Source organism: Actinomadura terrae, from assembly GCF_022751215.1.
Lineage (GTDB): Bacteria > Actinomycetota > Actinomycetes > Streptosporangiales > Streptosporangiaceae > Spirillospora > Spirillospora terrae.
This window is the reverse complement of sequence record NZ_JAICDG010000005.1, coordinates 167,502-223,016: the sequence shown is the minus strand read 5'-3', so window position 1 is coordinate 223,016 and position 55,515 is coordinate 167,502. Positions and strand designations below refer to the sequence as shown.

General features: G+C 71.6%; 58 protein-coding genes (2 of these 58 running past the window's edge). 37 read left to right on the top strand and 21 right to left on the bottom strand.

What is annotated here, in order from left to right; translation table 11 throughout:
• A protein-coding gene (locus tag K2F47_RS30055) for an alkene reductase (RefSeq protein WP_242909156.1) crosses the window boundary here: on the top strand, positions 1-1,020 show its 3' portion. It extends 57 nt beyond the left edge of the window; 1,020 of the gene's 1,077 nt are visible here — the last part of the coding sequence; its start codon lies off the left edge, out of view; it ends in the stop codon at positions 1,018-1,020.
• 126 nt (positions 1,021-1,146) lie between these two features.
• Here K2F47_RS30055 and K2F47_RS30050 read toward each other — a convergent pair whose 3' ends face one another.
• Entirely contained in the window at positions 1,147-1,632 is a 486-nt protein-coding gene (locus K2F47_RS30050) for a C40 family peptidase (protein ID WP_242909155.1), read from the bottom strand.
• A gap of 1,158 nt (positions 1,633-2,790) precedes the next feature.
• On the opposite strand from K2F47_RS30050, the gene K2F47_RS30045 reads away from it, so the two are divergent.
• The 3 genes from K2F47_RS30045 to K2F47_RS30035 all read left to right on the top strand — a co-directional run bounded on the left by K2F47_RS30045 (position 2,791) and on the right by K2F47_RS30035 (position 4,906).
• Complete coding sequence (locus tag K2F47_RS30045) at positions 2,791-3,186, top strand: SCO5389 family protein (RefSeq protein ID WP_242909154.1); 396 nt, start codon at positions 2,791-2,793, stop codon at positions 3,184-3,186.
• A gap of 174 nt (positions 3,187-3,360) precedes the next feature.
• On the top strand, positions 3,361-4,134 hold the full coding sequence (locus tag K2F47_RS30040) for an SDR family NAD(P)-dependent oxidoreductase (protein WP_242909153.1): 774 nt from the start codon (positions 3,361-3,363) through the stop codon (positions 4,132-4,134).
• A gap of 10 nt (positions 4,135-4,144) precedes the next feature.
• Positions 4,145-4,906: a crotonase/enoyl-CoA hydratase family protein gene (locus tag K2F47_RS30035; RefSeq protein ID WP_242909152.1), complete on the top strand. Its 762-nt coding sequence runs from the start codon at positions 4,145-4,147 to the stop codon at positions 4,904-4,906.
• Positions 4,907-4,973: 67 nt separating this feature from the next.
• Here the strand turns inward: K2F47_RS30035 and K2F47_RS30030 are convergent, their stop codons facing one another.
• A complete protein-coding gene (locus K2F47_RS30030) occupies positions 4,974-6,188 on the bottom strand; it encodes a TolB-like translocation protein (RefSeq protein WP_242909151.1) in 1,215 nt (404 codons plus the stop codon).
• Positions 6,185-6,805 carry a SigE family RNA polymerase sigma factor gene (locus tag K2F47_RS30025; RefSeq protein WP_308198484.1) on the bottom strand — a complete coding sequence of 207 codons (621 nt, stop codon included), beginning with the start codon at positions 6,803-6,805 and terminating at the stop codon, positions 6,185-6,187. The genes K2F47_RS30030 and K2F47_RS30025 overlap by 4 nt, the downstream gene beginning before the upstream one ends.
• 412 nt (positions 6,806-7,217) lie before the next feature.
• On the opposite strand from K2F47_RS30025, the gene K2F47_RS30020 reads away from it, so the two are divergent.
• The gene (locus tag K2F47_RS30020) at positions 7,218-10,076 is read left to right on the top strand and encodes a helix-turn-helix transcriptional regulator (protein WP_242909150.1); all 2,859 of its coding nucleotides are present in this window, start codon (positions 7,218-7,220) and stop codon (positions 10,074-10,076) included.
• 552 nt (positions 10,077-10,628) lie between these two features.
• Positions 10,629-12,437 (top strand): M4 family metallopeptidase, encoded by a 1,809-nt coding sequence (locus tag K2F47_RS30015; protein WP_308198483.1) that lies wholly within the window; start codon positions 10,629-10,631, stop codon positions 12,435-12,437.
• Positions 12,438-12,654: 217 nt separating this feature from the next.
• On the opposite strand, the gene K2F47_RS30010 is transcribed toward K2F47_RS30015, so the two are convergent.
• The 4 genes from K2F47_RS30010 to K2F47_RS29995 all read right to left on the bottom strand — a co-directional run bounded on the left by K2F47_RS30010 (position 12,655) and on the right by K2F47_RS29995 (position 15,129).
• Positions 12,655-13,248 carry a TetR/AcrR family transcriptional regulator gene (locus K2F47_RS30010; RefSeq protein WP_242909149.1) on the bottom strand — a complete coding sequence of 198 codons (594 nt, stop codon included), beginning with the start codon at positions 13,246-13,248 and terminating at the stop codon, positions 12,655-12,657.
• A gap of 687 nt (positions 13,249-13,935) precedes the next feature.
• Positions 13,936-14,130 carry a DUF397 domain-containing protein gene (locus K2F47_RS30005; protein WP_242909147.1) on the bottom strand — a complete coding sequence of 65 codons (195 nt, stop codon included), beginning with the start codon at positions 14,128-14,130 and terminating at the stop codon, positions 13,936-13,938.
• A complete protein-coding gene (locus K2F47_RS30000) occupies positions 14,127-14,318 on the bottom strand; it encodes a DUF397 domain-containing protein (RefSeq protein ID WP_242909146.1) in 192 nt (63 codons plus the stop codon). Before K2F47_RS30000 ends, K2F47_RS30005 begins: the two co-directional genes overlap by 4 nt.
• On the bottom strand, positions 14,311-15,129 hold the full coding sequence (locus K2F47_RS29995; protein WP_242909144.1) for a DUF5753 domain-containing protein: 819 nt from the start codon (positions 15,127-15,129) through the stop codon (positions 14,311-14,313). The genes K2F47_RS30000 and K2F47_RS29995 overlap by 8 nt, the downstream gene beginning before the upstream one ends.
• 109 nt (positions 15,130-15,238) lie before the next feature.
• On the opposite strand from K2F47_RS29995, the gene K2F47_RS29990 reads away from it, so the two are divergent.
• Genes K2F47_RS29990 through K2F47_RS29980 form a run of 3 tightly spaced genes read left to right on the top strand, consistent with a single transcriptional unit; the run spans position 15,239 to position 16,669 of the window.
• Complete coding sequence (locus tag K2F47_RS29990) at positions 15,239-15,685, top strand: ATP-binding protein (protein WP_242909142.1); 447 nt, start codon at positions 15,239-15,241, stop codon at positions 15,683-15,685.
• A gap of 26 nt (positions 15,686-15,711) precedes the next feature.
• Positions 15,712-16,017: a hypothetical protein gene (locus tag K2F47_RS29985; protein ID WP_242909140.1), complete on the top strand. Its 306-nt coding sequence runs from the start codon at positions 15,712-15,714 to the stop codon at positions 16,015-16,017.
• A 7-nt stretch (positions 16,018-16,024) separates the two neighbouring features.
• Positions 16,025-16,669 (top strand): M15 family metallopeptidase, encoded by a 645-nt coding sequence (locus tag K2F47_RS29980; protein WP_242909138.1) that lies wholly within the window; start codon positions 16,025-16,027, stop codon positions 16,667-16,669.
• On the opposite strand, the gene K2F47_RS29975 is transcribed toward K2F47_RS29980, so the two are convergent.
• The gene (locus tag K2F47_RS29975; protein WP_242909136.1) at positions 16,666-17,367 is read right to left on the bottom strand and encodes a hypothetical protein; all 702 of its coding nucleotides are present in this window, start codon (positions 17,365-17,367) and stop codon (positions 16,666-16,668) included. The two genes, K2F47_RS29980 and K2F47_RS29975, sit on opposite strands and share 4 nt — an antisense overlap.
• Positions 17,368-17,472: 105 nt before the next feature.
• Here K2F47_RS29975 and K2F47_RS29970 point away from each other — a divergent pair, with 105 nt between their 5' ends.
• Complete coding sequence (locus tag K2F47_RS29970; RefSeq protein ID WP_242909134.1) at positions 17,473-19,047, top strand: MFS transporter; 1,575 nt, start codon at positions 17,473-17,475, stop codon at positions 19,045-19,047.
• On the opposite strand, the gene arfB is transcribed toward K2F47_RS29970, so the two are convergent.
• The 6 genes from arfB to K2F47_RS29940 form a co-directional block, all read right to left on the bottom strand.
• Positions 19,016-19,438 (bottom strand): alternative ribosome rescue aminoacyl-tRNA hydrolase ArfB, encoded by a 423-nt coding sequence (gene arfB, locus K2F47_RS29965; protein ID WP_242909132.1) that lies wholly within the window; start codon positions 19,436-19,438, stop codon positions 19,016-19,018. The two genes, K2F47_RS29970 and arfB, sit on opposite strands and share 32 nt — an antisense overlap.
• 197 nt (positions 19,439-19,635) lie before the next feature.
• Positions 19,636-20,724, bottom strand: a complete 1,089-nt coding sequence (locus tag K2F47_RS29960) for a S1C family serine protease (protein WP_242909131.1) — start codon at positions 20,722-20,724, stop codon at positions 19,636-19,638.
• A gap of 260 nt (positions 20,725-20,984) precedes the next feature.
• A complete protein-coding gene (locus tag K2F47_RS29955) occupies positions 20,985-22,520 on the bottom strand; it encodes a sensor histidine kinase (RefSeq protein WP_272497678.1) in 1,536 nt (511 codons plus the stop codon).
• Positions 22,520-23,251: a response regulator transcription factor gene (locus tag K2F47_RS29950; RefSeq protein WP_242909709.1), complete on the bottom strand. Its 732-nt coding sequence runs from the start codon at positions 23,249-23,251 to the stop codon at positions 22,520-22,522. Before K2F47_RS29950 ends, K2F47_RS29955 begins: the two co-directional genes overlap by 1 nt.
• A gap of 109 nt (positions 23,252-23,360) precedes the next feature.
• Positions 23,361-23,912, bottom strand: coding sequence for a peptide deformylase (def, locus tag K2F47_RS29945; RefSeq protein ID WP_242909129.1), 552 nt, complete (start codon positions 23,910-23,912; stop codon positions 23,361-23,363).
• Positions 23,913-24,015: 103 nt separating this feature from the next.
• On the bottom strand, positions 24,016-25,086 hold the full coding sequence (locus tag K2F47_RS29940; protein ID WP_242909127.1) for a DivIVA domain-containing protein: 1,071 nt from the start codon (positions 25,084-25,086) through the stop codon (positions 24,016-24,018).
• Between the two features lie 327 nt (positions 25,087-25,413).
• Between K2F47_RS29940 and K2F47_RS29935 the strand changes: the two genes are divergently transcribed.
• The 5 genes from K2F47_RS29935 (at position 25,414) to K2F47_RS29915 (ending at position 32,846) form a co-directional block, all read left to right on the top strand.
• Entirely contained in the window at positions 25,414-25,935 is a 522-nt protein-coding gene (locus K2F47_RS29935) for a gamma carbonic anhydrase family protein (RefSeq protein ID WP_242909125.1), read from the top strand.
• A gap of 108 nt (positions 25,936-26,043) precedes the next feature.
• Complete coding sequence (locus K2F47_RS41555) at positions 26,044-30,051, top strand: AAA family ATPase (protein WP_242909123.1); 4,008 nt, start codon at positions 26,044-26,046, stop codon at positions 30,049-30,051.
• A 224-nt stretch (positions 30,052-30,275) separates the two neighbouring features.
• On the top strand, positions 30,276-30,458 hold the full coding sequence (locus K2F47_RS29925; RefSeq protein ID WP_242909121.1) for a hypothetical protein: 183 nt from the start codon (positions 30,276-30,278) through the stop codon (positions 30,456-30,458).
• Between the two features lie 613 nt (positions 30,459-31,071).
• On the top strand, positions 31,072-31,689 hold the full coding sequence (locus K2F47_RS29920; RefSeq protein ID WP_242909120.1) for a DUF47 domain-containing protein: 618 nt from the start codon (positions 31,072-31,074) through the stop codon (positions 31,687-31,689).
• On the top strand, positions 31,686-32,846 hold the full coding sequence (locus K2F47_RS29915) for an inorganic phosphate transporter (RefSeq protein WP_242909119.1): 1,161 nt from the start codon (positions 31,686-31,688) through the stop codon (positions 32,844-32,846). Before K2F47_RS29920 ends, K2F47_RS29915 begins: the two co-directional genes overlap by 4 nt.
• Positions 32,847-32,916: 70 nt before the next feature.
• Here K2F47_RS29915 and K2F47_RS29910 read toward each other — a convergent pair whose 3' ends face one another.
• Positions 32,917-34,596, bottom strand: a complete 1,680-nt coding sequence (locus K2F47_RS29910; RefSeq protein WP_242909118.1) for a bifunctional metallophosphatase/5'-nucleotidase — start codon at positions 34,594-34,596, stop codon at positions 32,917-32,919.
• Between the two features lie 109 nt (positions 34,597-34,705).
• Here K2F47_RS29910 and mshD point away from each other — a divergent pair, with 109 nt between their 5' ends.
• From mshD to pstB, 5 genes are all read left to right on the top strand, one after another.
• Complete coding sequence (gene mshD, locus K2F47_RS29905) at positions 34,706-35,548, top strand: mycothiol synthase (protein WP_372490950.1); 843 nt, start codon at positions 34,706-34,708, stop codon at positions 35,546-35,548.
• A gap of 396 nt (positions 35,549-35,944) precedes the next feature.
• Positions 35,945-37,051: a phosphate ABC transporter substrate-binding protein PstS gene (gene pstS / locus K2F47_RS29900; RefSeq protein WP_242909116.1), complete on the top strand. Its 1,107-nt coding sequence runs from the start codon at positions 35,945-35,947 to the stop codon at positions 37,049-37,051.
• 106 nt (positions 37,052-37,157) lie between these two features.
• Positions 37,158-38,138 carry a phosphate ABC transporter permease subunit PstC gene (gene pstC, locus K2F47_RS29895; protein ID WP_242909115.1) on the top strand — a complete coding sequence of 327 codons (981 nt, stop codon included), beginning with the start codon at positions 37,158-37,160 and terminating at the stop codon, positions 38,136-38,138.
• Positions 38,135-39,034 (top strand): phosphate ABC transporter permease PstA, encoded by a 900-nt coding sequence (pstA, locus tag K2F47_RS29890; protein ID WP_308198482.1) that lies wholly within the window; start codon positions 38,135-38,137, stop codon positions 39,032-39,034. The genes pstC and pstA overlap by 4 nt, the downstream gene beginning before the upstream one ends.
• Positions 39,035-39,089: 55 nt before the next feature.
• The gene (pstB, locus tag K2F47_RS29885; protein WP_242909114.1) at positions 39,090-39,866 is read left to right on the top strand and encodes a phosphate ABC transporter ATP-binding protein PstB; all 777 of its coding nucleotides are present in this window, start codon (positions 39,090-39,092) and stop codon (positions 39,864-39,866) included.
• Positions 39,867-39,872: 6 nt separating this feature from the next.
• Here the strand turns inward: pstB and K2F47_RS29880 are convergent, their stop codons facing one another.
• A complete protein-coding gene (locus K2F47_RS29880; RefSeq protein ID WP_242909113.1) occupies positions 39,873-40,589 on the bottom strand; it encodes a winged helix-turn-helix transcriptional regulator in 717 nt (238 codons plus the stop codon).
• A 208-nt stretch (positions 40,590-40,797) separates the two neighbouring features.
• On the opposite strand from K2F47_RS29880, the gene K2F47_RS29875 reads away from it, so the two are divergent.
• The 10 genes from K2F47_RS29875 to K2F47_RS29835 all read left to right on the top strand — a co-directional run bounded on the left by K2F47_RS29875 (position 40,798) and on the right by K2F47_RS29835 (position 47,202).
• Entirely contained in the window at positions 40,798-41,058 is a 261-nt protein-coding gene (locus K2F47_RS29875; RefSeq protein WP_242909112.1) for a MoaD/ThiS family protein, read from the top strand.
• 160 nt (positions 41,059-41,218) lie between these two features.
• Positions 41,219-41,932, top strand: a complete 714-nt coding sequence (locus tag K2F47_RS29870) for an LmeA family phospholipid-binding protein (protein ID WP_242909111.1) — start codon at positions 41,219-41,221, stop codon at positions 41,930-41,932.
• A 112-nt stretch (positions 41,933-42,044) separates the two neighbouring features.
• Entirely contained in the window at positions 42,045-42,536 is a 492-nt protein-coding gene (locus K2F47_RS29865; protein ID WP_443611978.1) for a sigma-70 family RNA polymerase sigma factor, read from the top strand.
• Positions 42,533-43,276, top strand: a complete 744-nt coding sequence (locus K2F47_RS29860; protein ID WP_242909109.1) for an anti-sigma factor family protein — start codon at positions 42,533-42,535, stop codon at positions 43,274-43,276. Before K2F47_RS29865 ends, K2F47_RS29860 begins: the two co-directional genes overlap by 4 nt.
• 166 nt (positions 43,277-43,442) lie before the next feature.
• Positions 43,443-43,760, top strand: coding sequence for a TlpA family protein disulfide reductase (locus K2F47_RS29855; protein WP_308198500.1), 318 nt, complete (start codon positions 43,443-43,445; stop codon positions 43,758-43,760).
• Between the two features lie 134 nt (positions 43,761-43,894).
• Positions 43,895-43,960, top strand: coding sequence for a putative leader peptide (locus K2F47_RS41825; protein ID WP_353819285.1), 66 nt, complete (start codon positions 43,895-43,897; stop codon positions 43,958-43,960).
• 74 nt (positions 43,961-44,034) lie between these two features.
• A complete protein-coding gene (locus K2F47_RS29850; RefSeq protein WP_242909108.1) occupies positions 44,035-44,484 on the top strand; it encodes a DUF4395 domain-containing protein in 450 nt (149 codons plus the stop codon).
• A 98-nt stretch (positions 44,485-44,582) separates the two neighbouring features.
• Complete coding sequence (locus K2F47_RS29845; RefSeq protein WP_242909107.1) at positions 44,583-45,422, top strand: sulfurtransferase; 840 nt, start codon at positions 44,583-44,585, stop codon at positions 45,420-45,422.
• 52 nt (positions 45,423-45,474) lie between these two features.
• Positions 45,475-45,783 (top strand): DUF1416 domain-containing protein, encoded by a 309-nt coding sequence (locus tag K2F47_RS29840; RefSeq protein ID WP_242909106.1) that lies wholly within the window; start codon positions 45,475-45,477, stop codon positions 45,781-45,783.
• A gap of 123 nt (positions 45,784-45,906) precedes the next feature.
• Positions 45,907-47,202: a hypothetical protein gene (locus K2F47_RS29835; protein WP_242909105.1), complete on the top strand. Its 1,296-nt coding sequence runs from the start codon at positions 45,907-45,909 to the stop codon at positions 47,200-47,202.
• Here the strand turns inward: K2F47_RS29835 and K2F47_RS29830 are convergent.
• From K2F47_RS29830 to K2F47_RS29820, 3 genes are read right to left on the bottom strand one after another with little or no spacing between them, the layout of a single operon-like run.
• Positions 47,087-47,668 carry a hypothetical protein gene (locus K2F47_RS29830; protein WP_242909103.1) on the bottom strand — a complete coding sequence of 194 codons (582 nt, stop codon included), beginning with the start codon at positions 47,666-47,668 and terminating at the stop codon, positions 47,087-47,089. The genes K2F47_RS29835 and K2F47_RS29830 overlap by 116 nt on opposite strands.
• On the bottom strand, positions 47,665-48,264 hold the full coding sequence (locus K2F47_RS29825) for a hypothetical protein (protein ID WP_242909101.1): 600 nt from the start codon (positions 48,262-48,264) through the stop codon (positions 47,665-47,667). Before K2F47_RS29825 ends, K2F47_RS29830 begins: the two co-directional genes overlap by 4 nt.
• The gene (locus tag K2F47_RS29820; protein ID WP_242909099.1) at positions 48,261-48,887 is read right to left on the bottom strand and encodes a hypothetical protein; all 627 of its coding nucleotides are present in this window, start codon (positions 48,885-48,887) and stop codon (positions 48,261-48,263) included. The genes K2F47_RS29825 and K2F47_RS29820 overlap by 4 nt, the downstream gene beginning before the upstream one ends.
• Before the next feature lie 35 nt (positions 48,888-48,922).
• On the opposite strand from K2F47_RS29820, the gene K2F47_RS29815 reads away from it, so the two are divergent.
• From K2F47_RS29815 to K2F47_RS29785, 7 genes are all read left to right on the top strand, one after another.
• Positions 48,923-49,792 carry a hypothetical protein gene (locus K2F47_RS29815; RefSeq protein ID WP_242909097.1) on the top strand — a complete coding sequence of 290 codons (870 nt, stop codon included), beginning with the start codon at positions 48,923-48,925 and terminating at the stop codon, positions 49,790-49,792.
• 18 nt (positions 49,793-49,810) lie between these two features.
• Entirely contained in the window at positions 49,811-50,449 is a 639-nt protein-coding gene (locus tag K2F47_RS29810) for a hypothetical protein (protein WP_242909095.1), read from the top strand.
• 1 nt (position 50,450) lies between these two features.
• On the top strand, positions 50,451-51,080 hold the full coding sequence (locus K2F47_RS29805; protein WP_242909093.1) for a hypothetical protein: 630 nt from the start codon (positions 50,451-50,453) through the stop codon (positions 51,078-51,080).
• 196 nt (positions 51,081-51,276) lie between these two features.
• Positions 51,277-51,903 carry a hypothetical protein gene (locus K2F47_RS29800; protein WP_242909091.1) on the top strand — a complete coding sequence of 209 codons (627 nt, stop codon included), beginning with the start codon at positions 51,277-51,279 and terminating at the stop codon, positions 51,901-51,903.
• 37 nt (positions 51,904-51,940) lie between these two features.
• Positions 51,941-52,621: a hypothetical protein gene (locus K2F47_RS29795; protein ID WP_242909089.1), complete on the top strand. Its 681-nt coding sequence runs from the start codon at positions 51,941-51,943 to the stop codon at positions 52,619-52,621.
• Positions 52,618-53,490, top strand: a complete 873-nt coding sequence (locus K2F47_RS29790; protein ID WP_242909087.1) for a hypothetical protein — start codon at positions 52,618-52,620, stop codon at positions 53,488-53,490. The genes K2F47_RS29795 and K2F47_RS29790 overlap by 4 nt, the downstream gene beginning before the upstream one ends.
• 64 nt (positions 53,491-53,554) lie before the next feature.
• Positions 53,555-54,712, top strand: a complete 1,158-nt coding sequence (locus tag K2F47_RS29785; protein ID WP_242909085.1) for a S8 family peptidase — start codon at positions 53,555-53,557, stop codon at positions 54,710-54,712.
• A gap of 65 nt (positions 54,713-54,777) precedes the next feature.
• Here K2F47_RS29785 and K2F47_RS29780 read toward each other — a convergent pair whose 3' ends face one another.
• Positions 54,778-55,284: a hypothetical protein gene (locus tag K2F47_RS29780; RefSeq protein WP_242909083.1), complete on the bottom strand. Its 507-nt coding sequence runs from the start codon at positions 55,282-55,284 to the stop codon at positions 54,778-54,780.
• 94 nt (positions 55,285-55,378) lie between these two features.
• A protein-coding gene (locus K2F47_RS29775; RefSeq protein ID WP_242909082.1) for a YbaB/EbfC family nucleoid-associated protein crosses the window boundary here: on the bottom strand, positions 55,379-55,515 show its 3' portion. It continues 325 nt past the right edge of the window; the window shows 137 of its 462 coding nt (coding positions 326-462); its start codon lies off the right edge, out of view — the gene reads right to left on this strand; it ends in the stop codon at positions 55,379-55,381.

Sequence of the window (55,515 nt, the reverse complement as noted above, 5' to 3'; positions counted from 1 at the left end):
GTGATGGCGCCGATGACGCGGAGCCGGGCCGTCGAGGACGGCAAGGTGACCGGGCTGATCGCCGAGTACTACGCGCAGCGCGCCGGCGCCGGGCTGATCATCACCGAGGCCACGCAGCCGAGCGTCCTCGGGCAGGGCTACATCTGGACGCCGGGCCTGCACACGGGCGACCAGGTGGTGGCGTGGCGGGACGTCACCGACGCGGTGCACGCCGCGGGCGGCCGGATCTTCGCGCAGATTATGCACGGGGGCCGCGTGGGGCACCCCTACCTCTATCCGGACGGCGCGCTGCCGCTGGCCCCGTCGCCGATCGCCAGCGGCGAGCAGCTGTTCACCCCGTACGGGATGCTCGACCACCCCGAGCCCCGCGAGATGTCGGTGGAGGACATCGCCCAGGCCGTCCAGGAGTTCGCGGACGCGGCGCGCAACGCCGTCGACGCCGGTTTCGACGGGGTGGAACTGCACGGCGCGAACGGCTACCTGATCCACCAGTTCCTCGCCGACGGCAGCAACACGCGCACGGACTCCTACGGCGGCGCGGTGGAGAACCGCATCAGGTTCGGCGTGGAGGTCGCGCGGGCGGTCGCCGGCGCGATCGGGGCGGAGCGCCTGGGCTTCCGGATCTCTCCCGGGAACAACGCCAACGGCGTCAGCGAGAGCGACACCGTCGAGCTCTACACCGCCCTGGTGACCGCCCTGGCGCCGCTCGACCTGGCCTACCTGCACATCATGGAGGTCGGAGACCGGAGCACGACGCGCAAGCTCCGCGCCGCCTGGCCGGGCGCGCTGATCCTCAACGCGCACCCGACGCCCGAGTCCTTCCCGTCCAGGCCCGAGTACGGCGTGGAGGCGCTGCGCGAAGGGGTGGCCGACGCGGTCGCGTTCGGAGAGATGTGGCTCGCCAACCCGGACCTGCCCGCGCGCATCAAGGCCGGAGGGCCCTACAACGCGGCCGACGAGGAGTCCTTCTACGGCGGCGACCACCGCGGTTACACCGACTACCCGGCGCTGACCTCCTGACCCGTGGACGCGGCGGAGCCCCGCACCGGAACGGTGCGGGGCCCGCGCAGCAGCAACCTGCGCAGCGCACAAGACAGACCGAGGGCATGGATGGACCCCGGAAAGTCCTCAGGGGTGCGGCCCGGATCAGTAGCCGGGACGGACGGCGCCGTGGAAGTTGCGCTTGTAGTAGCCGGCCAGCTTGACCTTCTTGACCCGCTGGCCCGAGCTGGGCGCGTGGATCATGTATCCCTTGCCGACGTAGATGCCCATGTGGGACCTGCCGCCGTAGAAGAAGAGCAGGTCGCCCTTGACGGCGCCCTTCCACGAGACCTTGTACTTGACCGCGCGGTAGATCTGCTGCGTGGTGCGGGGCAGCTTCACCCCCGCCTTGCGCCAGGCGCCTCCCGCCAGCCCGGAGCAGTCCCACGAGCGGGGACCGGTGCCGCCGTAGCGGTACGGGTCGCCGATCTGCTGGTAAGCGTATTTGACGGCCTTGTCGGCGCGCTTCTTCTGCCGGGCCTTCCGCGAGGCGGAGACCCGGGCGGCCGCGACGCTCGCGGCGGCGGCCGTCCGTGCCGACGTGGTGGTCGACGCCGTCCGCGCGTTCGCGGCCTCCGCCGGTGCCGCCACCAGCAGCGACGCGCCGAGCGCGGTCGCCGTGGTGAGGACGAGGCCGCCGGTGAGCGACCCGCGGGTGATGCCGTTCTTCAGAGGGATTCGGGGGGTATGCAGGATGACTCCAGATTTCGCGGACCATGCCTACCGGGCAGCCGTCACCTCCGGCGGTGCTACCGCTGGGGGATCTCGGGATGCCGCGGCCACTCCGCCTTCCGGACGTCGCTGGACGCCGCGTGGGGGGTTCCGGGCGTCGTCTGGACGCCGCGGACGTGGCCGCATTCCGGCTCCGTGCCTCATGGCTGCACGGACTCGGCTCTCGACGGCGGCTCCACTGCGGTGACCCCGTCCACGGGACGCGCGCCGGGCCCTGGCATGGACCCGCGCCGCCGGGAGGACGGTCCTCAGGCCTGAGAGGGGAAAGGCCTGAGGCGGTACCGCAACCGCTCGTCGGTTTGCGTGTTCTGTTATCTGGGCGGCGCCTGTGCCGCATGAACCGGGCAGGAACGTAGCCAGATTCCGGCCGCCGTGGCAAATGCCTGGACGATTCACACATTGGAACAGATCTTGACGGAGCGTGGCGATCAGCGCCCTGCCAGGGGTTACCGCGCCCGAATTTCGCCCATTGTGAGGTGGGTCACATCTGCTGGCGAAACGGATTTCGAGTTGCCGCGACGAACGCTTCGTGAAGTGTCCGGTGCGTCGCGTGACGAGCCATTCTTGAAAAATGCGTGCGCAGATCACGGGGTTGGCGGGGGCGCGGAGGGCTCTCGATCATCCGCTCGGGGAGGGTGTGCGGGGGCCGGATCAAGGAAATGTGACCCGCCGGTGAGAGGTGAATGGCGGCCTTGCCGAGTGAGTTGTCCTTTATGTGAGCGTGATATGTGCCACAGGGTGGGCGGGGGATCGTCCACATCCGGACGGCTGCCCCGTGCAACGCCGATCACGGACGCGTCACGCCCGCGTGAAGGCTCTTCGAGCGTGCCGTAGGACTCTTCGGGCGTGCCGGGCACGGCTCTTCGAGCGTGCCGTATCCCATCCCGTCCGGTGCGTCCAAGATCACTGGTTGATGTCCGGGATGCCAGCACACTCCCGCTTCCAGGGTATGGAACGAAAATCATTTCCATGCGACGCTGAACCCTGTCCCACACACGGTGAGAGGGGAGTCCGATCATGTCCCTGACTGTCGACGACCGGCTGCTGGAGAAGGCGCGGCAGGGCGAGGTGGACGACGCGTCGTTCGTGGCGTGCGTCCGCGACTCGCTGCCGTACGCGTGGCAGGTCATCAGCGACGTCATCACCCGGATGCGCGACGGCGGCACCGGGTTCGCCGACAACCAGACCCCGCCGCCGGACGAGCAGGCCCGCGGCCAGCTGCTGCGCGTGCTCGCCAGTGACTCGATGCGCGGGGCGCTCGAACGCCACTTCGGCGTCCGGCTGGCCTTCCAGAACTGTCACCGCGTCGCGGCGTTCGACCTCGCCGTCGACGGCGTCGCCGAGCGGCACGAGCGGTTCGTCTCGCCGCGCGCCCAGCTCCTCAACCAGTCTCCGGAGCTGGTCGACTGCTGACCTCCGCGAGGTGAGAGACGCCTGTGGCGGGTCGTCGTCGTGCGGCGTCCCACGACTGCGACCCGTCACAGGCCGGGGACCGCGTGGCACCGGTGGGTAGGTGCGGGGCGAGGCGCACGCGTCTCGGTACCATCACCCCGAACCACATTCGGTCCCTCACGTAAGGTGCTGTCCATGGACCTGAACGGAGTTTCCGCCGTCGTATCCGGTGGCGCGAGCGGCCTCGGCGAGGCCGCCGTCCGCGCGCTGGCCGCCGAGGGCGCCACGGTGGTCGTCGCCGACCTGAACGAGGACAAGGGCAAGGCCGTCGCGGACGAGGTCGGCGGCGCCTTCGTCAAGACCGACGTGTCGGACGAGGCGCAGGTGGCCGCCGCCGTCCAGGCCGCCGTCGACACCGGCGCGCCGCTGCGCGTCATCGTCAACAGCGCGGGCGTCGCCTGGGCGTCCCGCACCGTCAACCGCGACGGCAGCCCGCACGACCTCGGCGCCTACGAGACCGTGATCCGGGTCAACCTCATCGGCACCTTCAACCTGATGCGCATCGGCGCGGCCGCGATCGCCAAGACCGAGCCCGTCGACGCGGACGGCCAGCGCGGCGTGGTCGTCAACACCGCGTCCGTCGCCGGCATCGAGGGGCAGGTCGGGCAGGTCGCCTACTCCGCGTCCAAGGGCGGGATCATCGGCATGACGCTGCCCGCCGCCCGCGACCTCGCCGCGATCGGCGTCCGGGTCAACACGATCTGCCCGGGGATCATCGACACCCCCATCTACGGCGAGGGCGAGGCCGCCGAGGAGTTCAAGGCCAAGCTGTACGCGCCCGTCCCGTTCCCGAAGCGGATGGGCCGCGCGTCGGAGTTCGCGCACCTGGTCAAGGCGCTCATCGAGAACGACTACATGAACGGCGAGACGATCCGCTTCGACGGCGGCATCCGCTTCCAGCCGAAGTGAGGCACCCGCGATGACCGAAGTTCTCACCGAGGAGGACGGCGCCGTCCTCACGATCACGATCAACCGTCCCGCCGCGCGCAACGCCGTCAACGGCGCGGTGGCGCAGGGCATCGCGGCCGCGCTGGACGAGCTGGACTCCCGCAAGGACCTGTCGGTCGGCGTCATCACCGGCGCGGGCGGCACCTTCTGCGCGGGCATGGACCTCAAGGGCTTCCTGACCGGCGACAACCCCGTCGTGGACGGGCGCGGGTTCGCCGGCATCGTGGAGCGCCCGCCCGCCAAGCCGCTGATCGCCGCCGTCGAGGGCTACGCGCTCGCCGGGGGCTGCGAGGTCGCGCTGTCCTGCGACATGGTCGTCGCCTCGCGGGACGCGCTGTTCGGGCTGCCCGAGCCGACGCGCGGCCTGGTCGCGGCGGGCGGCGCGCTGCTGCGGCTGCCGCGCCGCATCCCGTTCCACATCGCCATGGAGATCGCGCTGACCGGCGACAAGTACCCGGCGGAGCGGATGGCCGAGCTGGGCTTTGTGAACCGGCTCGCCGAGCCGGGCGGCGCCCTCGACACCGCCAAGGAGCTGGCGCTCCGGGTCGCCGAGAACGCCCCGCTCGCGCTCGCCGCCACCAAGCGGGTCATCGTCGAGTCCGCCGACTGGACGGCGGAGGAGGCGTGGGCGAAGCAGGGCGAGGTCGTGCTGCCCGTCTACGCGTCCAAGGACGCCCAGGAGGGGCCGGCCGCGTTCGCCGAGAAGCGCAAGCCGGTCTGGAAGGGCGAATAACCCTCCGCGACACGCGCTGGACGCCCGGGGCCGACCAGCCCTGGGCGTCCATGTGCCGCCGCCGCGCCTACCAGGCGGCGTCCTCGTAGTTGGAGTACCGCGTCACCCAGGAGAAGACACCGCCGTCCACGCGGCCGAGCCGGCCGTCGATGACATGGAGGAAGTGGCCTCCGGACGTGTCGGGCCTGAACGAGAAGGAGTCGGTGGGCAGGACGACCTTCCAGCCCGTCGGCTTGCCCGTCCGCGCGTCCAGGCGGGTCATCGTGTACTCGGTGGCGTCGTCGCCGCCCCGCTTCTCACCCTGGACCGCCGCCGTGACCGTCCGCCCGTCCGGGTCGTAGGTGAAGGCGTTCACCAGCGCGTTCGAAGGGAGCGTGGCCTTGCCGATCAGCCGCGCGGACGCCAGGTCGGACGAGGCGCCGCCGGTGTCGAGCGCGCGCAGGCCGGGCTCGCCGTCCTTCTCCGGCCAGATGAACCCGAGCGTGCGGTTGTCCGGGGACCAGGTCGCGCTCGTGATGGGGCGCTCGCCGGGGGCGGTCCACGTCCGGTGGGCACCGGTCCGGACGTCGACGACGACGGCCTCGGCGCGGTCGCCGGGGTTGCCGACGACGGCGAGCTTCGAGCCGTCGCCGCTCACCGTGAACTGGTTGGGCCCGCCGGCCATCGTGGAGCTCCGCACCGTCCCGCCGGGCACCGGCTTCGGGACGGACGGATCGTCCAGCGTGACCCGGAAGAAGGCGTAGGTGTCGGTGCTCGTCTCCGCGGCCAGGAAGAACACGCGCCCGTCGCTCGACACGGGGTCCGGCTTCCCGGCCGGGCCCGGGGTGGCCGAGAAGGTCATGGTGCTGGACGGAGGGTACGCGCCGGCGGAGGGGGCCGAGGACGCGGCGGGAATGCTGCTCAACGCCTCGTCCGTCACGTAGGCGGAAGGGGAGGGGGCGGGCGACGCGGGCACGGCGGCGGCCACGGCGGCGTAGCGGCCGGGGATGCGCGCGATGACGCGTCCGGCGCCGTCCTCGACCACGGCCCTCCCGTTGTGGATCGCGATGAGGCGTTCCTGCCCGCCCGCGAGCGCCGGGGACGACGGCGAGGAGGTGTGGAAGATCTGCCCGCCGGCGACGGCGCCGCCGACCAGCGTCACCGCCAGCGCCCCCGCCACCAGTGACGGGACCAGCCAGCCGCGGCCGCGCGTGGGCAGGACCAGCGGCTTCAGCGAGTCGGGGTCGATGGTGTCGGCGGCGGAGTCGAAGGCCTCCCGCAGGCGCCGTTCGGTCCCGGTCATGATTCCTCCCCCAGGTCACGCGCGAGCGCGGCGAGCGCCCGCGAGGTCGCGGACCGGACCGTGCTCCGGCTGATCCCCATCACCTCGGCGATCTCGGGCTCGTCCAGGTCCAGGTAGTAGCGCAGCACCAGCGCCTCCCGCTGGCGCTCGGGCAGCCGGCGCAGGGCGTGGAAGACGGCCGCCCGGTCCTCGCCGATCAGCGCCGCCGACTCCGCCGACCAGACCGGCGGCTCGTAGGTCCGCCACAGCCGCGGCGCGAGCCGGCGGCGGCGCAGCACCGACCGGCACCGGTTCACCACGGCGGCGCGGACGTAGGGCAGCATCCGGTCGTGGTCGGTGATCCGGTCGATCCGGCGGTGCATCTCGACGAAGGCGTCCTGCACGACGTCCTCGGCCGTGGGCCGGTCACCGACGATCATCAGGGCGGTCCGGGTGAGGCTGAGCTGGTGCTCGCGGAACAGCGTCACCAGCGCCAGCTTGGCCTCCGCGAGACGGGTCTCGGCCCGTGCCGTCTCCTCCGCCGCCGCTCGCGCCGCGTCGGGCGCCTTCTCGCGCTGCCAGGTGCCGGCGGTGTCCTCGACGGCGTCCTCCGTGGTGTGCGTCGTTCTTTCCCTCATGGCGTCCTTGCCGGGATCGTCCGCGCTGGGAGGGCGCGTCGCTTTTGCCGCTACGGTTCTCACGCCTCTTACACGCACGGCACCGGGATTTGCTGCTTCCAGGATCGCCCCGGGAAAGGCACCAGGGCGGGTGGAGGGATGTCCCAAAGGCCCTGACTCGGCGGCGCCCGCGGTGCCCCGCGCGAACTGTCATGGGACGGAATCAAGGTCGTATACGGTCGGCTCCGGCGCGGTGACCTGCGGCGACGGGCGGCGCCGTCCGAACCGGCGGTCCTCGGGCCGGTCAGGGGCGTTGTGAGTGTCCCGGCTCGTGGTTATTGTCGGCGCGGCGCCGGATTCCTCCTGAAGGGAACGAGCCATGGACGTTCGGGCCGTGCAGTCGGCTGTCCGGAAGGGAACACCACCGTCCCTGGTGGGTCGATCCGCACTGCTGACGTCCGTGGAGGCGCGCCTCGCCGCGAACGGCAGCGCCGTGCTGACGGGGCCGAGCGGCATCGGGAAGACCGCGCTGCTCGAAGCCGTCGGAGCGGCGGCCGCCGCCCGGGGCGAACTCGTCCTGCGCGTCGCGGGGACCGAGACCGAACGCTGGGTGCCCTGTTCGGGCCTCGCCGAACTGCTCGACCAGCTTCCCGGCACGCTCACCGCGCAGCTTCCACGCGAGCGGCTGACCGGGCTGCCCGAGCCGCACTCCGCCGCGTCCGGCGAGGCCGCCGTCGAAGGCGACGAGGAGGCCGCCGGTGACGAGCCCGAGGAGACCGGCCCGGTCGGACGCTCCTCCACCGACCGTTCTCCCATGGACCACCTCGCGTGCAGGCTGACGTTCCGCGGGCTGCTCGCGCGGTGCGTCGAGGAACGTCCGGTGCTGCTGCTCGTCGACGACGCGCAGTGGCTCGACACCGAGTCCGTCAACGCGATCCGCTACACGGTGCGGCGGCTCGGCGCCCGGGGCGTGCGCGCCGTCGTCGCGGGACGCTGGCCGGACGGCTTCGCCGCCGGTGAGGCCGCCGGGGCCACCTGGAGCCCCGCGCCCGACGCGCTCCACCTGCCCGTCCCACCGCTGGAGCCCGACGAGCTGGCCGAGCTGTTCGACAGCTACGGGCTGCCCGTCCGCGTGGTGAACACGCTGCACTCCGACTCCGGCGGCAACCCGTTCCTCGCGCTCGCGCTCGGCGGCGCGTTCACCGACCGGATTCCCCGGCACTGGCGCCCCGCGCCGCTGCCGCAGCGCGTCCAGGCCGTGATCGTCGAACGGCTGGCGCGGCTGTCGGCGGCGGCGCGCGAGACGCTGCTGATGGCGGCGCTGGCGATCCGTCCGACCACCGACCTGCTGCGCCGCGCCGGACGCGCCGACGCCGCGCGCGAGATCCGGCAGGCGGCGGTGCTCGGGCTGCTGATCACCGAGGGCGGCGGGATCCGGTTCACGCCGCCCGCCGTCGGCACCGTCCTCGCCGAGTCCGCCGAGGCCGCGCACCTCGCGCGGGTGCACCGCGCGCTCGCTGCCGTCGTGCCGGACGCGGCGGGCCGCGCCCGGCACCGCGCCCTCGCCGACCCGGGCCCGAACGCCGAGCTGGCGCACTCGCTGGTCACGGCCGCCGAGCAGGCCGTCCGGCAGGGCTCGCACCGGATGGCCGCCGAGCTGTACCGGCTCGCCGCCGACCGCTCGCCCGCCGAGCCCGCCGCCGAGCGGCTGGAATGGCTGGTCGCGGCGGCCGAGACGGGCGCGAACGGCGGGTTGCCCGACCTCGTGCACCGCTCGGCCGAGGCCGTCCTCGCCGCCGACGCGACCCGCGCGCAGCGGGTGCGGGTCAGGCTCGCGATCCTGGACCTGTCCGGGCAGGGGCTCGCCGAGATGGGCGAGGTGTTCGCCGCCGCCCTCGTGGACGCGGAGGGCGACCCCTCCCTGCTCGGCCCGCTGCGGCTGCGGATGGCGCTCGGCGCCCTGCTGAACGGCGCGTCCGAACGCGCCGAACACGAGGCGAACGGCGCGCTCGCGCACGCGCGGGAGACCGGCGACACCGCGTTGGAAGCGAAGGTGCTGGCCGTCCGGGCGAACATCTCCCTGATCGAGGGACGCGGCGACTACGCCAGCGACCTCAGGCGCGCCCGGCGGCTTCCGGAACTTCCCCTCGACGGCCAGATGCACACCACGCCCCGCTACATCGCGGCGTACTGCGCCGTCGTCGAGGACCGCCTGTCAGAGGCCCGCGACGAACTCCTGCGAATGCTGGCCCTGGTCGAGCGCGGATCGGGCGAGGAGGTCGTGCACGTACTGCGCAACCTGTCCGAGGTCGCCGTCCGGACGGGACGCTGCCGCGAGGCCCTCGACTTCGCCGACCGCGCCATGCGCATCACCGAGGAGGCGGCGCTCAGCCCCGGCCCGGCCTGGTACCACGGGGCGCTCGCCGAACTCGCGGGCGGCAGCATCCGCCGCGCGATCGCGCTGGCCGAACGCGGGCTGCGGGCGTCCGAGCAGGAGAACGACGTCATCTTCCAGAGCCGCCTGCTGCACGTGCTCGGCCTCGCCCAGATGCGCGGCGGCGACATCCGCGCGGGCGTCGACACGCTGTGGCGCATCGACGCGCTCGGCGAGGGACGCGGCGTCCCGTCCCCGCTGGTGCTGCGCTGGCACGGCGACCTCGCCCAAGGGCTCGCGCAGCTCGGCGACGTCGAGCTGGCCGAGGGCGTCATCAGCGCGACCCGCGCCGCCGTCGGCGACCGCGCCCGCGGCATCGGCGTCACCGGGCGGCTCGACCGCGCCGAGGCCGCCGTCCTCGCCGCCCGCGGCGAGCACGACGCGGCGGTCGCGCACCTGCTGAAGGCCGCCGCGCTGTTCGAACGGCTCGGCCAGCCCCTCGAAGTCGGGCACTGCCTGCTCGAACAGGCCCGCATCGAACGCCGAAGACGGCGTGCCGGGCCCGCGCGCCACGCCGCGTCCGACGCGCTGGAGATCTTCCTGCGCTGCGGCGCGCGCCCCTGGGCCGAGCAGGCGCGGCACCGGCTCGTCCGCCTGGACATGGGCCTGCGGGACGGAGCGGACCCGCTCGGCGCGACGGCCCGCGCGTCCCTGACCGAGGGCGAGCAGCGGATCGCGCTGCTGGTCGGCCAGGGCGCCACCAACCAGCAGGTCGCGAACCGGCTGTTCCTCAGCGTGAAGACCGTCGAGGCGTCGCTCACCCGCATCTACCGCAAGCTCGGCATCCGCTCCCGCGCGCAGCTGGGCTCCTTCCTGAGCGGCGGCCTGGACGGCCCCGGCGCCTCCCTCCCCGGCTGACCCACCCCTCCCGCCCCCACGCCGGACCACCCCTTCCCCTCGCCAACCGGCCTCGCCGACCAGTTGCGCCGACAGGTCTCGTCAACCGGCTGCGCGGAGCGGCGCGGGTGAACGTCTCGCCGAGCGGCCCCGCCGACCGATTCGGATGATCGTCTCGATACGCTGGCGAGCGCGCCGCGTGACCGCCCGTGCGCTCGCGGCGGCGCCGAGGGGTTGCTTGGCGGCCGTCCGAAGCCGGGACTGTCCCCGGTTCGGCGCCGACCGCCCGTACCCCTTCCGGCTAGGGCGTTTCCATCCGATAGGAAACCTTCCTATCGGTTAGGACCCCTCGTTAGACCCTCACCCGCGTAGGGATTTCCCTTGCGCTGGAACCGATGTCCCTACGGATGCGTCCAGCGTCCAACTTTCCGGTGACATGCACCCAAATGCGTGGGATTGTTCCCCCGTCAACCACCCCTACGACTCCGGAGTTCCCGGGTACCCACCAGCGCCCTGGAACGCTCCCCCCTCGGCCGTCCTTCCCGGAGACGGTCGTCAGACAAGGAGTTCCGCGTGACATCCATTAACCCCCGACGCGCTCGCCGGCGCGTCAGCACGAGCAGTGCGCTGGTCGCCGTCGCCGCCATGGCGGCGCTCGGCATGCAGGCGGCACCCGCCTCCGCCACCCCCGCCAAGCCCCCCGCCGGCTCCGGCCAGCTGCCCGCCAAGGTGAGCCCCCAGGAGTACAAGGCGCTCATCGGCAAGGCGCAGGCCCAGCAGGGCGCGACCGCGTCCGAGCTGAACCTGGGCGACAAGGTCGCGCTCCAGACCAAGACCGTCGTCAAGGACCAGGACGGCACCACCCACACCCACTACACGCGCACCTACGACGGCCTGCCCGTCATCGGCGGCGACCTCATCGTGCACCGCGCCGCGTCCGGCAAGCTGGAGCGCGTCTCGCGGGCCGACACCCACCAGCTGAAGCTGAACACCGCCCCGTCGGCGCTGGCCTCCACCAGGCCCGCCACGCCGAAGGCCGAGGGCAGCGTCGCGCCGCGCAAGGTCGTGTGGATGGGACGCGACGGCGAGGCCGTCCTGGCCTGGGAGACCGTCACCGGCGGGACGCAGCAGGACGGCACGCCGAACCGCCTGCACGTCATCACCGACGCCACCACCGGCAAGAAGATCGTCCAGTGGCAGGGCGTGCAGACCGGCACCGGCCGCAGCCAGTACTCCGGCACGGTGCAGCTCGGCACGAGCGGCTCCGGGGGCAGCTACTCCCTGCGCGACACCGGTCGCGGCAACCACGACACGACCAACCTGAACGGCGGCACCTCCGGCCGGGGCACGCTGTTCACCGACGCCGACGACCAGTGGGGCGACGGCACGCCGAGCAACGCCCAGACCGCCGCCGTGGACGCCGCCTACGGCGCGGGCGAGACCTGGGACTTCTACAAGACCGTCTTCGGCCGCGCGGGCATCCGCGGCGACGGCGTCGGCGCGTACTCCCGCGTCCACTACGGCAGAAGTTACGTCAACGCCTTCTGGGAGGACAGCTGCTTCTGCATGACCTACGGCGACGGCCAGGGCAACAGCAAGCCGCTGACCGAGCTGGACGTCGCGGGCCACGAGATGACCCACGGCGTGACCGCCAACACGGCGGGCCTCATCTACGAGGGCGAGTCCGGCGGGCTGAACGAGGCCACGTCCGACATCATGGCCACGGCCATCGAGTTCTGGGCGAACAACTCCAGCGACGTCGGCGACTACCTCATCGGCGAGAAGATCAACATCTCCGGCAACGGGGCGCCGCTGCGGTACATGGACCGTCCGAGCAAGGACGGCTCGTCGCTGGACAACTGGGGGCCGAACGCGGGCGGCGTGGACGTCCACTACTCCTCCGGCATCGCCAACCACTTCTACTACCTGCTCTCCGAGGGCAGCGGGTCGAAGGTCATCAACGGCGTCAGCTACAACTCCCCGACCGCCGACAACAAGCCGGTCACCGGCATCGGCCGCGAGAAGGCCACGGCCATCTGGTACAAGGCCCTCACCGAGGAGTTCCGCGCGAACACCGACTACAAGGACGCGCGGCGCGGCACGCTCGCGGCGGCCTCCAAGCTGTACGGCGCGGACAGCCCCGAGTACAAGGCGACCGCCGACGCGTGGGCCGGCGTCAAGGTCGGTGAGCGCTCCGGCCCCGGCGACCCCGGCCCCGGCCCCGGCAACCCGGGCGACACCTCCTGGGCCGCCGGCACCGCCTACAAGGCCGGTGACGTCGTCACCTTCGAGGGCGTGAAGTACCGCTGCCTCCAGCCCCACACCGCCCAGCCGGGCTGGACCCCCGCCGCCGTCCCGGCCCTCTGGGAGCAGGTCGCCTGACCGCGGTAGAGCAGCACTGACCCCAGCCACCCTCCCCGACGCCGCGGTGCTCTGCTCTCCCCAGAGCACCGCGGCGCCACCCCTGCGCGGAGGCCGGCCCCGAGCGCGCAAGCGCCGCCCGCTCGACCCCCGGGGCCGGCTCCGTCTGCAACGGTGAGGTCGGGTGCGCGGAACCTGGGGTCCACCCGCGGCGGTGCCTCCGACGGTGATGGTGACGTCAGGACGCGTCGGGCTCCTGCTCCGGGATCAAGCGGTGGATGAAATGGGCGACGAGTTCGTCGATGTCGGTTACAGGCAAGGCGCCTGGGATGAGCACCATGTGGGTGACCAGCGAGTGCAGGGCCATGTAGAGCATGGTGAGGTCGTTGGTGCCGTTCGGGCCCTGTCGGGCGGCCAGGTCGGTGAAGTCCTCGCTGAGCCCGGTGCGGGTCATCTCGACCATGATCGGTTGCAGGTCGGGGCTGCGGGACGCCTCCAGGGCCAGTTCGATCGAGGCCGTCTGGAGCGTGGAGTCGGCGATGGCCTGGCGGACGCTTCGCTGGAACAACGTGGTGAGGGCCTCGCGGTCGAGCGGGTCGGCCACTGTGGGCCGGTTCCGGCCCTCCCGCTGTTTGTAGCGTTTCAGCACCCGGTAGGCGAGCTGTTTGAGCAGCTCTTCGCGGTTGCGGAAATAGTGCAGGGACGTGCCGGTGGGGACCCCGGCCTGGGTGTCCAGCGCGCGGTAGGTGACCCCGCGGGCGCCGCGCTGGGCGAGTAGCTCGATCGCCGCGTCCAGCAGGGCCTCCCGACGCTCGGGGTTCGTCCGCACCATCGCTCCCTCTCCTGTTCTGCGCGTTCTCGATCAAGAAGATCACTTCCCGCCCGCCCAGACGCGCTATGACCCAGGCGGTGAGAATCCCATGACCACCCGGTGAGAAGCGCCCCGTACCTCCGGTTCTTGTAGCCCTGTGTGACGGGGACTAACTTCGGCTAGACGGACCTCACCGGCACCCGGCGTCTGGACGCGAACGCCGCGAGGGCGCCGCCGCGCACCTATGAGTGTCACACCGGACGCGCTCGGACAGTGATGTTTCCAGTTCTGCGCCAATGCCGACCACGGCCCTGATCGAGGCGAACGCACAAAGGCCTCGCCCCCGGAGGCCCGTACCTACGCGTCGAGGCCCCGTCCAAGCGACAAGAGCCCGGACCTCACCAACCGAACTCTTCTCGCAGCAGCCGAAGCCCGGCACGAAGATATGCGGTGCCCCCCAACGTCTTCGGCAAGCGAAGCGGCCGAACACCTTTCATAATAGCTACTCCTTGAATCCATATGACTACTAGAAGTTACATCAGGAGATGGAGAGCGGCATCCGACGGAACAGTGAGGGCTACCTTCCGCACCCCCGGCCCACACGCGACACCACGGACCGGGGAGATATGGCGCGAAGGGAAGTGAGGACTGGTGCCGTTGTCACGAACAAGCCCCGGCGGGTGGGCCGGGGCTTGTTGGGTGTGAGAGTCAGAGGCTGAGATCGCCACGCTTCGCTTGGCTGAGGAGGCTGGCGAAGGCTTGGGGGGAGAGAACCAGGTGACCTTCGTCGGGGTTCTCGCTGTCGCGCACGCCCACTTGAGGGTGCAGGCTCGCGACCTCGACGCAGACACTCTGGTCACCGGTGCCGCTGTGGCTGGACTTGCGCCAGACAGGAGCGGTCATGGTGTGAGGTCGCCGCGCTTGGCTTGGGTGAGGAGGGTGGCGAAGGCTTGGGGGGCGAGGGTGAGGTGGCCCTGGTTGGGGTTCTTGCTGTCGCGGATGCCGACGCCTTGCGGTAGTTCTACGACCTCGACGCAGTTGCCCTCCTGGGTGCCGCTGTGGCTGGACTTGCGCCAGACAAGGTTAGCCATGGTATTCCTCCAACACGTGCTTGATCAGCTCCCGCGAGGGTTCCTCTGGTAGTGCCTTGGCGCTGATGCGGTCGTACCTTACGGCGAAGGCCCTCAGTTCGGCGGGTGTCGAGACCAAGCGTCCCCCCTCAGGTGATTCGGTGTAAACCACATCGCCGAACTCGCCGGTCATGCGGGTGAAGCTGCCATCCAGGCCGGGGTAGGCGCCGGTCGCCCACGTCCTTGGGACCACTCGGACGACGAAGTTCGGTTGTGTCGACGCTTCCAGGACCCGCTCGATCTGCTCCCGCATGATGGCGGGACTCCCCACCGGCCACTCAAGGGCGTTCTGGGACATCACAATCGAGAGATGGGGCGCGGGGTCCCTGGTCAGGACCATCTGGCGTTCTATGCGAGCGCGAAGTAGGGCGTCGGCCCTCGTCGCGTCTCCCGCGATCAGGAGAGATCGGGCGTACTCCTCCGTCTGGAGCAGTCCGGGGATCACCTGTGCCTCGAAGGTACTGATAATTTCGGCAACGCGCTCTAGGTGTAGATATTGGGCGAACCATTGCGGGTCGTGGCCGATGGATGCGTACCAGACGAGAAGTCCGAAAACGCCTCCTGTTCCCCAGGCCTTGTCGATCTTTGTGGCTTCGTCCCCGCTGAGGCGCCGCTGGTTGTGTTCCAGCCGTGAAAGTGTTGCCTCGCTGATCTTTAGGATCTCGGTGATCCTGGGCCCGTGACCTTGCATCATCCTGCGCCATACGCGCAGGTAGTAGGCGATGAAGTCCCACATGCTGTTGCGGGGGTCGGGTGACGGTTTGATCGCCATGGGGGGCGGCCTCTCTGTCATCTACTTTCAGATCTTCACTGTAGGCATGCGGTCACGCTCCATGCGGCTCATTCTGTGGATTGGTTCACCGAGATTCGAGAGGAGCGTGGTGGACGTGAGTGTCATTCAGCAGAAATCGGGTGTTTCGTGGCGAATGCTGGCTTCGCCGGTGGCCGCGGGTCGGGCGCGGGTGCTGGTGGCCGGGGTAATGCGGGAATGGGGTCTGCCATTCCTGGTGGCGGACGCGGCGCTCGTCGTGGGGGAGCTCGCGGCGAACGCGGTCGGGGCCTCCGGGCTGCGGGACGTGATCAAAGTGCATGCCGGGATCGGGGCCGGGGAGGTGCGCCTCTCGGTGTGGGACGGGTGCGACGCGTGGCCCGTGGCGCGGCGCGTCGAGGTCTCGTTGGAGACGCTGGATCTGCGCGAGGAGAACTTCGACGACAACGGCGGGTGGGGGCTCTCCATTGTGGAGAGCCTCACCCGGCGGTACTGGGTGGAGAGCACCTGGCCGCGGGGCAAGTGGGTATGCGCGGCGCTGAATGGCGCGCTGGAGTGAATTGGTTCGTGCCGCGGTGGAGGCGCATGGTCGCCGTGCGCTTCCTGGACGGGCTCGTCGTCGCGCTCGGGGCAAGGGGGTGGCATTTCGTCCGGCTCTACCGGATGAAGGGGTTCGCCGTGCCGTTGCTCTGGGTCTACCCGTGTCGGGTCGAGAACCTGGGGGTCGTGGTGAGTGCGCGGGCCGTTCCCGGAGAGGGGTGGGTCTATTACGAGGCGCGGCGGGGCGAGCGGGAATACCTGTGTCCGTGCGGGGACGCCGGGGAGGGGGCCGAGTTGGTGGGGCGGCTGCTCAGGGATCGGATTCTCGCGGTGGTGACGGCTGAGGGATGATCGGGGAGTGAGCGAGATTGTCTTGATGGCCGACGCCAGGGTCGCGGGGGTGCCGGTGCGTGAGTGCGGGGAGCCGCTTGTCGATGCGCGGGAGTTCCTGCTCGTGGATCGGCGTTTGCAGGACGATTCCGACGGCTACTTCTCCTTGCGCCAGGGCGTCCTTGAACGGCTTCGTCGGGCGGAGGCGGCCCTGCCGACGGGTATGCGGTTCCTCGTGGTCGAGGGGTATCGGCCCCTGGCGCTTCAGCGTCGGTATTTCGACGAGTACGCCAGGGGCCTCCGCGTCGAGCACGGCGACTGGACGGAGGAGCAGGTCCGGTCGGCGGCGAGCCGTTTCGTCTCGCCGGTCGAGATCGCGCCGCACAGCGCGGGGGCGGCGGTGGATCTGACGCTCGTCGATGGTGAGGGTAACGAGCTCGATCTGGGGACGCCCATGAACGCCTCGCCGGAGGAGAGCGGCGGCAGGTGTTACACGGCTTCCGGTGGGATCAGTGCGGGGGCTCGTGAATTGCGCGGGGTCCTCGGGGGAGCGTTGGAGTCCGTGGGGCTGGTGAACTATCCGACCGAATGGTGGCACTGGTCGTTCGGGGATCGGTACTGGGCTTTGATCAGTGGGGCGGACAGCGCTTGTTACGCGCTGATTGAGGGTTAGAGGTTTCTTAGGCGGGTGCGGGCTTCGGTTAGGCGGGCGCGGAGTTCTTCTACCGGGGTTCCGGTGCTGCCGGGGGTGGCGAGTTCGTCCGCGATCAGGCGTTCGTGCCACTGGATGGCGCGGTTGGCGTAGCCCTCCTCCAAGGCGTGGCGGCGGACGGTGTCGGTGGTCGTGCCGATCAGGGCCTCGGCGGCGGTGAGCAGGGCGCCGTGCTCGGCGGTCGTCATCGGGGCGAGGCCGGAGGTCACCTGGTGTTCAAGGTCCTCGTCGACGACGCCGAGACGGACGCGGGTCGCGGCCCACTCGTCCAGCCGGACGAGGGTGCGGACGGCCGCGTCGGCGCCGGGCGGCAGGTCGGCGGCCGGGGATTCGCCGGTCAGCCAGTGCTCGATGAGGGCTTGGTCGAGGCGCCGGTCGGCCTCGGCGTAGCGTTCGTGCGCGGTCTGCTTCGAGACGTCGCCGAGGGCCTCGCCGATGGCCGCCCACGGCGCGCCGCGCCTGCGGTCGCACAGCACCGCCAGCTCCATGACCTGCTCGGCCTGCGCGACCAGTTGCCGCGCCTCGTCGGTGAGGTCGCCCGGGAGCCCGTCGGCCCCGGTGCGGACGAGGACGGCGGCGCGGTCGGCCAGTTGGGCGGCGGCCTCGCACAGCGCCACCCGGATCCGGGACGCGCGGTTCAACTCGGCGGATTCGCTCATGCGTCAAGGAGATCCTGACGCGATCTTCACGTCAAGGCGTTGTCGAGATCCGGTGCTCGGCTCCGACCAAGTCATGGATGTGGCCCCTGAGAAGAGGAGACCGGCATGGCACAGGAGATCGCGCCCCGGCGCGCGTGGCTCGGATTGGCGGTGCTCGTCCTGCCGACCCTGCTGGTCGCGATGGACATCACGGCGCTGTTCCTCGCGTTGCCGCAGATCAGCGAGGACCTCGGCGCGAGCGGCACCGAGCAGTTGTGGATCACGGACGGCTACGGGTTCCTGATGGCCGGGTTCGTGATCACGATGGGGACGCTCGGCGACCGGATCGGACGCCGCCGGTTGCTGCTCGTCGGCGGCACGGCGTTCGCGATTCTTTCGGTGGTCTCGGCATATTCGGTGAACCCGCAGATGCTGATCGCCGCGCGGGCACTGCTCGGGGTCGCGGGCGCGACGCTGATGCCCTCGACGCTCGCGCTGATCACCAACATGTTCCCGGACGACCGGCGGCGCGGCCGGGCGATCGCGATCTGGGCGACCTGCCAGTTCGCCGGGGGCGCGCTCGGGCCCGTCCTGGCGGGGCTGCTGCTGCGGTGGTTCTGGTGGGGGTCGGTGTTCCTGGTCGCGGTGCCGGTCATGGTCGCGCTGCTGGTGCTGGGGCCGGTGCTGCTGCCCGAGTTCCGCAGCCCGGCGCGCGGACGCCTCGACCTGCTCAGCGTCGGGCTGTCGCTGGCGGCCGTGCTGCCCGCGGTGTACGGGCTCAAGCGGCTCGCCGTCGACGCCTCGGACGGGACGCTCGTCCCGGTCGCGGCGATCGTCGGCGGTGTGGTGGTGGGTGTCGTCTTCGTCCGGCGGCAGCTCGCGCTCAGCGAGCCGCTGCTGGATCTGCGGCTGCTGCGGAACCGTTCGTTCGCCGCCGTCCTGGTCGGGCTGGTGTTCGCGGGGGTCGCCATGGCCGGGACGGGGCTGATGGCCACGCAGTACCTCCAGGGCGTCCTGGGGCACTCGCCGCTGGCGTCGGCGGTGCTGTTCGCGCCGATGGGGCTGGGCGTCGCGGCGGGGACGATGACCGCGCCCCTGCTGGCGCGGCGCATGCGTCCGGCCTCGGCGATCGCCGCCGGGCTGTGCCTGTCGGTCGTCGGCTGCGTCCTGGTGACGCGGGTGGACGGCACGGACGGCCTCCCGTGGCTGATCGCCGGGGTCGCCGTGCTCGCGCTCGGCACCGGTCCGCTGTTCGCGCTCGGCACCGGCCTCGTCGTCGGCTCGGTGCCGCCGCAGCGCGCCGGTGCGGCGGCGGCGATGTCGGAGACCAGCAACTACTTCGGCTCGTCGCTGGGCATGGCGGTGCTCGGGGTGGTCGGCGCCGCCGTCTACCGCTCGCGGATGGCGGACGCGCCGGACGCCGCGCGCCAGACGCTCGCGGGCGCGGACGCCGTCGCCCGCGACCTGCCGGGCGTCCAGGGCGAGGCGCTGCTGCGCACCGCCCACGACGCGTTCACCAGCGGGTTGCACGTGACCGGCGCCATCTCCGCCGTGGTCTTCGCCGCCCTCGCGCTCCTGATCAGGGCGACACGCCCCACCGAGCCGTCCGACAAAGGGGCGGCGGGCGCGCAGCCCGCGGCCGAACGCGCGGCGGCTTGGGGCACCCCCGCTAGTCCCAGCGGCGGGAGCGGGAGCGTTTGACGTTGGAGCGGCGCTTCTTGTTCTCCAGGCGGCGTTCGTTGATGCCGCGCGGGATCTTCTTGGGGACGCGCTTCTTCGGCGGCGGGGCGGTGGCCTCGGCGAGGATCGCGGCGAGGCGGGCGCGGGCGGCGTCGCGGTTGCGGAGTTGGGAGCGGAACTCCTCGGCGCGGATCGTGAGGACGCCGCGGACGAGGCGTCCGGCGAGCCGTTCCAGGGCGCGGGTCTTGTAGGGCTCGGGCAGGGACGAGGCGGCGACGTCGTAGGAGAGTTCGGCGGCGGTGGCGCTGGTGTTGACGTGCTGCCCGCCGGGGCCGGAGGACCGGGAGAAGCGCCAGCGCAGCTCGGACTCCGGCACGGAGACCGAGCCGCGGATGTGCAGCTCCTCGGACATGTCGTCGATTATCCCCGGACGGGCGGGGGATTGTCGTTCGGTTTTCCGGCCGGGAATGCGAGAACGGCCGCGTGTCCCCAAGACACGCGGCCGTTCTCGGGCCCCACCCCCGGCCCGGGGAGGGGCCCCTGTGACCCAGGGACGGCCGTCCGTCCTCCCGCTCCCCCCAGAGCACGAACGGACGGGTCGTCCTCAGGTCAGGTCTGAGGGGCGTCCATGATCTGCTGGGCGACCCGCTTGGCGGTGTTGGACGGGATCGCGAAGCCGACGCCGATGTTGCCGCCGCTGCCGCCGGAGGTGGCGATGGCGGTGTTGACGCCGATCACCTGCCCGGCCGCGTTGACGAGCGCGCCGCCGGAGTTGCCGGGGTTGATCGCGGCGTCGGTCTGGATCGCGTTCTCGATCACGGTCTGCTGCTGCTGGGAGAGCTGCCCGCGCATACCGGGCGGCAGGTTCTGCTCGCCGCCGGAGTCGCCCTCCTGGATCTGGCGGCCGAGCGCGCTGACGATGCCGGAGGTGACCGAGCCGTCCAGGCCGAGCGGGCTGCCGACGGCGAGGACCTGGTCGCCGACCGCGAGCGCCGCGCTGTCGCCGAGCGTGGCGGGCTTCAGGCCGGACAGGCCCTCGGCCTTGATCACGGCGATGTCGTTGCGGGTGTCGGCGCCGAGCACGCGGGCGTTGGCGGTGCGCCCGTCGCTGAGCTTGACCTGTGCCTGGCGGGCGCCGGACACGACGTGCGCGTTCGTCATGATCGTGCCGTCCGGGCGCAGGATCACGCCGGAGCCGCCGGAGGTGCCGCGCGCGGTCTGCGCCTGGATCGACACGACGCTCGGCTGGACGGCCTTGGCGACCTGCGCGATCGTGCCCAGCTTCGTGGAGGCCCCGGCGACGGCCGTGGGGCTGGAGGAGGCGCTCGTGCCGTCCGTCACGGCCATCGCCAGGGCCGCTCCGGTGCCGCCCGCGCCCACGGCGATCAGCGCGGCGGCGCCGAACGCGGCGAGCTTGCGGCGGGCCGTCCACAGCCCGCGCGGCTGCGGCGCGATGGGGTCGGTGACGGTCTGGTAGGGCGGGAAAAGCGGGCCGCCGTGGTAGGGCGGCGCTCCCTGCGGGCCGCGCGGCGGGGGTGCGGCGTGCGCGGCGGGCGGGGCGGGGTGGATGGACGGGTCGGTCGGGCCTTGCTGGTGGGACGACGCTCCGGGGCCACCGGGCGGCTGCCAGGTCGGGCCGTGCGGAGCGGTGTCCGGTCGTTGCGGCTCCCAAGGCTGCCGCGGTTGGTCGGCGCTCATGTCTTCCCCCTGTCTCTTGACCATGAGCCTGCGCCCCGGGCCTGCAACCCGCCTGGAGCCAACCTGAAAGTGTGCTGAACGGCGACAGGTCACAAAAAACCGTGGCCGAGGGGGTGTGCGGCGTGCATCCCCTCGGCCACGGTGCCCTGACGTTGGCCAGGGCGCGAGTCCCCCGGTCCCGCCGGGATCGGGACGCGCCCTGTGATCCCCACCCAAGCGCACGTTCCTGAAAGGAGCCTGAACGCCGTCCGGGAAAAGGATCAGTCCGGGTCGAGGGGGAGGACGACCCGGAACACCGCGCCCTCGCCCGGGGTGGAGTCGGCCTCCACCAGCCCGTTGTGCGCGGCGACCAGCGCGGCGACGATCGCGAGGCCGAGGCCGGTGCCGCCGTCCTCCCGGGAGCGGGCCGGGTCGGCGCGGTAGAACCGCTCGAAGACGCGCTCGGCCTGCTCGGGGGAGAGGCCGGGGCCCTCGTCGGCGACCTCGACGATCGCGGCGGGCGCGCCGCGCAGCGTGCCCGGCGACAGCCGCACCTCGATCGGCGTGCCCGCCGGGGTGTGCCGGATCGCGTTGGTCAGCAGGTTGCCGAGCACCTGCCGCAGGCGCGGCTCGTCCCCGCGCACCTGGTAGGCCATGCCGCCCTCGACCGACAGCTCGACGGTCCGCGCGGGCGCGAGCACCCGCGCCTCCTGGACGGAGTCGGCCGCGACGGCGAGCAGGTCGACCGGGCGGCGCTCGATCGGGCGCTCGCGGTCGAGGCGGGCGAGCAGCAGCAGGTCCTCGACGAGCAGGCCCATCCGGGACGCGGTCTCCTCGATGCGCCCGATCAGCCGGGCGATGTCGGCCGGGTCCCGCGCCGCGCCCTGCCGGTAGAACTCGGCGAAGCCGCGGATCGCGGTGAGCGGGGTGCGCAGCTCGTGGCCCGCGTCGGCGACGAAGCGGCGCATGCGCTCCTCGGAGTGGCGCGCCGCGTCCTCCGAGCGGCGCGCGGCGGCCTCGGACTGGGCGCGCGCGCCGAACGCCGACTCGATCTGGCTGAGCATCACGTTCAGCGAGCGGCCGAGGCGTCCCATCTCGGTCGCCGGATCGCCCTCGGGCACACGTCTGGACAGGTCTCCCGCCGCGATCGCCCCGGCCGTCTCCTCCACGGCGGCGAGCGGGCGCAGCGCGGCCCGCACCACCCACACGCCGAGGACGACCAGCACCGCGAGCACGAGCAGGCCCACGATCACGTCGATCGCGACGAGCCGCCCGACCGTGCGCTCGATCTCGTCCATGCTGAGCCCGAGGATGATCACGCCGCCGCCGGGGATCGGCTCGGCGAGCACCCGCCACGGCGAGCCGGGGCCGCCGCCGCTCACCGTGAACGGCTCGTAGAGGTGCCGGCCGAGGTTCGCCGGCAGCTTCGGGTAGCCCTGCACGCCCCACGGGCTGTTCTGCTGGACGGGCCGTCCGGCGTCGTCGCGGATCTGGACGTTCATCTCGCTCGGAATGCGGACGTCGATCTGCGCGCGCCCGGCCTCCAGCTGCGGGACGACCTGCGTGAGCGCGCGCTGCACCCAGCCCTTCAACTGGTCGTCGGCGCGCGTCACCAGGTACTCGCGCAGCACCGACGTGCTCGCCGCGCTCATCGCGGTCATCCCGAGCGTGACGAGGACGAGCATCCCCGCGACCAGCTTCACCCGCAGCGGCGTCCGCCCCCAGAAGGAACCGAGCCGCCACGCGGGCGGCGCCGCAACGGAACCGGCGGAACCGGCGGAACCGGCGGGGCCGAGAGCCGGGGCCCGGGTGGCCATCAGCCCTGGGCGGGGGGCTCGCGCAGCACGTATCCCACGCCGCGCAGGGTGTGGATCAGCCGCGGCTCGACGTTGTCGACCTTGCGGCGCAGCGCGGACACATACGACTCGACGATCCCCGCGTCGCCCCTGAAGTCGTAGTTCCACACGTGGTCGAGGATCTGCGCCTTGGACAGCACGCGGCCCGCGTTCGCCATGAAGTAGCGCAGCAGCTTGAACTCGGTCGGCGAGAGCTGGACGGGCCGGCCGTCGCGCCAGACCTCGTGGCTGTCCTCGTCGAGCTCGACGTCGGCGAAGACCATCCGCGGCGTCGCCTCGGCCACCCCGCCCCGGAACCGGCGCAGCACGGCGCGGATGCGGGCGATGACCTCCTCCAGGCTGAACGGCTTGGTGACGTAGTCGTCGCCGCCGATCGTCAGGCCCTTGACGCGGTCCTGGACGGCGTCGCGCGCGGTGAGGAACAGCACCGGCGTGTGGTCGCCGCCCGAGCGCAGCCGCCGCGCGACGTCGAACCCGTCGATGTCGGGCAGCATCACGTCCAGCACGATCAGGTCGGGCCGGTGCCGCCGCGCGGCCTGCACGGCGTCGGCGCCGTTGGTCGCGGTGACGACCTCGAAGCCGGTGAAGCGCAGGCTCCCCGAGAGCAGTTCCAGGATGTTCGGTTCGTCCTCGACGACGAGCAGCGTCGCCTCGGCCGCCCTGCCGCCGCCGTTCGCCGTCCGTTCAACCAGTGACACGTGGTCCCCCTCCACCAATCATGGCAGAGGGTGCCATCCGAACCTGAAAGCGACCTGAACGTCACCCGTCCGCGTGCCTAGCATGCCCCCTTTCGAGGGGCCTTCAGCGGTTGAGGGCGCGGATCGCGCGCATCGCCTCGCGGCGCGCGTCGCCGGACAGGACGTCGACGTAGACCTTGCCGTCGAGATGGCCGCACTCATGCTGGAGGCAGCGGGCGAAGTAGCCGGTCCCCTCGACGCGGACGGGACGGCCCTTCACGTCCACGCCCTCGACGACAGCGTGGGAGAAGCGGGGGGTCTCGAAGTTCATGCCGGGCAGCGACAGGCAGCCCTCGCGCTCGACGAGCGTCTCGCCGTCGGCGGCGACCAGCACCGGGTTGACGACGTGACCGACATGGCGGCGGTCGCGGTCGTCCTTGCAGTCGTAGACGAACGCGCGGAGCGGGGCGCCGACCTGGTTGGCGGCGACGCCCGCGCCGTCCTCGTCGTACATGGTGATGAACATGTCGTCGATCAGGCGTTCCAGGGACTCGTCGAACCTCGTCACGGGGTCGCATCCGGTGCGCAGGACGGGGTCCCCGAGGAGCCTGATCGGGCGGGGGGTTCCGCGGCGCCGTCCCCGGCGGTCGGCGTGCGCGGCGGTCTTCTTGCTCACCCCGAGATCCTACGAGACCCCCGAACCGCCGGAACGCGGCGGGCGGCGCGCCCACGGCCGAGGCCGGGACGCGCCGCCCGTGCGCGTATGAACGGACGCGCGGTCAGCCGAGGTCGGAGGGACCACCGGCGGGGCCGCGCGGCGAGACCGGGCCGGGGCCGTCGTCCTCCACCGGACGCGACGCCTGCGGCGAGCGCGGGGCCTGCGGCGGGATCTGCGGGGCCGGGCCGTCGGCGGACGGCGGCTCCGGGTCGGCCTTGCTCAGCGACGGCCCGGACGCCGCGGACGCCCCGGACGGCAGCGGCGTCGCCGGGGACGGCGGCTTGGCCGCGGACGGTGCCGAAGCGGGCTTGGCCGGTGCGGCAGGCGTCGCGGGCGTCGCCGGGGTCGCGGACGCCGCCGGGGCGACGCTCACGGGCTTCGGCGTCGAGACGGAAGCGCTCGCCGCGGGGGTCGGCTGCTTGCGCGGCGGCACCTGCCGGACGGCGTCCTCGACCATCTTCTCCAGCGGGCCCGCCTCGTTCTCGGCGGTCAGCAGCCGGTGCAGGGTCTCGCTGATCTCGGTGAGCCGCTGGAGCGCCTGCGTGTGGTTCTTGGTGAGCGAGGTCAGCCGCTGCGTCGCGCCCTCGTTGATCACGCTGGCGCGGCGCTCGGACGCGGTGAGCGTGCGCTCGGCCTCGATCCGGGCGCTGGTCACCGTCTGCTCCGCCTCCTGCTTGGCGGCCGACAGGACGCTGTCGGACTCCTTCTTGGCGGAGGCGAGCACGCTCTCGGCCTTCTCCTGGGCCTGGGCCAGGTTCTTCTCGGCGTGCGAGCGCGCGTCGTCGATGATGCGCTTGGACTCCGCCTCGGCGTCCGCGCGGATCTCCGCGCCCGCCGCCTCGGCCTCGGCGACCTTGTCGCTGGCCTCGTCCTCGGCGAGGTTGATGATCTGCCGGAGCCGGTCGCTCAGGTCGTCCCCGGTCGGCTTGCGTGCCTCCCTGACCTCGGCCATCTCGCGGCGGATGCGCTCGGCGTCGTCCTGGGCGCGGGCGAGCCGCGCCTCCAGCTCGCGGTGCTTCTGCTGGGCGCGGGCGATGTAGTCGTCGACCTGGCGGCGGTTGTAGCCGCGCATGACGATCTCGAAGGACTCTTCTTGGAGGAGGTTCGGCAGGATTTCGGCTTCGTTGCTCATGGTGCCTTGGGGGGTCGTTGGCGGGGGTCATCACCCCGTCAGGGTCGGATGCGATCCTCACCCGCCTGTGAGCGGGCCCACATTAGAAACGTCAGGACGACTCTTGTCCGGTGCACCCCTTTCGCGCAACCGGAACGCGCTTCTCGCTGCGGTTTCTTCATCGCTTTCTTCATCCGTGTGGGCGGACAAACTATCCAAAGTCAGGAAAATTCGCGCTATCCCGGCGCCTGTGGCGCGGAGTCCGGGTGCCCGAACCTCGCGAGCCGACCCGGGGGGGCCGCTGACCCGGCGGGGCGGGACGCCGCGCTGCCGTCCTAGCATCGGCGCATGAACTACGTAGGTGCGTTGGGTGAGGACCGACCGAAGATCCATCCGGACGCGTGGGTCGCGCCCGGCGCGGTCGTGGTGGGCCGCGTGACGCTGGGCCGCGCGTCCAGCGTCTGGTACGGCTCGGTGCTGCGCGGCGAGGACGAGGACATCGTCGTCGGCGACGAGTGCAACATCCAGGACCTGTGCTGCCTGCACTGCGATCCGGGAGTGCCCGCCGTCCTGGAGGACCGGGTCAGCCTCGGCCACAAGGCGATGGTGCACGGCGCGCACGTCGAGACCGGGTCGCTGATCGGGATCGGCGCGATCGTGCTGAACGGCGCGCGGATCGGCGCGGGCACGCTGGTCGCGGCGGGCGCGCTGGTGCCGCCGGGCAAGAAGATCCCGTCCGGGGTGCTCGTCGCCGGGACGCCGGCGAAGATCGTCCGGGAGCTGCGGGACGACGACCGGCTCGTCCTGGAGCAGACCCCGCCGATCTACATGGCGAAGGCGGCGCTGCACCGGGAGGCGGCCTGGCAGTAGCCCGCGCTGTCCGGCTCCGGCGAATGCTGCGGCTCTGACCTGCGGTGACGCGGGTTCCGCATGATCAGGGGGACCCCCTACCGCAATCGGCTGACTACCATGACGTGCGTGGTGTGGGGACCGGGTTATGGCAGCGCTCCGCCGCCCAGCCCCCAGGCGGGGCAGGATCCGTTCGCGGAGGCAGAGCGCGACACGAGGGCGATGGTGGCCGCCGCGTGGTGGCCGTCGGCGCCTCCGCAGCAGCGCCAGCACGCCATCGGCGGACGCGTCCTCGTCCTGCCCGACGGCACCTGGTGGCTGTTCGGAGCGTGGGCGCGCTGGTATCGGCTGCACCCGTCCGACGGCCAGTGGTACCTGTGCCCGCCGCCGCGCACGCCCGCCGTCCGCATGGCCGCCCGTCCCGGGCAGGGCGTCGCGCAGGTCCCGAACCTGCCGCCGCACGTCGTCCCGGCCGGGCCCGACTTCTCGTTCGCGCCGCCCGCCGGGCTGCCGTTCGTCGGGCACGGGTTCGCGACGGAGGTGACCGCGCGCGTCCGCGCGACGGTGGACTCCGCCGCCGCGCTGGCCGCGCCCGAGTACCCGCACTGGTGGCCGCAGTTCACGCAGGACACGCCGTCCACCGTGGCGGTCACCTGGGGCGTGATGCTGTGGTGCGCGTCCGCGCCGGTGTTCGACGCGCGGCTGGACGCCCAGATGATCGACCTCTGGAAGCCCTACCGCGCCAAGCCCCTCCCCGAGGTCGACGGCCCGCGCTGGCTCACCCCGCCCGCGCTGGAGACGCTCGTCGGGCTCTACTCCGAGCGCCTGCGGGCGAGCCGGGTGGACGCGGCGGTGGTCGTGCTGCGGACGATGTGGGCCGTCGCGAGCGCCCTCCGCGACGACCCCCGGTTCCAGACGCGCGCGGACGCGCTGCTCGCCATCCTCGGGACGACGCTCAGCAACCCGACCGTCGACTACGGGGCGCTCCCGTACGGTGACCAGGCCCTCGTCCAGCAATGGCTGACGCGGTGCCCGCCCAACCTGGTGCCCGCGCTGCGAAACGAGAGCTCGCCCGGGGACAACTTCCGGCACGCCTTCTACACGCTGAGCGAGGCCATCGCCGACCTGTCCGGCGACCCCGCCGACCCCGCCTACGTGGAACCGCGCCTGGTGGCCGCCGCACTGCTGGCCGCCGACCTGGAGGTCGTCCGCAAGGACATGGCGGGCTCCATCGTCCCCTGGCTCGACCCGGAGATCCGCTACACCGTGCAGGCCGTCTCCGAGCAGAAGGGGCATCCGCTGCGCCGCCTCTGGCCGGACGACATGCGCCTGCCCGAGCCGCTGCGGTCCGCCGCCGGGTCCGGGCCCGGCGCGGAGACGCTCCTGGCCGCGATGTACGAGGTGGACCTCGCCTGGTGCCGCCTCGGCGGCATGCCCGCGCGGCCGCGCGGCTTCCCCGTCCCGACGGCGATCATCGCGGGCATCATCGGACGCAACCGCGCCCGCGCCACGGCCGCCGCCCCGACGCAGGCGTCGCCCACGCCTCCGCCGAGCCCGCCGCCTTCGCAACCGTCGCCGTTCGGCATGCAGAGCCAGCCCGGACTCGCGCCCGGCGCTTCGCCGCAGCCTCCCGGTGTGCCCGCGCAGCCGGACCGCCCTTTCGTCCAGCCGCCCGCGCAGCCGGGATGGGAGAACGCGCCGGGTCCGATGGGGTACGGCGCGCAGCAGGCCGGGTTCGCCCCGCCGGACCCGCTGCTTGGGGAAGAGGAACAGGGCGAGGCGAGCGTCGCGCCGCCTTACACCGAGCTCGGTTTCCAGCGTCCGGGCCCGGCCGCTCCTATGCAGAACCCGATGCAGAGTCCCGCGCAGAGCCCGATGCCGGGGCAGCAGGCGGCGTTCGGCATGCCCGGAGCACCCGTACCGGGCCAGGGGCGGGCGCAGGTTCAGCCGCCGTCGCCGTACAACGCGCCCGAGCCGCCGCAGCCGTCGTACGCGCAGCCGCCCCCCGAGCCGCCGCAGAACCTCTACCAGCCGCCCGAACAGGAGCCCGACCACGCGGACGAGAACTTCGCGCCGCCCTACACGCAGCTGGGCTACCAGCGTCCGGGCCAGGGGCCGCCCGCGCAGGGTCTCCCTCCGGGCGCGAACGTCCCGGCGGCGGCCATGGCGAACCAGGCGCCGCCGCCTCCCGAGCCCCAGCACCAGCCCCAGCACCCGCAACCGCAGCCCCAGCCGCAGGGGGCGTTCGACCCGAACGCCACCCGCCTGGAGGACCCCACGCCAAGTGGGCCGCCCGTTGGCCCGCCCGCCGGGCCGCCCGGTACGCGCGTGCTCGGCCCCACCGACCTCGGCGGCGACCCCGGCGATGCGCCCGGCGTCGGCCCCGGCACGCGCGTCATGTCCGAGACGATGGTCGGCGACTTCGGCTTCCTGGACGACACGCCCTCGCCGGAGCGGCCCGTCCACGAGATCCCGCCGCCGGAGGACCGCGGCCAGCGCCGCACGCTGGAGCGGTTCGGGATCGGCTACGTCTCCGGCGAGCACGACGCCGCCCGGTTGCTCGACGACCTGCGCGCGCAGGTCGAGGAGTGGAACGCGCCCGCCGACTCGGGCGCCGAGCGGACGCGGGTGGACGGGGCGCCCAGCTCGATCCGTCCCGGCGTCCCCGGCGTGCTGCTGGTCGGCGAGCCGCACTCGGGGCAGCGGCGGCTGGCCCGGATGATCGCGCTGACGCTCGCCGACGCGGGCGTCGGGGACGGGGCGATCCGCGCGCACGACGCCGAGGACGTCCGGAGCGCCCCGGCCGAGCGGATCGCGCAGCTGCTCGGCCAGGAGGGCCCGGCGATCCTGTTCGAGCGGCTGGACGTGGCGATCACCTCGGCGCTCGACCCGGTGGCCGTGGTGGGCGCGATCCGCAGGGCGCGCCGCGACCCGGTCAACAGGACGCCCGTCATCGCGACCTGCGAGCCGCGCGCCTACAAGCGGCTCCTCCAGGACCATCCGAAGCTGGTGCAGGTGTTCCGCGTCCACCGGATGCCCGACCTCAGCGACCTCGACGACCGCATGACGCTGCTGCACCTGCTCGCCGAGGAGCGCCGGGTCACGATCGGGGCGGCCGCGCTGGAGGCCGCCCGCGCGGACCTGGAGCGGTTGCGCGGCCCCGGCGACCTCGTCAACGCCCGGCTCGTCGAGACCTACCTCGACCAGGCGTGCCAGCGGCACCTGGAGCGCGCCGGGGCGTCCCGCGACCGGCTCGTGCTGACCCCCGACGACCTCGCGGGCGTCGCCGAGGGCATCGAGCCCGCGCTGCGCCCGCCCGGCGACATCGACGGCTACCTGCGCCGCCTCGACCAGCTCATGGGCCTGGACGAGGTGAAGGAGACCGTCCGCGAGCTGGCCGAGGAGGCGGGCCTGGCGGCCGACCGGGCGCGCTACGGCGTGACCTCGGACGCGAGCCGCCACCTGATCTTCACCGGCCCGGCCGGGACGGGCAAGACGACGGTCGCGGGCCTCGTCGGCGGCATCTACGCGGCGCTCGGGCTGCTGGAGGCGGGGCACCTGGTGGCGTGCCGCCCCGTCCACCTGGCCGGACGCGACCAGGTGGACACCGAGAACCGGGTCGCGAGCATGATCGAGCAGGCGCTCGGCGGCGTGCTGCTGATCCAGGAGGCGCACCGGCTCGACCGGAGCCCGGCCGTGGTGAGCGAGCTGCGGCGGGCCATGCACGACCGCGGCGGACGGTTCGTCGTGATCTGTTCGAGCCACGGCCCGGAGATGGAGGGGTTCCTCGCGGGCAACCCCGGGTTCCGGGGCGAGTTCGGACGCGTCGTCGAGTTCACCGGAATGGGCGACCGGGAGCTCGTGCAGCTCTTCCAGAACTACGCGGAACGCGACCTCTACATGCTCGACGAGGAACTGCGCGTCGAACTGCTGAACCGGTTCGCGCGGATGCGCGAGGACCCAGCGTTCGCCTACGCGCGCGCCGTCCGGGCGCTGTTCGAGCAGACGGTCGCGCGGCAGGCCGCCCGGCTCGCGGGCGCCGACGTCAACGCCGCGACCGTCGCCCGGCTCACCCCGCGCGACCTGCCCGAGTCGGCGCTGGAGCAGATGCTCGGCGACTTCCGTCCAGGCGGCTGACCTGGGCTTTCGCGCCTCCGTCGCAGGTCGGCGACACAGCCTCACCGCCAGGCGGCCACACTCCCGTGTCCTTTCCTGGGTGGGACTTTCGCATCATTTCGGGCCCACCCGGGAAGACCAGCAAGGAGAGTGGCCCCCGAATGGCCCTCTTGGGTCATGCGCCCGTCGGGGCGGGACGCGTAGCCTCGACCTGGGTGTGGGGGGAACGAACGGAGGTGGACGCGGTGAGCCAATACCTCGACCTGCGCGTCCACGACCGTGTTGCGCTGGACGAGATCGAACTCTATGCCGAGATGCTCAGCGCCGTGGCGGCGGCCAAGGAGCCGCTGTCCGTCGCGGAGATCGACATGGTGCTCGGAGTACGGTCCGACGAAGCCGGTCGTCGCGAGCTGACGCCGCAAGACTAGCCACGGGACCAGCCGCGGGCTAGCCCCTGCCGGCCGACGCCGCAGAGACAGCAGGCAGCGAGCACCGGGGACGCCGATTACGGGCGTCCCCGGTTCGCGTTTAGGACCACCCCGCATCTCGTCCCCCGGATAGACCGGCATCGGCCTCGCCCGGTTCCGTAACGTTCGATTGGCCCGTTCCACGGCGCGTGCATGGGCGGTCACGGCCCTCCACCCCACCACCGGCCCGTCCGGTATCGGCCCTCCGCATCCCGGCTTCGGGACCATTGGCACGCACAGTGATCATCCGAGCGGTCCCGCCGGCACCCCCGAAACGGAGGCCGCCACCCCTCCGACCTTGGACGAGGCGCCGCGCCCGAGCCGCCGACCGCCGCGCTGTTAGGAATCTCACTCGCGCCCGTGATCACTCTCCGTGACAAGCCCTCCGCGACCTCGGGGGATCGGCCATCGCCGCAGATAGGGGGCCTCCCCGCGGGTATGTACCTGGTGATCTAGGGCAATCTTGTAGGTGAGAGGATGGAGGACACCGGCCGAAGCTGGGGCAAAGGTTCTTTTTACGGCTGGTTGCGCCTACGATCCTCTGCGGACTGTTCCGGCACATCAGGAGAACGACGTGCGCTTGCGTCTCACGCCGCGTGAGGACAGCTTCTACGACATGTTCGCCGACTCGGCGAACAACCTGGTCACCGGCGCCAGGCTGCTCGTGGAGCTCATCAGCGACGGCGCCGACCGGCCCGCGATCGCCGAGAAGATGCGCGCCTGCGAGCACGCGGGCGACGAATGCACTCATGCGATCATGCGCCGGCTGAACGAAACGTTCATCACGCCGTTCGACCGGGAGGACATCTACCGCCTCGCCTCGACGATCGACGACGTCATGGACGAGATGGAGGAGGCGGCCGACCTCGTCGTTCTCTACAAGATCGAGGAGTTCCCCAAGGGCATCGTCAACATGGTCGAGGTGCTGGAGCGGGCGGCCGAGCTCACCGCGGAGGCGATGCCGCGGCTGCGGTCGATGAAGGAGCTCAACGAGTACTGGATCGAGATCAACCGGCTGGAGAACCAGGGCGACCAGGTGTACCGCAAGCTGCTCGCGCACCTGTTCAGCGGCGAGTACGACACGCTCACCGTCCTGAAGATGAAGCAGGTCATCGACCGGCTGGAGGAGGCGGCCGACGCCTTCGAGCACGTCGCCAACACGGTCGAGACGATCGCGGTCAAGGAATCATGAGCGCGCCGGGGGACGGCTCGACGCTCGTGCGGGGGCCGTCGACCGGGGAGGACGCCACGCTCGGCGAGCAGGCCACCCGCCGGGTGTCCGGCCGCGCCTGGCTGCTGCTGCTCGCGGGCGTCGCGCTGGTCACGGCCGCGGGAGCGGTCGGGCTGCGCTCGGACGCGCAGGCGGCGGTGCTCGTCCTGGTCGTCGTGGTCTCCCTCGTCTTCGACTACACCAACGGGTTCCACGACGCCGCGAACGCGATCGCGACCGCCGTCTCCACCCGGGCGCTGACGCCCCGGGTCGCGCTGCTGATGGCCGCCGTGATGAACATGCTGGGCGCGCTGCTCGGCGTGGAGGTCGCCAAGACCATCAGCGACGTCATCACCCCGCCGGACGACCTGCACGGCCTCACGGTCATCGCCGCCGGCGTCCTCGGCGCGATCACCTGGAACCTGATCACCTGGTACTTCGGGCTGCCGTCCTCGTCCTCGCACGCGCTGATCGGCGGCGTCGTCGGGGCGGGCATCGCGTCCGCCTCGACGGTGAACTGGTCGAGCGTCGTCGACAAGGTCGCGATCCCGATGGTGGTGTCGCCGGTCGTCGGCTTCCTGCTCGCCTACTCGGTGATGATCGCGATCCTGTGGATCTTCCGGCACGCCCATCCGGGACGGATCGGCCGCCGCTTCCGCATCGCGCAGACGCTGTCGGCCGCGTCCCTGGCCCTAGGGCACGGCCTCCAGGACGCGCAGAAGACGATGGGCATCATCGTCCTCGCGCTGGTCACCACCGGCCACTCCGACGGGAACTCGGTCCCGACCTGGGTGATCGTGGCGTGCGCGGGCGCGCTGTCGCTCGGCACCTACGCGGGCGGCTGGCGGATCATGCGGACGCTCGGTCGCAAGGTCATCGAGGTCGATCCGCCGAAGGGCTTCGCCGCCGAAGCGACCGCCTCCGTCGTGCTGTATGTGACCGCCTACTTCTGGCACGCTCCAATTTCGACCACCCACACGATCACCTCGGCCATCATGGGCGCCGGCGCGACCAAGCGGCTGTCGGCGGTGCGCTGGGGGATGGCGGGCAACATCGTCCTGGCCTGGGTCCTCACGATGCCGGCCGCCGCCGGCGTCGCCGCCCTCGTCTACGGCATCGTCCACTTCTTCGGCGGCTGACCCCCGACGGCCCGCCGCTCCGCGTTGGGAACGGCGGGCCTTTTTGCTGGTTACTTGCGGGGGTGCCGGGTTACTTGCCGGAGATGCGGTTCAGGGGCGGGGGCGCGAGGGTGCCCTGGGCGCCGAGGTAGGAGACGAAGCCGTCCAGGTCGATCGGGCCGAGGACCTGGTCCTTGCCCTGGGTGAAGACGCCGAAGCCGTCGCCGCCGCCGAGCAGGAAGTTGTTCGCCGACACCTTGTAGGTGGCGGCCGGGTCGACCGGCTTCCCGTCGATCGTGATGGCCGAGACGCGGTCGCCGATCGGCTTCGAGCGGTCGATCGTGAAGTGCAGGTTGGCCGAGGGCTGGAGGATCTTCTCGGTCGTGGCCGTCCACTGCTGCTCCAGCAGCGCGTCGAGCTGCGCGCCGGTCAGCGAGGTCTGGCCCATCACGTTGCTGAACGGCTGGACGGTGAACGCCTCGCCGTAGGTCACGACGCCGTCGCCCTCCGAGCCGCTCGCCTTGTAGGTGAGGTCGGCCCGGACGCCGCCGGGGTTCATCAGCGCGACCTGGGCGCCCTTGTCCTTCATCGACGCCAGCTGCGCGTCGGCGACGACGTCGCCGAGGGCGGTCTCACCGGCGGGGGAGGGCGCGCGGGTCAGATCGGCGGTGATCTTGCCGATCGGCTTGTTCGCGATCGCGGCGACGCGGTCCTTCCAGGTCTGGACGAACTGCACCGTCGCCGGGTCCTGCGGGACGTCCCGCGTGACCACGTGGTTGTCGCCCTTCAGCGAGGACCGGACGATGTCGCCGGTCCGCTTGTTCACCTGGAAGTCGACCTGCGTGATCACCCGTCCGAACGAGGAGCCGGAGGAGTACAGCCGGGGCCGCCCCTTCGGATCCGGCACCGAGCAGACGTACTGCTGGTGGGTGTGGCCGGACAGCACGACGTCGATCTCGGGGTCGGCGTCGCGGGCGATGCGCGTCCCGGCGCCGGGGACGACGCCGCACTCGTCCGGCCGCGAACCCGACTTGACCTGGTCGCCCTCGTGGACGAGCAGCACGATCGCCCGCACGCCGCGCCGCTTCAGCTCGCGCGCCGACCGGTCGGCCGCCGCGACCTCGTCGTCGAACCGCAGGCCCCTGATGCCGTCGGCGGTGACGATGGACGGGGTGGTCCTGGTGACGACGCCGATGAAGCCGACCTTCACGCCGTTGATCCGGCGGACCGTCCAGGGCTTGAGGACGGGCTTGTTCCGCTTCTCCAGGATCACGTTGGCCGCGAGGTAGTCGTACTTCGCGCCGCGCCAGCGTCCGGCGGGCGAGCAGCCGTCGACCGGGTGGCAGCCGCCGTCCTGGATGCGCTGGAGCTCCCGGTAGCCCTCGTCGAACTCGTGGTTGCCGACGGCGGAGGCCGTCACGCCGACGTCCCCGAGGAACTGCACCGAGGGCTCGTCGTGGTAGGCGGCCGAGATCAGCGGCGACGCGCCGATCAGGTCGCCCTGCGCGACGGTCAGCGTGTGCCGGTCGGCGAGGCGCTTGAGGTGGGTCGCCACGTACGCGGCGCCACCGGCCGGAACGGCGTTGCCGTTCTCGTCGATCGCGGTGCCCGAGCTTCCGGTCGGCGCCTCCAGGTTGCCGTGGAAGTCGTTCAGCGAGAGCAGCCGCACGGCCGCGGTGGGCGCGGGCCGCGCGGCGGCCGGCTGCGCGGCCACCGCGACGACCGTCACGGTGGCGGCGGCGCAGGCCAGGATGGTGCGTCGTCGAGTCATTTCCCGCACGCTAGGACGGCCCGGCATACGCACCCCGGCGACCCAATGACAGTTTTGTGACGTTTTCATCAGGATCAGGCGGACGGTCCGCCCCCGCCGGACATCTAGGCTGGTGGCCGTGAACGAGACCGAGGGCGTGCTCGCCGCAGCCAGGGCCGCGACCGAGGCCGACGGCGTCGCGCCGCTGTCGGAGCACGCGCTGCTCGCCGTGCGCGCCGGACGTCCCGGCGAGGTCGTCGCCGAGGGCGGCACCGTCGTCGCCTACGGGCGGTTCGACCCGGCGACCGACGACGAGCCCGCGTCGGGGGAGCTGTTCGTTCACCCTGATCACCGGCGCAAGGGGCGCGGGCGCGCATTGCTGCGCGCGCTCCGCGAGCAGGCCGGCGGGCCCCTGCGCGTCTGGGCGCACGGCGACCTGCCCGCCGCCGCCGCGCTGGCGTCCGCCGAGGGCATGACCCGCGCGCGGGCCCTGTTCCAGCTGCGCCGTCCGGCCGAGGGGCCGCTCCCCGAGCCGCAGGTGGCGGACGGCGTCACCCTCCGTACCTTCCAGCCCGGCCGGGACGAGGACGCCTGGCTCCGGGTGAACGCCCGCGCGTTCGCGTCCCACCCCGAGCAGGGCGCCTGGACGATCGACGACCTGCGCGAGCGCGAGTCCGAGCCGTGGTTCGACCCGGCCGGCTTCTTCCTCGCCGAGCGCGACGGCGACCTCGTCGGCTTCCACTGGACGAAGGTGCAGCCGGACGGGCTCGGCGAGGTCTACGTGGTGGGCGTCGACCCGTCCGCGCAGGGGCTCGGGCTGGGCCGCGCGCTCACGCTCACCGGCCTGCACCATCTGCGCGCCCAAGGCCTGCCCCGGTTCATGCTCTATGTCGACGAGTCGAACACGGCGGCCGTCCGCATGTACGAGTCGCTGGGCTTCACGCCCCACACCGTCGACGTCATGTACGCCTGACCTGATCACACGGCCCTGACCATGGTCAAGTAGGCCTGACTGGGCTTCGCGCGGCCCTGCCTGCCGCTGCCCCGCAGGTCAGGAGTCTCCCGCCGGAGCCGCCGCCGGACGCGCGCGCCTTCCCCGCGAAGGCGGCCGGTCAAACGTGGTTTGCCGAATCCGGGCGACCCCTTGAGGGCCGTGAGCTGCGGTGTTAACCCCATGGACACGGCAAATCGGGGCATTCTTCGTAGCTCTGCCCAGCGTCGTTCATGGTTCGTTCACCTGGATCGGGGTGGCTGGTCACCTGCCCTGCTTAGCGTCACTTCCGACGGCAACCCCGCCACCTGGCCGAACCGCGCCAGCGTGACGGTCGGGGGAACGATGCCCGACGAAATCTGATGAGGAGACCCTCCGGTGAAGAACGGTTCTCGACTCGCCGCCCTTGGCGGTGTGGTCGTCGCGGGGGCGCTGGCCCTGTCGGCCTGCGGAAGTGATGACAACACGACCGAGGCGAGCAGCAGCAACGCGCCGTCCAGCAAGATCGATTGTGCGAAGAGCAGCGTGAACGCCGCCGGGTCCAGTGCCCAGAAGAACGCGATCGAGGAATGGACCAAGATCTACGCGCAGCAGTGCGCGGGCGCGAACCTGAACTACAACCCGAACGGTTCGGGTGCGGGCATCCAGGCGTTCACCTCGGGCCAGGTGGCCTTCGCCGGCTCCGACTCGGCGCTCAAGCCCGAGGAGGTCGGCCCGGCCAAGCAGCGCTGCCAGGGCTCTAACGCCCTCAACCTGCCGATGGTCGTGGGCCCGGTCGCCGTCGTCTACAACGTCCAGGGCGTGGACGGGCTGAAGCTGTCGTCCGAGACGATCGCGAGCATCTTCGCCGGGAAGATCAAGAAGTGGAACGACCCGGCCATCGCCAAGGAGAACGAGGGCGCCAAGCTCCCCTCCTCGGACATCAAGACGATCTACCGGTCGGACGAGTCGGGCACCACCGACAACTTCACGAACTACCTGCACACCACCGCGCCGAAGATCTGGACGTGGGAGAAGGCCAAGAAGTGGCCGAACTCCGTCGGCCAGGGCGCGCCGAAGTCCGACGGCGTGACCAGCCAGGTCAAGAGCACCGCGGGCGCCATCTCCTACGTGGAGCTGTCGTACGCGACCAACAACAAGCTCCAGACCGCGCAGGTGAAGAACGGCGCCGGTGAGTACACGGCGCTGTCGCCGGAGAGCGCGTCCAAGGCCGTCACCGGCGCGAAGGTCGTCGGTACTGGCAACGACGTCGCACTGAAGATCGACTACACCACCAAGGAGGCCGGGGCCTACCCGATCGTCCTGGTGACCTACGAGATCGCGTGCGAGAAGGGCCTGCCGGCCGAGCAGTCCAAGTTCGTCAAGTCCTTCCTCACCTACACCTCCAGCGCCGACGGCCAGAAGGTCCTGACGGGCCTCGGCTACGCCCCCGTCCCGGACAGCGTCCTGACCAAGGTCCAGGCGTCCGTGAAGGCCCTGGCCTGAGGCAGCCGTCCTGACGAACGATGACGACACCAGCAGCCCCGCCGCCGAGGAGCTCGGCGGCGGGGCCGGTCTGGGTTCCGCCGATGTGATCCAGGGAGGACCCCCCGTGACCAGCGAGACCGGCGTCGAGGCGACCGCCGGCGCAAGGCATCGCAGCACCAGCCTGCGGATGAGCACCGGCCGGGCCGGTGACAGGATCTTCGTCTCGGCGGCCCGCGGCTCGGGCATCGTCGTGCTGGCGATCATGGCCGCGATCGCGGTCTTCCTCGTCTGGAAGGCGATCCCGGCGCTCCAGGACAACAAGGCGAACTTCCTCACCGCCGAGGAGTGGAACCCCAACGCGACCGAGCCGAGGTTCGGCATCGCGCAACTGGCGTTCGGCACGGTGGTGTCGTCGCTGCTGGCGATGCTCATCGCGACCCCGATCGCGATCGGCATCGCCCTGTTCATCTCGTTCTACTCGCCGCGCAAGCTGGCGTCCGCGCTCGGCTACGTCGTCGACCTGCTCGCCGCCGTGCCGAGCATCGTGTACGGGCTGTGGGGCCTCGCGTTCCTGTCCAAGCACATGGACGGCATCAGCACGTTCCTCAACGACGTGCTCGGCTGGATCCCGCTGTTCGGCGGCGACTCGCCCGGCAAGAACTCGATCTTCACCGCCTCGGTGGTGCTGGCGATCATGATCCTGCCGATCATCTCCTCGATCACCCGCGAGGTGTTCCTCCAGGTCCCGCGGGCCAACGTGGAGGCCGCGCTCGCGCTCGGCGCCACCCGCTGGGAGACGATCCGGCTCTCGGTGCTGCCCTACGGCCGCTCCGGCATGATCGGCGCCTCGATGCTCGGCCTCGGCCGCGCGATGGGCGAGACGATCGCGGTCGCGATGGTGCTGACCTACGTGCCGGGCATCAACATCCACCTGCTGGAGAACGGCGGCGCGACGTTCGCCTCCAACATCGCCAACAGCTTCGACGAGGCCACCGCCACCGGACGCGGCGCGCTGATCGCCTCCGGCCTCGTGCTGTTCGCGATCACGCTCGTCGTCAACATGGTCGCCCGGGCCGTCGTCGCCCGGCGCAAGGAGTTCGTGTGAGTTCCCTGACCACCCCGTCCCGCCCCGGCTCGCTCGGCTCGATCTCGCTCGGCCGCAAGGTCAAGGACAAGGTCGTGCAGGGCCTCGTCTATCTGGCCTTCCTGCTCGCGCTGATCCCGCTCGTCTCGGTGCTGTGGACCGTCGTCGGCAACGGCGCCAAGCGGCTGGACGCCGACTTCCTCAACCACTCCATGAACGGGGTGAGCGGACGCGACACCGGGGGCGGCGCCTACCACGCCATCATCGGCACCCTCGAACAGGTCGCGATCGCCAGCCTGATCGCCGTGCCGATCGCGGTGCTGACGGCGATCTACCTGGTCGAGTACGGCGGCGGCGGACGGCTGGCCCGCGTGGTCAGCTTCTTCGTCGACGTCATGACCGGCATCCCCTCGATCGTCGCCGGGCTGTTCGTCCTCGCGCTGTGGCTGCTGACCCTCGACTTCGGCTTCTCCGGCCTCGCGGGCGCGCTGTCGCTGACGATCCTGATGATCCCGACGGTCGTCCGGGCGACGGAGGAGATGCTCAAGCTCGTGCCGAACGAGCTGCGCGAGGCGTCCTACGCGCTGGGCGTCCCGCGCTGGCGGACGATCCTGTTCGTCGTCGTCCCGACCGCGCTCACCGGCATGATCACCGGGATCATGCTGGCGGTGGCGCGGGTCATGGGCGAGACCGCCCCGCTGCTGCTCACGATCTTCTTCACCAAGGCGATCAACACCGACCCGCTGTCCGGGCCGCAGGGCTCGCTGCCCACCTTCATCTGGGAGCAGGCGAAGGACCCGAGCCAGAACTCGATCGACCGCGCCTGGACCGGCGCGCTCGTGCTGATCCTGATCATCATGTTGCTGAACCTGGTCGCCCGCATCATCGCCGGACGGCGCGCCCCCACCGGCCGCTGACCCCCAGCACCTCTGGCACGACCTGGCCTGACACCCGACAAGGAGCATTCACCCCATGGCCAAGCGGATCGAAGTGTCCGGACTGCACGCCTACTACGGCGGCGTCCACGCCATCGAGGACATCTCGATGACGATCGAGCCGCGCTCGGTGACGGCGTTCATCGGGCCGTCGGGCTGCGGCAAGTCGACGTTCCTGCGCACGCTCAACCGGATGCACGAGGTCATCCCGGGCGCCCGCGTCGAGGGCAAGGTCATGCTGGACGACGAGGACCTGTACGCGTCCTCGGTCGACCCGGTCGCGGTGCGGCGCGTCGTCGGCATGGTCTTCCAGCGCCCGAACCCGTTCCCGACCATGTCGATCTACGACAACGTCGCCGCCGGGCTGAAGCTCAACGGCATCCGCCGCAAGAGCCAGCTCGACGAGATCGTCGAGGCGTCGCTCCAGGGCGCCAACCTGTGGAACGAGGTCAAGGACCGGCTGGGCAAGCCGGGCGCGGGCCTGTCGGGCGGCCAGCAGCAGCGCCTGTGCATCGCCCGCGCCATCGCCGTCCAGCCGCAGGTCATGCTGATGGACGAGCCCTGCTCGGCGCTCGACCCGATCTCCACGCTGGCCATCGAGGACCTCATCGGCAAGCTGAAGAGCCAGTACACGATCGTCATCGTCACCCACAACATGCAGCAGGCGGCCCGCGTCAGCGACCGCACCGCCTTCTTCAACATCGCGGGAACGGGTCAACCGGGCAAGCTCATCGAGATCGACGACACCAGCAAGATCTTCACCAACCCCGAGCAGAAGGCCACCGAGGACTACATCACCGGTCGCTTCGGCTGAGCGAGGTCACGCGCGGGTGGGGGTGTTCTCTTCGGTGTCGCCGGGGTCGTGCTCGGGGACGAAGCGGTAGCCGACGTTGCGGACGGTGCCGATGAGCGACTCGTACTCGGCGCCCAGCTTCGCGCGGAGGCGGCGGACGTGGACGTCGACGGTGCGGGTGCCGCCGAAGTAGTCGTAGCCCCACACCTCCTGGAGGAGCTGCGCGCGGGTGAAGACCCGGCCGGGGTGCTGGGCGAGGTACTTCAGCAGCTCGAACTCCTTGAACGTCAGGTCGAGGACGCGGCGGCGCAGCCGGGCGGTGTAGGTGGCCTCGTCGATCGTCAACTCGCCGCTGCGGATCTCGCCGGGGGCGTCGTCGTCCTCGCCCGCGGCGGCGGCGCGGCCGGCGGCGAGCCGGAGCCGGGCCTCGACCTCGGCGGGCCCGGCGGTCTGGAGGAGCAGGTCGTCCAGGCCCCACTCGGGGCTGAGCGCGGCGAGGCCGCCCTCGGTGACGACGCCGAACAGGGGCGCGTCCAGGCCCGTCGTGCGCAGCAGCCGGCACAGGCTCTTGGCCTGGACGAGGTCGCGCCGCGCGTCCACCAGCACGACGTCGGCGGGCGGCGCGTCGATGAGCGCGGACGCCTCGGCGGGGGCGACGCGCACCGGGTGCAGCAGCAGCCCGAGCGCGGGCAGTATCTCCTCGGACGGCTCCAGTGCGTTGGTCAGCAGGAGCAAGCTGCTCACGTGCCGCCTCCTCGTCCCAAAAGGCGTAGGACCCAGGCGGCTCATCGTCCGAGCCCCGGCACGGTCGGCGGCTCGAAGACGAGGTGACCATGAAGGCTCTGATGAACTCCATGGCCTCGTCGCCCGGATCCCTCACGCCGAGCATATCCGAGGCGGTCCCGCGGCAGGCGGGGCGGCGGTGCCGCTCGGGGGATGAGACGCTGTCCTCATGGCCATGGGAACGATCCGGTACTGGGCCGCAGCGAAGGCCGCGGCGGGCGTCCACGAGGAGCCCTACGACGCGGTGACGCTCGCGGACGCGGTGGCGGCCGCGGCCGCGCGGGACGGGCGCGGCGAGGAGTTCCGGCGTGTCGTCGGCCGCAGCTCGTTCCTCGTGGACGGCGACCCGGTCGGCGCCCGCCCGCACGCGTCGGTGGCGCTGCCGGAGGGCGGCGTCGTCGAGGTGCTGCCGCCGTTCGCGGGCGGCTGACCCGGGACGGGAGAGTCCGCGCGTCCAGCTCACGGGATCGGGCGGGTCATGCTCCGCACCTACGGACGTCCTGGCGATCTCATTCTGCGGCGCGACCCGTTCGGGGTGGTTCGCGCACTATCTTGTGGGTCGATCGCGTGCCGTCGCCTGAAGGAGTGACATGCGGAAAGTACTGCTGGTGCTGCTGATCCTGCTGGTCGTCGGCGTGGCCGCCGCCGACCGGATCGGCGTCCGCGTCGCGCAGGACGAGATCGGCAAGCAGGTCGCCGCCGAGTACAACCTCCCCGAGCGGCCGGACGTCACGATCCACGGCATCCCGTTCCTGACCCAGGCGATCGGCGGCGACTACGACCACATCGACGTGAAGATCGGCGTGTGGACGAGCGAGGGCGTCACGGTCAACGACGTCAAGGTCGACATGCGGGACGTGAAGGCGCCGCTCCCGGACGTCCTGTCGGGCGGCACGGCCAACGTGGTCGCCGGGAAGGCCACCGCGTCGGCGGTCGTCCCCTACGAGGCCGTCCAGAAGCACGCGCCGCGGCAGGTCAGGAGCATCAAGCCCAAGGGCGACCAGCTGGCGGTCGAGATGACCGGGACGATGTCGGGCATCCCGGTCGCGGGCACCGCGATCGTCTCGGTGAAGCCGACGGCCAAGGGCATCGCGGTCACCCCGACCTCGTTCACCTCCAGGACCGGCGCGACCGTGCCGATGGCGCTGCTGCGCGCCCCGCTGACCTGGGTCGTCCCGATCCCCGAGCTGCCCGTCGGGTCGCGGATCAGCCGGTTGCAGCCCACCGACGACGGGCTGCGGGTCGAGGCGACCGCGACCGACGTCCGGCTGAACGACCCGGAGCGGTCGCAGCGGCTGAAGTAGCCCGGCCGCCGGGAAAATAGGCCCGGCTTAGTTGAAATTAACCCAACCTGGTTGTGAACCAGGCGGGGAGGGCGTACGTGTCTGTGGTGTGGGTCCAACCGCGGATGAGCGTTTGCTGCGCGTTCTGTACAGCGAGCACGGCGGTCCCCTACTCGGCTACGTCCTGCGCCTGACCGGCGGGGACCGTACCCAGGCGGAGGATGTCGTGCAGGAGACGCTCCTGCGCGCCTGGAAGCACCCCGAGGCGCTCGCGGGACGTCCCGTGCGCCCCTGGCTGTTCACCGTGGCGCGCAACCTCGTGGTGGACGCGCATCGGGCCAGACGCGCCCGGCCGCCCGAGACCGGTATCGACGAACAGGTCCTGATGACGGAAGCGGGCTCGGACGACATCGACCGGGCGCTGGAGTCCTGGACGGTCGCCGAGGCCCTGGCGCAGCTGTCCCCGCCGCACCGCGCCGTCCTGGTGGAGACCTACTACCGCGGCCGGTCGGTGGCCGAGGCGGCGAAAACGCTGGGCATCCCGCCCGGCACGGTGAAGTCCCGCACCTACTACGCGCTGCGGGCGCTCAAGCTCGCGTTGGAGGAGCGGGGGTTGGCGCCATGAACGACTGCACGGACGTCCGCACCTCCCTGGGGGTGTACGTGCTGGGCGCGATCGACCCGGTCGAGCGCGGCCAGGTGGAGGCGCATCTGGAGGGCTGCCCCGCCTGCCGGGACGAGCTGGCCGGGCTCGCGGGCATGCCCGCGCTGCTCGGCCGGGTCGACGAGGCGCAGCTCAGCCAGATCACCGGTCCGCCACCCGAACTGCTGGACGGGCTGCTGGCCCGCGCGGCCGAGCGACGGAGGGGATGGCTCGGCCCGCTGCGGGGGTGGCCGGGCGGGCGGGGCCCGCGGCTCGCGTGGGCCCCGCTCGCCGTGGCCGCGTGCCTGCTGGTGCTCGCCGGGGCGCTGTTCGGCGGGATGGTGTTCCCGTCCCCGGACGGCCGCGAGGGGGCCGCGCCGCCCGGCACGTCCGTGTCGCCGGGGCCGCCGACGCCGACCAGTACGGGGGAGCGGATCTCGGCCGAGAGCCCCAACAGCAAGGTCAAGGGCTTCGTGATGCTCCGCAAGAAGAAGTGGGGCACCGAGGTCGAGCTGTATGTGTCGGGCGTGCCCAAGGGGTCGCGGTGCCGCCTGCTGGTGATCGCCCGCGACGGGCGGCGGGACGCGCTCGGGAGCTGGTACGTCCCCTACGACAAGGGCTACGGCCGGTACTACGGCTCGACGATGTTCCCCCGCGGCGCGCTGTTCTCGCTGGAGATCGTGGGCCTGGACGGTACGCCTCTGCTCACCATCCCCACCTGATCACGCGTTTCCCGGAAGAATCCCGGGAATGCGCGGGTTGTCACTGGCGATGGAAGGCGTACTGGTCGCGGCCGTGGTCCTCGCGGCGGCCACGGTGTTCGGCCTGATCAGGCGGCGCCGTGACGGAGCGCTGCGCGAAACCTCGCGGGCGCGGGAGGGCGGCGGCGTGCACACCCTGAACCCGAACGAGCTGGGCACCGACCTCGGGACGAGGGCCACGCTCGTCCAGTTCTCCAGCGCGTTCTGCGCGCCGTGCCGCGCGACGCGCCGCGTCCTCGGGGACGTCGCGGGCATGGTCGACGGCGTGGCGCACGTCGAGCTGGACGCGGAGTCGCACCTGGAGCTGGTCCGCAGGCTCAACGTGATCCGGACACCGACAGTCCTGATTCTGGACGCGGCCGGACGCGTCGTCCGGCGGGCCGCCGGAACCCCCCGCAAGGCCGACGTCATCGCCGCTCTCGGCCTGGCGATCCCTGACGCGTGAGCCTCCACCGAAACGCGCCGTCCCGTTGTTGACCTGCGGGAAGACGAATGTAACTGTCTCGCAAGGCGAGACGGATGTGACAGGGCGTCGATTGTCGGCTTACCATCGTGTCCGTGCGTTACTGGACAGAGCAGATGCTCACGAAGCGCCGCGCGGTCGATTTCTGCCGCGTGGCCGCCTCGCTCTGTCGTATGGCCTGAGGCATCGAGCCCGTTCGCCCCGAGCACTTCGATTTCAGCTCGTACGCACGTTTCCTCCACTCTGGAGCACCCCGATGCAGGTCGATCCTCGTGGGCAGCGCTTCGCGGCGGCCGTCACGACGGTGGTACTGGTCGCGGTCCTGGTATGGGGAAGCGGGGCCCTGCTCGCCGCCCAGGCCGTCGTGTTCGCGCTCGCGACCGTCCTCGGCCTCCGGTACGCCCCGTACGGACTGGTCTTCGCCGTGCTGATCCGTCCCCGGCTGGCCCCGCCCAGGGAGCTCGAAGACGCCGCCCCGCCCCGCTTCGCGCAGGGCGTCGGCCTCGTGTTCGCCCTGGTCGGAACCGCCGGATACGCGACGGGGACCACATGGCTCGGTATCGGTGCCACCGCCCTCGCGCTGGGTGCGGCCTTCCTGAACGCCGCGTTCGGGTTCTGCCTCGGCTGCGAGACGTATCTGCTCGTCCGGCGAGTCGCCGCGCGGTTCGGAGGAGGTGAGGGGGCACCCTCGCTCCAGCGGCACTGACCCGCGCGAGACCCGCAACACCGGCAAGACCTGCAACAACGCAAGACCCGGCACCACAGCAACACCGCGAAGATTCGCTCCGACAGGGAGGTACCCGCATGAGCCGTTCCGACGTCCTGGTGGACGCCGAATGGGTCGAGTCCCACCTCGACTCGCCCGGTCTCGTTCTCGTCGAGGTCGACGAGGACGTGTCCGCCTATGACAAGGGCCACATCCGTGGCGCTGTCAAGATCGACTGGAAGACGGAGCTCCAGGACCCGGTCCGCCGCGACTTCGTCGACAAGACCGGCTTCGAGCAGCTGCTGTCGTCCAAGGGCATCGCCAACGACGACCTGGTGATCCTCTACGGCGGCAACAACAACTGGTTCGCCGCGTACGCGTACTGGTACTTCAAGCTGTACGGGCACGAGAAGGTGCAGCTGCTGGACGGCGGCCGCAAGAAGTGGGAGCTGGACTCCCGCGAGCTGGTCACCGACGTCCCGTCCCGTCCGGCCACCGAGTACAAGGCCAAGGACCAGGACCTGTCGATCCGCGCCTTCCGCGAGGAGGTCGTGGACGCGATCGGCACCAAGAACCTGATCGACGTCCGCTCGCCGGACGAGTTCAGCGGCAAGCTCCTCGCCCCGGCGCACCTGCCGCAGGAGCAGGCGCAGCGGGCCGGCCACGTCCCGACCGCGCGCAGCATCCCGTGGTCGAAGGCGGCCAACGACGACGGCACGTTCAAGTCCGACGAGGAGCTCCGCGAGATCTACGGCGCGGCCGGGGTGGACCTGAGCAAGTCCACCATCGCCTACTGCCGTATCGGCGAGCGCTCGTCGCACACCTGGTTCGCGCTCCGCGAGCTGCTGGGCCTCCAGGACGTCAAGAACTACGACGGCTCCTGGACCGAGTACGGCTCGCTCGTCGGCGTCCCGATCGAGCTCGGCGAGCCCAAGTAAGTCCGTCCCGACCTTCCGTAGACCTTTCCGTGTGCACGGAGATGGAGGAGCAATGACCCAGGGCTGCGCAGCGCCCGCGCAGACGGCGCACCTTCCGGCGACCGTCGACCTCGACAACGAGGCCGTGATCCAGGGGACCGTCACCCGTGACGGCGCCCCGGTGTCCAGCGCCTACGCGCGCCTTCTCGACTCGACCGGCGAGTTCACCGCCGAGGTGGTCACCGGCGACGAGGGCGTGTTCCGGTTCTTCGCCGCCGACGGCGACTGGACCGTGCGCGTCCTCGCCGCGGGCGGCGTGAGCGTGGACAACCCGGTCACGGCCAAGACCGGCGAGGTCGCGGCGCTCGAGGTCGCGATCTGAGCAGAGCCTTCGCGGGCAAGTCTTCGGACCCCGCCGCCCCGCCGCACGCGGGGCGGCGGGGTCCGGCCTTTCCCGGGCCCGATCCGGCGGGCTCGGCGGTGCGGGCTGGGTAACATCGGCGCGATGTCCGCACGCTCCCCTCTGATCCTGCCCTGGGCCGCACTCCGGCTCGCGGGGCGGTTCGTGCTGCCGCTGAGCCTCTGGTTCACGCTGGGCGAGCTGCTGCGCTACGGCGCGATGTACGGCGGGTACCGGCTCGGCGAGATGAAGGGCACGGCGGCGGCCGTCGCGCCGCTGCTGACCGTCGGCGTCCTCGTGATGGTCGCGCTCGCCGTCGCGGTCGCGATGGTGCACTGCGTCCGCGAGGGGCTGGACGTCGTGCACGCGCGCGAGTCGGGCGGCGGCCTCACGCCCTGGGCCGTCGGCAACGAGGAGACGGTCACCGGCGCGATGGGCCGCGCCGCGCTCCCCTTCGTGATCTTCTACCTGGGCTGGGGGTTGCAGGGCGAGGACGCCCGCGAGTTCGCCGGCGAGGCCGCGAGCCGCGGCTTCGCCGAGGGCGGGTTCGAGGGGCAGATCAAGGGCGTCGGCATGCTCGTCTCGCTGGAGAAGCACGTTCCGCTCGCGATCGGGCTGACCGCGGGGTTCTTCGTGGTCCGGTTCCTGGTCGAGTGGCTGCTGGAGGAGCGGTCGCAGCGCTCGTTCGGCGCGCTCGTCGCGTTCCTGGAGATCAACTTCGCGCTGTTCGGCATCTTCACGATCGACCACCTGCGGGGCGAGGGCGTCGACTGGTTCACCCAGCGGCAGGCATGGGGGTGGGTCACCGACGCGGCCGGGCCCGTCCTCGACCAGTGGCCCACGTTCAAGGACGCGGTGCTCGGCGCGCTGATCTGGCTCGTCATCGCCGGGGTCATACTCGGCCTGGACGCGCGCGACGAGCAGGTCGTGCTCGGCCGGAGCCGAGCGGCGGAGCGGCTGGCGCGCGCCGGCGGCCTGGACCGCGTCAACAGCCCGCGCGAGATCCTGACCAGGGGCTTCCGCGAGATGTGGCTGCCCGCCTGGTACGGGCTGCGGCTCGTCCGCCGGTCGGGGGTGCTGCCGTTCGCGACGTTCTGCCTGCTGTTCACCGGCCTGGACGTCGCGGAGGACGCGTCGCGGCGGATGATCTACGAACTCCTCGGCCCGCACGAGGTCACGTGGTGGATGCCGAGGCTGCCGCTCGTCGGGTACGGGACGGCGCTGGTCTTCCAGATCCTGCGGATCTGCCTGCTCGCGGCGGCGTTCAACCTGGTGATGGCGCGGGTCACGGCGCGAACCGCAGCGAAGGCAGTGGTCCCTTCGGCCGCGGGTACGCCGGGGGCCGCACCTCCAGCGCCAGCAGGTCGGCCTTGGCACGGGGCACCGTCCCCCGGACCGTGATCCGGACCGGGACGCCCGGCCGGGCCGTGCCGGTGTCGAGCCCGGTCGCCGCCCACACGTGGCCGTCGCCGTCGCGGAGCCGGTACACGATCCCGTACGCGCCGACCGCCTTCGCGGACGCCGCGTCCTTCGGGACGACGGAGAGCGTCACCCGGAGCTCGGCCACCTCGACCGCCCCCGATGGCGCACCGGACGGCGGGGTGACCAGGGGTGCGGCCGTCCGGCGATCGACGACCTGCCACCGCGCCCCCGCCAGCTCCCCGGCCGCGCCGCGCGGGACCGTCGTGACCTTCTCCTCCGGCTTCAGGCCGCTGCGGACGTTGTGCGTCTCGTCCACCCAGTGCAGGGTGAGCAGCGCGGGCAGCAGCGTGCCCAGTGCGATCGCCTGGACGACGCGCCGATCGCGCAGCGGAAGGCCCGTCCTGGCCGGGGGATCGGGCTGGGTCTGCGTCGGGTCACCGGTCATCGGCGTTCCCGCACGTCATAGCGTTCTCGCGCGCCCTGGATCAGCTCGGCGGCGCGTGCCCTGGTGAGCCCGAGGTCGATGTCGGCCTCGGCGGACAACTGCGGCAGCAGCCCGCCCGTCCCCACCACCAGATGCGCGCCCGCCACCCGCTCCTTGGGCAGCTCGAACACGAACGCGGTCGGCGTCCAGATCATCGGCTGGAGGCCGGGCTGGACGACCTGGCCCGCGCCCGTCCGCGGATCGTCCCGGAACGACAGGCCGCCGGACGTCTCCAGCTTCGCCGCCGCCAGCTTCACCGGCTCGCGCTCCGCCTTCGCCCACAGCCGCACCACGAGGTAGACCCCGTCGGTGCCCACGGACGGCGGGTCGCCGAGGGACAGGTCCGGCGCGAGCGACCGCGCCGCGTCCACCCGGTCGACCCGCACGCTGAACACGCGGTTGCCGACCACCCGCCCGATCCCGCCGCCGTCGCGGATCGGTTCGAGCGCCCGCGCCCGGACGTGCGGCCCGATCGAATGCAGCCACATCGCCCCGGCGAGCAGCACCGCCCCGCCGACGCCCGCGCCGCCCTGCGTCAACACCCTGCGAACGCTCACCGCGGCCTCACCCTCGGGCTCGGTGCGGCGACGGGGAGGGTCAGCCGCCCGGCGAGCGAGTCGTCCTCCAGATCGATCCGCCAGCTGTAGGTGTCGTCGGTGAACCCGTGGTCGTACTCCCACTTGCGCAGGCCGACGGTGAACCGGCGCGGTGTGTCCGCCGGGCCCGCCTTCCACATCACCGACGCCTCCACCGGCAGCCCCGGCTGCGCCCTGCCGGTCTTCGCGCCCCCGGCGGCCCCCTCCACCTCGTCGGGCTTCACCCACTTGCCCGCCTTGGTGAGCGCGGTGACGCCCTCGCGCAGCCCGCCGAACCCGAGCGAGGCGGTCTCCTGCCCCTGGTTGAGCACCCACATCCGCACGATCACGAACCGCTGCCGCCCCGATCCGAAGTCGGCCTTGACGGTGCCGATCCGCGCGTCCCGCACCACGACCTTGAACAGGCCCAGATCGATCGCCTTTCCCGGCCTGGACGCGGGCTCACGCGGCGTCTCCGCGAACCCACCCGCGACCCACAACACCGGCACGAGAACCGCCAGCGCCGCCAGCACACAGGCGGGCACCAGCCAGCGCCGCGAGGGGCGCTCGCCGGGACCCGGGGGAGCGGGTGCGGTGGATTGCACCCGCCAGATGGTAATACGCCATTACCCTTCACCCCGTGACGGAGATGATCGACTACGGGCGTTTCGCCGACCGGCTCGCCCCGCCCCGCGCCCGCTGGGACCTGCTGCGCGAGTTCCAGGAGGAGTGGGGATACACGGTGCCCGCCGACGCGACCCCCTGGGCCAAATGGTCGGAGAACGAGCACCAGACGTATATACGGCGCCTCAAGGGAGAATGGACGGGCGAGGAGGACGACGAGTTCGAGGGCGTCGACTTCTCCCTCCCGATCCCCCAGGCCGTGGACGAGTGGTGGGAACTCCCCTTCAATTCCTTCACCCACTCGCCGCGCCTGTACTGGACCAATCCCGTGTACCCGCCGACCGTCCGGCCCGACCCGTCCGGGTACGGCGTCGCCGAGGGGCTGCCCGAAGACAACCCGTTCGTCGGCCCGGACGACGACCTGCGCGTGTGCGTCTTCAAGGCCGAATACGAGTACTGCAACGAATGGGGCTACCTCGCCGCCGAGGCCGGACAGGACGATCCCCGCGTCCTCGTCACGGTCGCCGACGACGAATGGGTCCCGCAGGCCCGGTCGATCTCGGAGTTCTTCGTCCAACTCGCGGTGCAGCGCCTTCCACCGAGCCTCGGCTGGTGCCTGCGCCTGGACACCGCCGACTTCCCCGGAACCCCGGTCGGCGAACGCCTCGACGCGGCGTACCGTCCGATGGGATTCGAGCCCTGGCGCGAACTCGGCGTCGACACCCTCACCTACGGCGGCCCGGACGTCATCGTCCACCACGACCGCGCGGACGCCTCCGACTACCCAGTGATCATCAGCGCCCGCACCCGCGAAGCCCTCACCACCGCCGCCCACACCCTCGACTGGCAAGGAAACCCCACCCAAATCGAACCACCGTCCGAATAGGGACAACGAGAGGATCCCGTGTTAGACGTCTCGGTACTGCACATCAGGCAGCTGTCATCCCAGCTCGACTACGAGCTCATCGACCCCGGCGGGCAGGTCGTCGGCCGGGCGACGCAGGTCGGCGGCCCGAAACCGCGCAAGGGCCTGCTGTCGGTCTTCGGCTCCGGCGTCGGCGACGCCCGCGTGGTCGTCCAGGTCGGGTACGCCGACGGGACGCCCGCCTTCTTCGTCGACCGCCAGGGCGGCTCCCCGGTCGCGATCGTCGCGCCCGATGGCACCCTCATCGGCCGCTATGACGAGGACCGGACGGCCACCGCGCGCCAGATGGCCTCGTCCGGCGGCATCCTGTCCAACGTGGCGCGCATCGCCGCCGGCGCGATGAGTCCCGCCCAGCGCAACCGCCTGCTGGACGCGGCGGGCCGTCCGCTGTGCGTCCTCGACTGGACGTTCCGCCACAACCACGACCCCGACAACCCTCGCTGGCATCCCGTCCAGAGCGACTACACCGACCTGAACGGCGTCCAGATCGCCAGGCTCGACGTCCGCGAGGGCATGCACAAGGACCAGTACCAGCTCCAGTTCCTGTACCAGCTCCCCGAGCCGCTGCGAACGCTCGCGATCGCCTCGCCGCTCGCCTTCGACCTGACGAGGACCTGACGTGCCGTCCCTCTACGAGGCTCTGACCTGGACCGTCGACGAGCCCGCCGAGCCGCACCACTACGTCTTCCACAGCAACGGCGAACTGATCGCCAACGGCACCCGCCTCCCGACGCGCCGTCCGGAGGACGCGGGCGTGCCCTACGCCAACCCGCACGCCGGATTCGACGACGGCCGCGTCCTGATCTGCGTGGCCGCGCCCGACGGCGCCCCCTACTTCTATCTCGACCGGACGATCAGCTCGACGAGCCGCCAGCCCGTCCATGTCGTCGCACCGAACGGCGCTCCCATCGGATCGATCAATGTCGAGATCGGCGGCATCAGCGGCATGTTCTCCGTCCTGTCCGGCAAACGCGGCAGCGTCTTCGTCCTCTCCGACGCGAACCGCCACCGAATGGCCACCTACACCAGCCCCAGCATGCGCAAACCGAGGGCGGGTGGCACCCTCGCCGACTCGTCCGGCGCTGAGATAGCGCACCTCGCGGTCGACCGCTCCCCGAACGCCCCGCGCCGCCGCTGCAAGACGATGCACCTCCGCCACCCCCTCCCCGAGCCGCTGCGCACCCTCGTCATCGCCACCCCGATAGCCGTGGAAATGATGATCTCCTCACCCCTCAGGGTGATGCCCTGAGGGGCGGAGCCCATCGGCTGCGGTTGAGGCCATAGGACTTCGCTTTATTTTCCTGTCCCAAACCGGCGAATACTCAGGACGGCGTCCCAAAAGGTGGAGGCCGTGAATCGCCGCCCCTAACCTACGTGCGAAGGTCAACGCTGCGCCGGTCGAAATGCCGAGCAGAACGGGGAAGCGCTTCCAGGAGGAGTGGGTTTTGTTCGACGTCCCTGTGCTGCGGATCGAGCAGCTGTCGTGGCGGCTGGAGTACGAGATCAGCGACGGGGGCGAACGGCTCCTCGCCCGGGTGGATCAGGTGGCCGGTCCGGAACCCCGCAAGGGCCTGGCCGCCGCCTTCCGCGATTCGGGCCTGGGTGAAGCCTACGTGGAGCTAAGGGTCGGCGGGCCCGACGGGACACCGCTCTTCTTCGTCACCCGTCACGGCGGGTACCCGGAAATCTTGGACGCCGACCGTACTCCGCTCGGCCGGATCGACTACGACGAGGAGTCCATGGTCCGAGAAATGTCTTCAGAGGTGGGCGCGCTCGCCTCTTTGCGGCGGACACTCGTCTACAGAACGAAGGTCTGGTGTGAGCGCCTGCTGGACGCCGAGGGCCGCCCGCTGTGCCGCCTCCGATGGACCATGGGCCACCCCGGCAACGACTCGTGGTCACCGCTCTCGTGCGACTACACCGACATGGAGGGCCTTCACATCGCCGAACTGGAGATACGGGAAGGCCATCCGAGGGACTCCTATCGTCTACAGCTCGAATTCCGACTGCCCGAACCATTGCGAACGCTGGTGATCGCTTCACCGCTCGCCTTCGACCTGAGCCGAACATGACTGGCCGGCCACTCGGCGGTTGTGAGGTGAGCGTGCGATGAGCCAGCGGTACGAGTCGTGGAGTCCCGACGCTCTGGAGGCCGCGCGGAGCGCGGAGGCGGGGGTCGGGGCACGTCGCGCTCGAATCGGGTACTGGGTGCTCGGTGCGGGCTGGGCTCCGATCCTGTCGGCTCTCGTCGCCTTCTTCCTTCTCGGCGACATGCGGAACGCGACCCTGGCCGCGGTCGCGATCACGGCGGCGGCCGGGGGGCCGGTCGTCGGCCTCGGCTCCTGGATTCTGCTGCGCACCGTCAACTGGCGATCCGGGGTGCCCGGCCTCTTCGCCGGCTGCGCCGCCGGGGCGCTGCTCCTGGTCGGGATCATGCTCAACGGCGAGGAGGGGCGGAAGGACCGGGAGTGGTGCCGGGTCGATGCCGTCGCGCGGGAGACCCGGGACAACAGCCATTTCTCGTACCGCTACCGGTTGGCCTGTGCCTCGGCTCCGCGTGAGATCGTCGATCGGCCCAAGAGCAGTTCGGCCGAGCCGTCCACCATCTACAGGACCGGGCAGCGGGTCGCCGTCTCCCACGACCTCGTCTACGAGAGGTGGCGGATCGAGCCGTCCGATGATAAATACTTTCCCTTCGTGCTGATCGGGGGAGTGGTGATGGCGACCGCGCTTTCGGCGACCACGGTCGTGTCGCGCAGGAGGCATGTGCGGCGCGGGCGTCGCCCATGATGGCGCTCGACCTGTTCTCCGCCGCGGCTCTGCGGGTGAACCTCGCCGACCCCTACGAGGTCGTCGACGCGGCCTCCGGTACCGTCCTCGCGCGCCTGGTCGAGGCGGCGCGCGTCCGCTCGCCGCGGGGCAACCCGCTGGCCCCCGACCCCGTCGCCATGCCGCGCCTCACGTTCGCGCTCACCGGGCCGGACGGGCGGGTGCTGCTGTACGTCGACCGCGCCGAGCATCTGAAGTTCAACTTCGTCCCGCCGCAGAGCGCGTTCGCCGGCCCCGACGGCGCCGTCCTCGGCCGTGTCGAGTACGACCACCACTCGGCGGCGGGCCCCGGCGGCCAGGCCCGGACGGACGCGCAGGGCATGACCGTGGCGCCGGCCGCGCGCGTGCTCGGCCCCGACCTGCGTCCGCTGTGCGACGTGGTCTACGTGACGCCGCCGGACGGCAGCCGCCCCACGCTGCCCGACGGGCAGGACGCGCGGACCGCCCGGTGGGTCACGTCCGAGGGCGCCCAGGTCGCCGAGCGCCGCGACGGGGTCCTGCGTCTGGACGAGCGTCTCCCCGGCCCCTGGCGCGCCCTGGCCATCGGCTCGTTCGTGGCGCTGGCCTGCGAGTTCCGCCTCCCGGCGGGCGACGCGCCGGCGCCCGAATCGATCCCCGAGCCCTTCCCCGGGCACGCGGGACTGCACGACGCCTACGCGGCCTACCAACGGGAACAGGCCGCCGAATACCAGCAGCCCGTCCGCACTCGCGCGGGCCTCGCCCACCGGCCCGGCGTCCTCGCGGAACGCCGCGACCATCTCATCAAGATCGGGCTGCCGATCGTGCTCGTCCTCGCCGCCGTGATCTTTCTGATCCGTACGTTGCTCTGAGGCCGTCAGCCAAATCTCGGTAATGTGCTTGTTGCTCATGGTTCGGTCATTGCCGGGAGGGCTGGTGCGACGACGCAAAGCGATTGCGCTGACGGCGGCCGCCGCGTTCGGAGGCGTGCTCGCGCCTCCCCTTTACGCGCCCCCCGCCATGGCCGCGCCCTGCGAGGAACCGCTGGTCTTCGGCAGCCCCGCGAACCAGCTTCCACGGCAGCTCTGGCCGGAGGAGCGGCTGAACTACGTGGACGCGTGGACGCACACCCGGGGCAGGGGCGTGAAGGTCGCCATCGTCGACAGCGGCGTGGACGCCACCCACCCGCAACTGCGCGGGCGCGTCGCGTCCTATGACGTGACCAAGTCCGGCCTCCAGGACTGCGTGGGCCACGGCACCCAGGTCGCCGGCATCATCGGCGGCCGGGACCTGCGCGCCCAGGGCATCTCGTTCTTCGGCGTCGCCCCCGAGGCGCAGCTCATCTCAGTGAAGATGGCGGTGAAGTCCCAGGGCAACGACTCCCGCTGGACGCCGCTGGCGATCCGCAAGGCGGTCGAGCTGGGCGCGAAGGTCATCAACATCTCGTCCCAGTCGCCGGACCTGCCCGACCTGCGCAGTGCCGTGCTGTACGCCCAGCAGCACGACGTGGTGATCGTCTCGGTGGCCGGCAACCTCACCGACCAGCAGAAGCAGACCCCCCAGAAGTCCTATCCCGCGAGCTACGCCGGGGTGATCTCGGTCGGCGCGCTGTCCAAGGACGGGAAGCTGGCCGGCTTCTCCAACACCGTGACCCCCGTGACCGTTACGGCACCCGGCCAGGCGGTCGTCAGCACCTGGCCGCGCAACGCCTACAAGGCCGACGACGGCACCAGCCTCGCGGCCCCCTACGTCGCTGGCACCGCCGCGCTGATCCGCTCCTTCAACCCGAAGCTCACCTACCTCCAGGTCAAGGAGCGCATCGAGAGGACCGCGGACGGCGCCCAGGTGCAGGGCTCGGGCTCGGGCGTGGTGAACCCGCTCCGCGCGGTGACCACGGTGTCGACGGGCGGCGCGCCCGCGGGCCCCGCCATCGCCCACCGCGTATCGCTCGACCGCCCCCCGGCGGAGGATCACCTGGGCAAGGTCCTGGCCCTGTCCTTCGCCGCCGTGGCCCTCACCGCCGCCGCCGGTGTCGGAATCGCCGCACTGATCATCCCCGCCGGCCGCCGCCGCAACTGGCGCCCCGGCGCCTGACCCCGGGCGGTCCCGCCGCCTAACGGGTGGTGGACGGCGGAATCACTCGCGTCAAAGGGGCCCGATCACTCGCGCCAAAGGGGGCCCGCCGCCTGCCGTACGGCCGCCCTAATGGTCTCGACATCTGCGTCGAGCATGTCGAGGTCGCACACTTTCACCACCGAAAGGTCCGCATTCCATTCGGGGTGGTACATGCGCCGGGGCAGTTGCATCGGGGCCTGCCGGGGGGAGGCCACGAGCCAGCTGTGCTTGGAGTGCTCGAACGGCGGCATGATGCGCACGGCCTCCAGCTGCTCCCAGCGGATCAGCGTGGTCTTACCGCGCATGCTCACCTCCATACCGTCGTCGCCGATACGGAGGACCAAGGGGTGCGTCAGCGACGGCATCATGGTTCCCGCGGCCGCCAGCGCGGCCAGCAGGACGATGACCAGGATGAGGCCGACGCCCTTCCCGAAACCGGCGAACGTCCCGACGATGACCAGCGCGAGCGCGACCAGGAACACACCGACGGCCCCCAGCATCGACTGCCGGAACGGCTTGGTCTTCCCATTGAAGACGGTAGTGTTTTGCATCAGCCCCACCAGGTTTCGTGGTCGCAGCCCGCTCGGCCGCCCGTCAGCGTGCTTTATAGCACGCTGACGACGGCACCGCCTTCGCCTCGGATGGCTACTTGTTGTTCATTCCCATGAGCTGCTGAATTCGCTCGAACTGCTCGGAGACGGTGCGGATCGGGTCCTCGGATCGGGCGGCCTCGGACGGGGCGGCCGAGATGGTCGCCGCCGCATCCTGAAGGGAGCCGTTCG

Bases quoted from the DNA above. Each gene is read 5' to 3' on its own strand.
- K2F47_RS30000 (WP_242909146.1), bottom strand. From the start codon at position 14,318: ATGGCTAACCTTGTCTGGCGCAAGTCCAGCCACAGCGGCACCCAGGAG.
- K2F47_RS30030 (WP_242909151.1), bottom strand. From the start codon at position 6,188: ATGACCGGGACCGAACGGCGCCTGCGGGAGGCCTTCGACTCCGCCGCC.
- K2F47_RS29985 (WP_242909140.1), top strand. From the start codon at position 15,712: ATGGTCGCCGTGCGCTTCCTGGACGGGCTCGTCGTCGCGCTCGGGGCA.
- K2F47_RS29970 (WP_242909134.1), top strand. From the start codon at position 17,473: ATGGCACAGGAGATCGCGCCCCGGCGCGCGTGGCTCGGATTGGCGGTG.
- K2F47_RS29845 (WP_242909107.1), top strand. From the start codon at position 44,583: ATGAGCCGTTCCGACGTCCTGGTGGACGCCGAATGGGTCGAGTCCCAC.
- K2F47_RS29830 (WP_242909103.1), bottom strand. From the start codon at position 47,668: ATGACCGGTGACCCGACGCAGACCCAGCCCGATCCCCCGGCCAGGACG.
- K2F47_RS29995 (WP_242909144.1), bottom strand. From the start codon at position 15,129: ATGGCGATCAAACCGTCACCCGACCCCCGCAACAGCATGTGGGACTTC.
- K2F47_RS30035 (WP_242909152.1), top strand. From the start codon at position 4,145: ATGACCGAAGTTCTCACCGAGGAGGACGGCGCCGTCCTCACGATCACG.
- arfB (WP_242909132.1), bottom strand. From the start codon at position 19,438: ATGTCCGAGGAGCTGCACATCCGCGGCTCGGTCTCCGTGCCGGAGTCC.
- K2F47_RS29875 (WP_242909112.1), top strand. From the start codon at position 40,798: ATGGCCATGGGAACGATCCGGTACTGGGCCGCAGCGAAGGCCGCGGCG.
- K2F47_RS29870 (WP_242909111.1), top strand. From the start codon at position 41,219: ATGCGGAAAGTACTGCTGGTGCTGCTGATCCTGCTGGTCGTCGGCGTG.
- K2F47_RS30005 (WP_242909147.1), bottom strand. From the start codon at position 14,130: ATGACCGCTCCTGTCTGGCGCAAGTCCAGCCACAGCGGCACCGGTGAC.
- K2F47_RS29960 (WP_242909131.1), bottom strand. From the start codon at position 20,724: ATGAGCGCCGACCAACCGCGGCAGCCTTGGGAGCCGCAACGACCGGAC.
- K2F47_RS30040 (WP_242909153.1), top strand. From the start codon at position 3,361: ATGGACCTGAACGGAGTTTCCGCCGTCGTATCCGGTGGCGCGAGCGGC.
- K2F47_RS29835 (WP_242909105.1), top strand. From the start codon at position 45,907: ATGTCCGCACGCTCCCCTCTGATCCTGCCCTGGGCCGCACTCCGGCTC.
- K2F47_RS29910 (WP_242909118.1), bottom strand. From the start codon at position 34,596: ATGACTCGACGACGCACCATCCTGGCCTGCGCCGCCGCCACCGTGACG.
- K2F47_RS29840 (WP_242909106.1), top strand. From the start codon at position 45,475: ATGACCCAGGGCTGCGCAGCGCCCGCGCAGACGGCGCACCTTCCGGCG.
- K2F47_RS29935 (WP_242909125.1), top strand. From the start codon at position 25,414: ATGAACTACGTAGGTGCGTTGGGTGAGGACCGACCGAAGATCCATCCG.
- K2F47_RS29975 (WP_242909136.1), bottom strand. From the start codon at position 17,367: ATGAGCGAATCCGCCGAGTTGAACCGCGCGTCCCGGATCCGGGTGGCG.
- K2F47_RS29860 (WP_242909109.1), top strand. From the start codon at position 42,533: ATGAACGACTGCACGGACGTCCGCACCTCCCTGGGGGTGTACGTGCTG.
- K2F47_RS29915 (WP_242909119.1), top strand. From the start codon at position 31,686: ATGAGCGCGCCGGGGGACGGCTCGACGCTCGTGCGGGGGCCGTCGACC.
- pstB (WP_242909114.1), top strand. From the start codon at position 39,090: ATGGCCAAGCGGATCGAAGTGTCCGGACTGCACGCCTACTACGGCGGC.
- K2F47_RS29780 (WP_242909083.1), bottom strand. From the start codon at position 55,284: ATGCAAAACACTACCGTCTTCAATGGGAAGACCAAGCCGTTCCGGCAG.
- K2F47_RS29795 (WP_242909089.1), top strand. From the start codon at position 51,941: ATGAGCCAGCGGTACGAGTCGTGGAGTCCCGACGCTCTGGAGGCCGCG.
- K2F47_RS29790 (WP_242909087.1), top strand. From the start codon at position 52,618: ATGATGGCGCTCGACCTGTTCTCCGCCGCGGCTCTGCGGGTGAACCTC.
- K2F47_RS30025 (WP_308198484.1), bottom strand. From the start codon at position 6,805: ATGAGGGAAAGAACGACGCACACCACGGAGGACGCCGTCGAGGACACC.
- K2F47_RS30010 (WP_242909149.1), bottom strand. From the start codon at position 13,248: ATGGTGCGGACGAACCCCGAGCGTCGGGAGGCCCTGCTGGACGCGGCG.
- K2F47_RS30045 (WP_242909154.1), top strand. From the start codon at position 2,791: ATGTCCCTGACTGTCGACGACCGGCTGCTGGAGAAGGCGCGGCAGGGC.
- K2F47_RS29955 (WP_272497678.1), bottom strand. From the start codon at position 22,520: ATGGCCACCCGGGCCCCGGCTCTCGGCCCCGCCGGTTCCGCCGGTTCC.
- K2F47_RS29850 (WP_242909108.1), top strand. From the start codon at position 44,035: ATGCAGGTCGATCCTCGTGGGCAGCGCTTCGCGGCGGCCGTCACGACG.
- K2F47_RS29940 (WP_242909127.1), bottom strand. From the start codon at position 25,086: ATGAGCAACGAAGCCGAAATCCTGCCGAACCTCCTCCAAGAAGAGTCC.